Source organism: Tessaracoccus caeni (assembly GCF_029211185.1).
GTDB lineage: Bacteria > Actinomycetota > Actinomycetes > Propionibacteriales > Propionibacteriaceae > Arachnia > Arachnia caeni.
In genome coordinates this window covers 173,015-230,685 of record NZ_JARGDO010000003.1, presented here as the reverse complement: position 1 = coordinate 230,685, position 57,671 = coordinate 173,015, and the positions used below count along the sequence as shown (strand labels likewise).

The 57,671-nt window shown below is 65.3% G+C and carries 41 protein-coding genes and 1 pseudogene (2 of these 42 running past the window's edge); 23 read left to right on the top strand and 19 right to left on the bottom strand.

Annotation, left to right across the window (positions count from 1 at the left end; genetic code table 11):
• On the top strand, positions 1–732 hold the 3' portion of the coding sequence (locus P0D62_RS04385) for a Gfo/Idh/MocA family protein (RefSeq protein ID WP_275701405.1). 351 nt of this gene lie to the left of the window's left edge; only the last 732 of its 1,083 coding nucleotides appear in the window; the start codon falls outside the window, past its left edge; its stop codon occupies positions 730–732.
• Between the two features lie 18 nt (positions 733–750).
• On the opposite strand, the gene P0D62_RS04380 is transcribed toward P0D62_RS04385, so the two are convergent.
• The 4 genes and pseudogenes from P0D62_RS04380 to rfbA form a co-directional block, all read right to left on the bottom strand.
• The gene (locus P0D62_RS04380) at positions 751–1,593 is read right to left on the bottom strand and encodes an alpha/beta hydrolase (RefSeq protein WP_275701404.1); all 843 of its coding nucleotides are present in this window, start codon (positions 1,591–1,593) and stop codon (positions 751–753) included.
• Positions 1,594–1,825: 232 nt separating this feature from the next.
• Positions 1,826–2,512, bottom strand: a pseudogene (ppk2, locus tag P0D62_RS04375) (polyphosphate kinase 2); the annotation flags it as partial.
• 147 nt (positions 2,513–2,659) lie between these two features.
• Positions 2,660–4,129, bottom strand: a complete 1,470-nt coding sequence (locus tag P0D62_RS04370; RefSeq protein WP_275701402.1) for a sugar transferase — start codon at positions 4,127–4,129, stop codon at positions 2,660–2,662.
• A 425-nt stretch (positions 4,130–4,554) separates the two neighbouring features.
• Positions 4,555–5,418, bottom strand: coding sequence for a glucose-1-phosphate thymidylyltransferase RfbA (rfbA, locus tag P0D62_RS04365; protein WP_275701401.1), 864 nt, complete (start codon positions 5,416–5,418; stop codon positions 4,555–4,557).
• Positions 5,419–5,474: 56 nt separating this feature from the next.
• Between rfbA and rfbB the strand changes: the two genes are divergently transcribed.
• The 7 genes from rfbB (at position 5,475) to P0D62_RS04330 (ending at position 13,884) form a co-directional block, all read left to right on the top strand.
• A complete protein-coding gene (gene rfbB / locus P0D62_RS04360; RefSeq protein WP_275701400.1) occupies positions 5,475–6,473 on the top strand; it encodes a dTDP-glucose 4,6-dehydratase in 999 nt (332 codons plus the stop codon).
• Complete coding sequence (locus P0D62_RS04355) at positions 6,473–7,858, top strand: sugar nucleotide-binding protein (RefSeq protein WP_275701399.1); 1,386 nt, start codon at positions 6,473–6,475, stop codon at positions 7,856–7,858. Before rfbB ends, P0D62_RS04355 begins: the two co-directional genes overlap by 1 nt.
• 58 nt (positions 7,859–7,916) lie before the next feature.
• Positions 7,917–8,351, top strand: a complete 435-nt coding sequence (locus P0D62_RS04350) for an HIT family protein (RefSeq protein ID WP_275701398.1) — start codon at positions 7,917–7,919, stop codon at positions 8,349–8,351.
• Between the two features lie 179 nt (positions 8,352–8,530).
• Positions 8,531–8,968, top strand: coding sequence for an adenylyltransferase/cytidyltransferase family protein (locus tag P0D62_RS04345; protein ID WP_275701397.1), 438 nt, complete (start codon positions 8,531–8,533; stop codon positions 8,966–8,968).
• 125 nt (positions 8,969–9,093) lie between these two features.
• The gene (locus tag P0D62_RS04340) at positions 9,094–10,596 is read left to right on the top strand and encodes a metallophosphoesterase (protein ID WP_275701396.1); all 1,503 of its coding nucleotides are present in this window, start codon (positions 9,094–9,096) and stop codon (positions 10,594–10,596) included.
• Between the two features lie 165 nt (positions 10,597–10,761).
• The gene (locus P0D62_RS04335; protein ID WP_275701395.1) at positions 10,762–11,382 is read left to right on the top strand and encodes a YveK family protein; all 621 of its coding nucleotides are present in this window, start codon (positions 10,762–10,764) and stop codon (positions 11,380–11,382) included.
• Positions 11,383–11,544: 162 nt separating this feature from the next.
• Positions 11,545–13,884 (top strand): right-handed parallel beta-helix repeat-containing protein, encoded by a 2,340-nt coding sequence (locus P0D62_RS04330; protein ID WP_275701394.1) that lies wholly within the window; start codon positions 11,545–11,547, stop codon positions 13,882–13,884.
• Here P0D62_RS04330 and P0D62_RS04325 read toward each other — a convergent pair.
• The 5 genes from P0D62_RS04325 to P0D62_RS04305 form a co-directional block, all read right to left on the bottom strand.
• Positions 13,797–15,695 carry an O-antigen ligase family protein gene (locus tag P0D62_RS04325; RefSeq protein WP_275701393.1) on the bottom strand — a complete coding sequence of 633 codons (1,899 nt, stop codon included), beginning with the start codon at positions 15,693–15,695 and terminating at the stop codon, positions 13,797–13,799. The two genes, P0D62_RS04330 and P0D62_RS04325, sit on opposite strands and share 88 nt — an antisense overlap.
• A gap of 66 nt (positions 15,696–15,761) precedes the next feature.
• A complete protein-coding gene (locus P0D62_RS04320; RefSeq protein WP_275701392.1) occupies positions 15,762–21,128 on the bottom strand; it encodes a PKD domain-containing protein in 5,367 nt (1,788 codons plus the stop codon).
• Between the two features lie 20 nt (positions 21,129–21,148).
• Entirely contained in the window at positions 21,149–25,591 is a 4,443-nt protein-coding gene (locus P0D62_RS04315; protein WP_275701391.1) for a PKD domain-containing protein, read from the bottom strand.
• A complete protein-coding gene (locus tag P0D62_RS04310) occupies positions 25,584–26,801 on the bottom strand; it encodes a hypothetical protein (RefSeq protein WP_275701390.1) in 1,218 nt (405 codons plus the stop codon). Before P0D62_RS04310 ends, P0D62_RS04315 begins: the two co-directional genes overlap by 8 nt.
• Before the next feature lie 52 nt (positions 26,802–26,853).
• Positions 26,854–27,288 (bottom strand): DUF4352 domain-containing protein, encoded by a 435-nt coding sequence (locus P0D62_RS04305; protein WP_275701389.1) that lies wholly within the window; start codon positions 27,286–27,288, stop codon positions 26,854–26,856.
• Between the two features lie 621 nt (positions 27,289–27,909).
• Here P0D62_RS04305 and P0D62_RS04300 point away from each other — a divergent pair.
• Both P0D62_RS04300 and P0D62_RS04295 read left to right on the top strand, forming a co-directional pair.
• Positions 27,910–28,665, top strand: coding sequence for a CDP-alcohol phosphatidyltransferase family protein (locus P0D62_RS04300; RefSeq protein WP_275701388.1), 756 nt, complete (start codon positions 27,910–27,912; stop codon positions 28,663–28,665).
• 38 nt (positions 28,666–28,703) lie between these two features.
• Positions 28,704–30,167 (top strand): glucosamine inositolphosphorylceramide transferase family protein, encoded by a 1,464-nt coding sequence (locus P0D62_RS04295; protein WP_275701387.1) that lies wholly within the window; start codon positions 28,704–28,706, stop codon positions 30,165–30,167.
• A 133-nt stretch (positions 30,168–30,300) separates the two neighbouring features.
• On the opposite strand, the gene P0D62_RS04290 is transcribed toward P0D62_RS04295, so the two are convergent.
• The 6 genes from P0D62_RS04290 to P0D62_RS04265 form a co-directional block, all read right to left on the bottom strand.
• Positions 30,301–31,557, bottom strand: coding sequence for a GNAT family N-acetyltransferase (locus P0D62_RS04290; protein ID WP_275701452.1), 1,257 nt, complete (start codon positions 31,555–31,557; stop codon positions 30,301–30,303).
• A 108-nt stretch (positions 31,558–31,665) separates the two neighbouring features.
• On the bottom strand, positions 31,666–32,775 hold the full coding sequence (locus P0D62_RS04285) for a glycosyltransferase family 4 protein (protein WP_275701386.1): 1,110 nt from the start codon (positions 32,773–32,775) through the stop codon (positions 31,666–31,668).
• A 65-nt stretch (positions 32,776–32,840) separates the two neighbouring features.
• Positions 32,841–33,704, bottom strand: a complete 864-nt coding sequence (locus P0D62_RS04280) for a hypothetical protein (RefSeq protein WP_275701385.1) — start codon at positions 33,702–33,704, stop codon at positions 32,841–32,843.
• A gap of 5 nt (positions 33,705–33,709) precedes the next feature.
• A complete protein-coding gene (locus P0D62_RS04275) occupies positions 33,710–34,837 on the bottom strand; it encodes a Gfo/Idh/MocA family protein (protein WP_275701384.1) in 1,128 nt (375 codons plus the stop codon).
• A gap of 2 nt (positions 34,838–34,839) precedes the next feature.
• Positions 34,840–36,048, bottom strand: a complete 1,209-nt coding sequence (locus tag P0D62_RS04270; RefSeq protein ID WP_275701383.1) for a DUF1972 domain-containing protein — start codon at positions 36,046–36,048, stop codon at positions 34,840–34,842.
• 55 nt (positions 36,049–36,103) lie between these two features.
• Positions 36,104–36,946, bottom strand: coding sequence for an adenylyltransferase/cytidyltransferase family protein (locus P0D62_RS04265; RefSeq protein WP_275701382.1), 843 nt, complete (start codon positions 36,944–36,946; stop codon positions 36,104–36,106).
• A 139-nt stretch (positions 36,947–37,085) separates the two neighbouring features.
• Between P0D62_RS04265 and P0D62_RS04260 the strand changes: the two genes are divergently transcribed.
• A complete protein-coding gene (locus P0D62_RS04260) occupies positions 37,086–38,255 on the top strand; it encodes a M20 metallopeptidase family protein (protein ID WP_275701381.1) in 1,170 nt (389 codons plus the stop codon).
• 65 nt (positions 38,256–38,320) lie between these two features.
• Here P0D62_RS04260 and P0D62_RS04255 read toward each other — a convergent pair whose 3' ends face one another.
• The 3 genes from P0D62_RS04255 to P0D62_RS04245 form a co-directional block, all read right to left on the bottom strand.
• On the bottom strand, positions 38,321–40,024 hold the full coding sequence (locus P0D62_RS04255) for a metallophosphoesterase (protein ID WP_275701380.1): 1,704 nt from the start codon (positions 40,022–40,024) through the stop codon (positions 38,321–38,323).
• Between the two features lie 337 nt (positions 40,025–40,361).
• Positions 40,362–41,123, bottom strand: a complete 762-nt coding sequence (locus tag P0D62_RS04250; protein WP_275701379.1) for an ATP-binding cassette domain-containing protein — start codon at positions 41,121–41,123, stop codon at positions 40,362–40,364.
• A complete protein-coding gene (locus tag P0D62_RS04245) occupies positions 41,120–42,265 on the bottom strand; it encodes an ROK family transcriptional regulator (RefSeq protein ID WP_275701378.1) in 1,146 nt (381 codons plus the stop codon). Before P0D62_RS04245 ends, P0D62_RS04250 begins: the two co-directional genes overlap by 4 nt.
• A 324-nt stretch (positions 42,266–42,589) precedes the next feature.
• Here P0D62_RS04245 and mmsA point away from each other — a divergent pair, with 324 nt between their 5' ends.
• From mmsA to P0D62_RS04205, 8 genes are all read left to right on the top strand, one after another.
• Positions 42,590–44,137, top strand: a complete 1,548-nt coding sequence (gene mmsA / locus P0D62_RS04240) for a multiple monosaccharide ABC transporter ATP-binding protein (protein WP_275701377.1) — start codon at positions 42,590–42,592, stop codon at positions 44,135–44,137.
• 29 nt (positions 44,138–44,166) lie between these two features.
• Positions 44,167–45,411, top strand: a complete 1,245-nt coding sequence (locus P0D62_RS04235; protein ID WP_275701376.1) for a sugar ABC transporter permease — start codon at positions 44,167–44,169, stop codon at positions 45,409–45,411.
• A 78-nt stretch (positions 45,412–45,489) separates the two neighbouring features.
• Positions 45,490–46,617 carry a substrate-binding domain-containing protein gene (locus P0D62_RS04230; RefSeq protein ID WP_275701375.1) on the top strand — a complete coding sequence of 376 codons (1,128 nt, stop codon included), beginning with the start codon at positions 45,490–45,492 and terminating at the stop codon, positions 46,615–46,617.
• 190 nt (positions 46,618–46,807) lie between these two features.
• Positions 46,808–48,724 (top strand): BglG family transcription antiterminator, encoded by a 1,917-nt coding sequence (locus P0D62_RS04225; protein WP_275701374.1) that lies wholly within the window; start codon positions 46,808–46,810, stop codon positions 48,722–48,724.
• A gap of 127 nt (positions 48,725–48,851) precedes the next feature.
• The gene (locus tag P0D62_RS04220) at positions 48,852–49,175 is read left to right on the top strand and encodes a PTS sugar transporter subunit IIB (RefSeq protein WP_275701373.1); all 324 of its coding nucleotides are present in this window, start codon (positions 48,852–48,854) and stop codon (positions 49,173–49,175) included.
• Positions 49,175–50,590, top strand: coding sequence for a PTS sugar transporter subunit IIC (locus P0D62_RS04215; protein ID WP_275701372.1), 1,416 nt, complete (start codon positions 49,175–49,177; stop codon positions 50,588–50,590). The genes P0D62_RS04220 and P0D62_RS04215 overlap by 1 nt, the downstream gene beginning before the upstream one ends.
• A 2-nt stretch (positions 50,591–50,592) precedes the next feature.
• A complete protein-coding gene (locus P0D62_RS04210) occupies positions 50,593–50,940 on the top strand; it encodes a PTS lactose/cellobiose transporter subunit IIA (protein ID WP_275701371.1) in 348 nt (115 codons plus the stop codon).
• Positions 50,933–52,381 (top strand): glycoside hydrolase family 1 protein, encoded by a 1,449-nt coding sequence (locus tag P0D62_RS04205; RefSeq protein ID WP_275701370.1) that lies wholly within the window; start codon positions 50,933–50,935, stop codon positions 52,379–52,381. The genes P0D62_RS04210 and P0D62_RS04205 overlap by 8 nt, the downstream gene beginning before the upstream one ends.
• A gap of 21 nt (positions 52,382–52,402) precedes the next feature.
• Here the strand turns inward: P0D62_RS04205 and P0D62_RS04200 are convergent, their stop codons facing one another.
• Complete coding sequence (locus P0D62_RS04200) at positions 52,403–53,557, bottom strand: glycoside hydrolase 5 family protein (RefSeq protein ID WP_275701369.1); 1,155 nt, start codon at positions 53,555–53,557, stop codon at positions 52,403–52,405.
• A gap of 137 nt (positions 53,558–53,694) precedes the next feature.
• Between P0D62_RS04200 and P0D62_RS04195 the strand changes: the two genes are divergently transcribed.
• From P0D62_RS04195 to P0D62_RS04180, 4 genes are all read left to right on the top strand, one after another.
• Positions 53,695–54,744 (top strand): LacI family DNA-binding transcriptional regulator, encoded by a 1,050-nt coding sequence (locus P0D62_RS04195; protein WP_275701368.1) that lies wholly within the window; start codon positions 53,695–53,697, stop codon positions 54,742–54,744.
• A gap of 140 nt (positions 54,745–54,884) precedes the next feature.
• Entirely contained in the window at positions 54,885–56,153 is a 1,269-nt protein-coding gene (locus P0D62_RS04190) for an extracellular solute-binding protein (RefSeq protein ID WP_275701367.1), read from the top strand.
• A gap of 4 nt (positions 56,154–56,157) precedes the next feature.
• Positions 56,158–57,081: a carbohydrate ABC transporter permease gene (locus P0D62_RS04185; RefSeq protein WP_319946980.1), complete on the top strand. Its 924-nt coding sequence runs from the start codon at positions 56,158–56,160 to the stop codon at positions 57,079–57,081.
• Positions 57,081–57,671: the 5' portion of a carbohydrate ABC transporter permease gene (locus P0D62_RS04180; RefSeq protein WP_275701366.1), read on the top strand. The gene runs 312 nt beyond the window's last position; only the first 591 of its 903 coding nucleotides appear in the window; the start codon lies at positions 57,081–57,083; its stop codon lies beyond the right edge, outside the window. The genes P0D62_RS04185 and P0D62_RS04180 overlap by 1 nt, the downstream gene beginning before the upstream one ends.

Here is a 57,671-nt window from a genome sequence, read left to right as displayed (position 1 = left end):
ATCCAGAGCGCTGAGCAGTACCGCTACCAGCCCTCCCATGCGGCCCGGATCGCCGTCGCCGACAGCGGACTGTTGGGTTCGGTGGGCACCGCCGAGGTCTCGGTGGCGCACGACTATCACGGCGTCAGCCTGATCCGCCGGATCCTCGGCACCGGGTTCTCCCCCGTCAGCATCCGGGCGAGCGCGATCGACGAGCCCGTCGTGGGCACCCTCGGCCGCGCAGGATGGGCGCCAGAACTGGTCGCCACCACCGCGCGACGGGTGCGCGCGGAGCTTCGCTTCGACAACGGCACAACAGGCCTCTACGACTTCACGGGCGAGCAGTACTTCTCCCCCATCCGGTCGCGCCGGCTCGCGATCCGCGGCGAGCGAGGAGAGCTCTGCAACGACGAGGTGACCTACATGCGAGCCCCCGCGCATCCGGTCCGCCAGCAGCTGCAGCGCGACCACACCGGCACCGACGGCGACCTCGACGGTCTGCACCTTCGCGGCATCGCGCTGGGCGATGATCTCGTCTACCGCAATCCCTTGGCACCGGCACGGCTCTCTGACGACGAGATCGCGATCGGCACCGTGCTCACCGAGATGCGACGGCTCGTCGACTCCGGCACGCCCTTCTACGGCATCGACGAGGCCTGCGAGGACCAGTACCTCGCCGGCCTCATGCAACGGGCGATCACGACGGGCGCCGTCGAACGCGCGCACGCCCGCCCCTGGGCGCCTTCCGCCTGACCGGCGTCGGAGAACGATCTATCGCAGGGTGGCCCGAAGCCAGCGCGCGCAGAGATCCACCCAGGCGCCGGCATTCTCCGGCAGTTGGCTGCGGTCGGCATTCGATGTGGCATCCGCCACGCCCAGACCATGCGGCCCGCGCGCGAAGTGGTGGTATTCGAAGGGCACTCCGGCCTCGGAGAGCGCGTTCACGAAGCGCAGCGACTGCGTCGCGGGCACCACGGGATCCTCGCCCGTGGTCCAGACGAACGCCGGCGGCACCTGGTCGGTGACCGCGGCGATGCAGTCTTCTTTGAGCATGTCCTGTAGCCCGTCCTTCATCGGCGTCCAGTCGAGGCTGAAGACGGCGTAGCAGGGCACGATCGCATCGGGCCGGGAGCTGTGCTCGAGCAGCCCGGCGTTGGCGTCGACGCCGCGCGCCACCAGGTCCTCATACTCCGCGCGCTCGGCCTCGACCAGCTCCTCCCGGTGCCAATAGGTGCCGAGCAGCGCCGTGACGTGTCCTCCCGCGGAGAAGCCGAGGATCACGATCCGGTTGGGGTCGACGCCCAGCTCCTCGGCGTGCCCGCGCACCCACCGCACCGCGCGGGCGGCGTCGACGGCGGGGTTGGGGAACACCGCATGCTCGCCCACCGAGTACCGCAGCGTGAAGGCGTGGAAGCCGTGCCTCTGGAACGCGACGACGACAGGATCCGCCTCCCGCTGCGAGAGGAACCGGTAGGCCCCGCCCGGGCAGACGATGACCGCCGGACGGGGGTACTCGAGCGAGCCCGGATCCTCGTCGGCCCGTGGCAGGTCGAACAGACTGGCGTGCAGTGTGACGTCGCGGTCGGGATTGAACTCGACCGAGAAGCTACGCATTCTCTGGCTCAGCGCCTTCCGCCACGGCGATGTCCAGATCCAGCTCCACGTCCACTTCGCTATATCCGTTGCCGTTCAGCGCCTCGTCCTCGGGATCCTGGTAGTCCTCTCCGGGGTCGGGGGGCAGCGTGCCGGCGTAGTCGGGCACCTGATGCTGCAGGCTCCGCTCGGTGCGCCGGTACCCCGTCGACTTGGGCCGCTTCGGGAACACCAGCTCGGGTCGCTCGATGCGCTCGTACGGAATCGAGCTGAGCAGGTGGTGGATCATGTTGATCCGCGCCGCGCGCTTGTCCTCCGACTCGACGACGTGCCACGGGGCGGAGTCGATGTCGGTGTGCACGAACATCTCGTCCTTGGCCCGCGAGTAGTCCTCCCACTTGGTGATCGACTCCAGGTCGGTGGGCGAGAGCTTCCACTGCCGCATCGGGTCGGTGAGACGCGACTTGAATCGCTTGAGCTGTTCCTTGTCCGAGACGGAGAACCAGTACTTCAGCACGATGATCCCGTCCTCGACGAGCATCCGCTCGAAGATCGGGGTCTGACGCAGGAAGCGACGATGCTCCTCCGGCGTGCAGTAGCCCATCACACGCTCGACTCCGCCACGGTTGTACCAGGAGCGGTCGAAGAGCCTGATCTCGCCGGCGGCGGGGAGGTGCTCCACGTATCGCTGGAAGTACCACTGGGTGCGCTGACGCTCCGTCGGTGCCGGCAACGCCACGACGCGCGCGATGCGGGGATTCAGGTATTCGGTGATCCGCTTGATCGCGCCACCCTTGCCCGCAGCGTCGCGGCCCTCGAAGATGACGACGACGCGGGCGCCAGTGGACTTGACCCACTCCTGCATCTCGACGAGTTCGGCTTGCAGGCGATGCAGTTCGGCCTCGTACAGGGCCCTGTCCATCTTCTTCTTTTTCGCCATGGGGGAAGGGTAAGGCCACCGACGCCAGTCCCGCAGGAGTTTTGCATTATCCGTTAGGAAGAAAACGCCCGGAACAGCCTTGTGGCACCAGCCGGAGTTTCCCCCAGATGGTGCCACAAAACGGATCAGTGGTGTCGGCGTGGCCGATCAGTAGGCGCCCGACTTCCCGAACACGGCCCGGAAGGTCTTCAGCAGGATCATCAGATCCTGGACCAGCGACCAGTTGTCGACGTAGTACAGGTCGAGGCGAACCGTGTCCTCCCAGGAGAGGCTGGAGCGGCCGGAGACCTGCCACAGGCCGGTCAGGCCGGGGCGGACGTGAAGGCGACGACGGGTGTCGAAGTCGTAGCGAGCAACCTCGCGGGGCAGCGCGGGACGCGGGCCCACCAGGCTCATGTCGCCGATGAAGGCGTTCCACAGCTGGGGCAGCTCGTCGATCGAGTAGCGACGGATGAACTTGCCGACCCTGGTGATGCGCGGGTCGTCCTTCATCTTGAACAGGACGCCGGCGCCCTCGTTCTGGGCCTGCAGCGCGGCGAGCCTGGCCTCGGCGTCGGTGCACATGCTGCGCAGCTTCAGGCAGTCGAACTCCTTGCCGTTCAGGCCCACGCGGCGCTGCCGGAACAGCACCGGGCCGCCGTCTTCGAGCTTGATCGCAAGAGCCGTGATGGCCAGGATCGGAGCAGCCACCACCAGCAGCACGCCGGAGCCGACGATGTCCACCGCACGCTTGAACCAACGCAGCGACTTCATGGCCCGGGGACGAGCGACGTCCACCAGCGGCAGGCCGGCGACGGGACGGAACTCCAGGCGCTCGGCGCTGACATCGGCCAGGGTCGGGGCGAGGATCATCTGCACGTCGGACTGCTCCAGTTGCCAGGCCAGGCGACGGAACTCATCGGACGACTGGAAGGAGCCCTCCGCGAAGATCACGGTCGGCACCCGAGTGGCGTCGATGATGGCCGGCAGTTCACGCAGACGCCCCAGCACCGGCAGCCCCATGGCCGTGGCCTTTCCGGAATCGTCGACGACGGCGCCGCGCAGACGGTAACCGGTCCACTCCTCGCGCTTGAGGACCATCGCGATCTCGTCGACGTGATGGCTGGAACCCACCACGACCACCGGAGTCACGAACAGCTCACGGGAGTGCAGGAAGCGCATGATCTGTCGGCGGAACCAACGCATCGCAACCAGCAGGATGATCCCCCCGATCATCCAGGCCGCGAACAGCCCACGCGGGTAGTCGTAGTTGAGCAGGTAGCAGGCGATCCCGATCAGCCCACCGGTGAGCACCGTCGCGTTGATCGCCCGCTTGTACTCGAGCGCCCCTGCGCGAGTGTGCTTGAGCGAGTAGGCGCCGATGCTGCACAGCATCACGGACCACAGCACCAGCGCGGTCGCACTCATCGCGAGCACGTTGGCGTTCAGCGGAACGGGGTGGAAGCTCTGCATCATCTGAATCGCAAACAGGAAAACCAAGCCGACTGCCACGATGTCCATCAGCCAGAGCACAAAACGCTGCAAAGGCTGCGAACGCAGCACATTGGTTGTCGTGGAAACCGACGTGAGTCGCTCCACAAGTGGTAGGTAGGTTGCCGACACCTTGATCTCAGCCATTTTGGATCCCCCAATCCTCTTCTCACCGACCCCGTCCCCCCTAGACTTTTGGCCAGGTCGGCGTTCGACTTGAGTAGCATCTCACGTTCCCTACGCTCACGCCAGTTGAAATCGCAACTTTTTTGCCAAACGTCGAACTATTTTCTACGACCTTCGGCCACCCTCGACGCCCCTCAATCTAAGTATGAATACTTAGTGCGACATCAGATCTCGCACCAATGGCGGTTCGATCGGGGGCAATCTACCCACTTTCCCAACCAAGATGGGGCACAAACCTACCCGCGGGTAGTCTTGCTGGTCCCCGGGTGGCCTCGGTCGCTCGTCGATCCAACGGCCACAAAAGCAGATCCGCCCGTACGCGACCTTGTTTCAGTCACGCACGGGCGGATCCTCAGAGCACAGCGAGAAGAGATCCCGCTCCGCGCCTACTCAGCGAGAAGAGAGGCGAGGTGGGCACCGTATCCCGACTTGGACAGCGCCTCGGCGCGTTCGGCAAGCGCCTCGTCGGAGAGGAAGCCCAGACGCCACGCAGCCTCCTCGGGGCAGCCGACCTGCAGGCCTTGGCGCGCCTGGATGGTGCGAACGAAGTTGCTGGCGTCGTTGAGCGAGTCGAAGGTTCCGGTGTCGAGCCAGGCCGTGCCGCGGGGGAGCACCTCCACCTTGAGCTGGCGCTTCTCGAGGTAGACCCGGTTCACGTCGGTGATCTCGTACTCACCTCGAGACGACGGGGCCAGGTTGCGCGCAATATCCACCACCTGGTTGTCGTAGAAGTAGAGACCCGGCACGGCGTAGTGCGACTTGGGGCGGGCCGGCTTTTCCTCGATGGAGATGGCCAGACCCGTGTCGTCGAGTTCGACGACGCCATAGGCGGTGGGATCGGCGACGTGATAGCCGAAGACCACCGCGCCGTCGAGGTTCTGGAACTTGCCGAGCTGGGTGCCCAGGCCCTGGCCGTAGAAGATATTGTCGCCGAGCACGAGGCAGACCGACTCATCTCCGATGAAGTCCGCTCCGATGGTGAAGGCCTGGGCCAAGCCCTTGGGCTCGGGCTGCACCGCATAGCTGATGGAGATGCCGAATTGCGAGCCGTCTCCGAGCAGCCGTTTGAAGGCCTCTTGTTCGTGCGGGGTGTTGATGATCAGTACCTCGGAGATACCCGCGAGGATCAGCGTCGAAAGCGGGTAGTAGATCATCGGCTTGTCGTAGACGGGAACGAGCTGCTTGCTGCTGCCGAGCGTGATGGGATGAAGCCGTGTGCCGGAGCCACCGGCCAGAATGATGCCGCGCATGGCAGCCATTGTTTCACGTGGACTCTCGGTTGCGTGTCCGTCTAGACTCCCGTGCTATGTCGAAGCTACTCGTCACTGGGGGGGCCGGGTTCATCGGCAGTAACTTTGTCCGGCACGTCCTCCAACACACAGACCATTCCGTTACCGTTCTCGACGCGCTGACCTACGCGGGGCACCGCTCGTCTCTCGACGGCCTGCCCGAGTCCCGGTTCGCACTGGTGGAGGGGTCGATCTGCGACGCCCCACTCGTGGACCGGCTGGTCGCCGACCATGACATCGTGGTGCACTTCGCTGCAGAGTCCCACAATGACAACTCGCTGAACGACCCTTCGCCGTTCATCCAGACGAACCTCGTCGGGACGTACCAGCTGCTGGAGTCCGCGCGCAGGCACGACAAGCGCTATCACCACATCTCCACCGACGAGGTCTACGGGGATCTCGAACTGGACGATCCGGCCAAGTTCACCGAGACCACGCCGTACAACCCTTCCAGCCCGTACTCGGCGTCGAAGGCCGGCTCGGATCTGCTGGTGCGCGCCTGGGTGCGCAGCTTCGGCGTCCGCGCCACCATCAGCAACTGCTCCAACAACTACGGGCCCTACCAGCACGTGGAGAAGTTCATTCCGCGGCAGATCACCAACGTGATCGACGGCCAGCGCCCCAAGCTGTACGGAGCAGGCCTGAACGTGCGCGACTGGATCCACGTCGACGACCACAACGCCGCCGTCCTGGAGATCATCGACCGCGGCCAGATCGGCGAGACCTACCTGATCGGCGCGGATGGCGAGAAGGACAACAAGTCGGTCATCGAGCTGATCCTGTCGCTGATGGGGCAGTCGGCCGATGCCTACGACCACGTCAACGACCGTCCCGGCCACGACATGCGCTACGCGATCGACGCGACGCGCCTGCGCGACGAACTCGGCTGGCGGCCGCAGTACTCCGATTTCGAGTCGGGTCTTGCCGCGACGATCGAGTGGTACCAGACCAACGAGGCGTGGTGGCGCCCCATGAAGGCCGCCACCGAGGCCAAGTACGCGAAGTCAGGTCAGTAATGGCGGGCCCGCTCGCGGTCAGGAAGACCGCCATCGAGGGCCTGTTGATCATCGATCTCCCCGTCCACGGGGATGCGCGCGGTTGGTTCAAGGAGAACTGGCAGCGTGCGAAGATGGTCGGCCTCGGGCTGCCCGATTTCGGTCCCGTGCAGAACAACGTCTCTTTCAACGCCACCCCGGGCACCACCCGCGGGCTGCACGCCGAGCCCTGGGACAAGCTGGTCTCGATCGGAAAGGGCCGGATCTTCGGCGCTTGGGTGGATCTTCGCCCCGGCCCCAGCTTCGGCACGACGGTGACCCACGAGATGGGCGTCGATTCCGCGGTCTTCGTGCCGCGGGGGGTCGCCAACGGATTCCAGGCTCTGGAGCCGGACACCGTCTACTCGTACCTCGTCAACCGCCACTGGAGCCAGCAGGCGGTTGCCTCCTACACCTTCCTCAACCTCGAGGACGAGACCGCGGGCATCCCGTGGCCGCTGCCGCTGGCCGAGGTGTCCGACGCCGACAAGAACCATCCGCGCTTGGCGGACGTCACCCCGATGGCGCCGCCGTCGACGGTGATCGTCGGGGCGAACGGACAGCTGGGCCGGGCGCTGCGGGCGCAACTGCCCGATGCCATCGCGCTGGCCCGTCCGGACGTCGATCTCGCCGACCCGGCGACCCTCGACGCGGTGGACTGGTCGCAGGTGGGGCTGATCATCAACGCCTCCGCCTACACGGCGGTCGACGCGGCCGAGACAGAACAAGGCCGGCGCGACTGCTGGAGCGTCAACGTGACGGGGCTCGGCGCGCTCGTCGAGAAGGCTCGCGAGTTCCGGATCCCGCTGGTTCACGTCTCGTCCGACTACGTCTTCGACGGAACGGTCGAGGTGCACTCCGAGGACGAGAAGCCGAGTCCGCTCGGCGTCTACGGTCAGACCAAGGCCGCCGGCGAGGCGCTCGTCGCCACGCTCCCGACGCATTGGATCGTGCGCAGCAGCTGGGTGATCGGCGACGGCAACAACTTCGTGCGCACCATGGCGTCGCTCGCCGAGCGCGGGATCAAGCCGGGCGTCGTCGCCGACCAGTTCGGTCGGCTGACCTTCACGGAGGATCTCGCCGCCGGCATCGTGCATCTGGCGCGGAGCCAGGCGCCTTCGGGCATCTACAACCTCACCAGCGAGGGGCCGACGCAGACCTGGGCCGGCATCGCCAAGCGGGTCTTCGAGCTGTGCGGCCGGTCCGCCGACGACGTGACCGAGGTGACCACCGCCGAGTACGGGGCAGGCAAGCAGATGGCGCCTCGTCCGCAGCACAGCACCCTCGATCTGTCGAAGCTGGCGGCTGCCGGTTTTGTTCCGACGTCCGCCGACGAGAGGCTCACTGCCTATCTCGCGTCGGCATAGGTCCAGCCGCAGAGAAGCGGATGCTCAAATAGATCAGATAGACAAGGAGTCAGGCACCATGACATCGAACCTCGCCGAGTTCACCGAGAAGTTCCGGGTCAAAGAACTCGAGATCGCTCGAAGCGAGCATTGGATCTGGTCGGTTCGGCCCGACCAGGCGACGCTGGGTGCCGGCGTCTTGTCGCTGAAGCGCTTCTGCGCGTCGATGAGCGAGGCCACCGCGGAGGAGGTCGCCGATCTCGCCGTCATCACGAAGCTCATCGAGGCCCGGTTGGGCGAGGCATTCGCGCCCGACAAGATGAACTACCTGATGCTGATGATGGTCGACGCGCACCTCCATTTCCATGTGGTGCCGCGTTATGCCGAGCCACGTCACTTCGGTGGCCTTGAGTGGGTGGACGGTGGATGGCCCGCGCTACCTCAGCTCGGAGCCAACGCGGACGTGACCCAGCCCGGCCTTCTCGAGACGGTGCGCGACGCCCTGCGCCCCTGAGCCCCGCCCTTTGCCGCCGCTACACAGTGCACGAAACCCTAGGAACGGGTGCCCAACGGTGGTAGGGTCGCGTCTCATATCCGGGCTGATTGCCGGGCTCCCCGGCGCTCGACCGGACTTTTCCACGGGGGGAAATGATGCATGAGACGAGCGCGCGCACGCAGCGAGGGGGCGGTGCTGTGAAAAAGGTCGAGCCCGACGCAGCCAGCCTTCGCGGATACGTCCCCGGCGCATGGGACATGTTTCATATCGGCCATCTGAACATCCTGAGGCGTGCACGGCAGCACTGTGGGTATCTGATCGTGGGCGCGGTCTCCGACCAGACTCTCTTCGACATGAAAGGGAAGTACCCGATCGTTCCTCTGGAAGAACGCATGGAGATCCTCGGTTCGATCGGCATCGTCGACGAGGTGGTGCCCGACTACTCGGTCAACAAGCTGGACGTCTGGGAGCGAACCAAGTTCGACGTGCTGTTCAAGGGCGACGACTGGCGAGGCACCGCCAAGGGGCACAAGCTCGAGGCAGACATGGCGAGCGTCGGCGTCGAGGTCCACTACTTTCCGTATACACCTCAAACCTCCTCCAGCGAGCTGCGCAGGGTGCTTGCCGCGTACTGAGGGGCACGATGCAAGGCGTCTGGGAGTCGCCCTCCTGAGCCCTCCCTGAGAAACACTTTCTTTTTCCTCAGGTTGTGTTAAGGTCAGCGAGTTCTTTACAAGACTCCCCCACTTGAGGACCACAAATGAGACTCTGGAAGGCTATGACCGCTGTCGCGGTTCTCGCCCCGCTGGCCCTGTCAGGGCTTGCTCCCACACAGGCATCCGCCGCCGAGACAAGCTGCGCCGATCTGACCGTCACCTTGTCCCGCATGACAAACGATTCCGGTACGTCGCTGCTCACGCAGTTCTCGGGCGAAGTGACGAGCGCTGCGAACTACGGCTTCGCTCTCGCCGACTCGTCCGCCATGAAGGTCGCGCCGAGCGCCGACACAGGCCGCGTCGCCGTCTGGCGCGTATACAACGACAAGACCCACGACTTCTCGTGGGCTGCCGACGGCGCGGACCTGACCGTCATGAAGAACAAGGGCTACACCGCCCAGTTCCGCCAGTTCTACGGTGTGAGCGCCAAGTCGACATGCACCTCTGCGGTGTACCGTCTCACCAAGGACTCGGTCACGCAGCTCGCGCTGGGCGAGGCCAATCGCGATTCCCTCGTCAAGGCCGGTTGGGTTGCCGACAAGTCGGCCGCATTCTACGCCGCGCCGGGCAAGACCACCCAGCCCATCGTCCCGCCTGTTACAAAGCCGCTCCCCCCGGTCACCAATGGCAACAAGAACCCCACCGGCGGCGCGGCGACGGACTCCAAGACCGAAACCACCTTCTCCATCGGCGTGATCCCCGACACGCAGCGTGAGGTGTGGACGGACAGCGACACTCGGTTCAAGAACCGCTCGGAGTGGCTCGTCGCCAATGCGCAATCCCTGAACATGAAGTTCGTCACGCATGTGGGCGATGTGGTCGACTGGGGCGACGTTAGCCCCGCTCAGTACACCCGGGCTCAGGCAGCCCTCGCGCCCCTGAAGGGCAAGATCCCTTACGCCCTGACGATCGGCAATCACGACACCGCCGCTGTGTGCAAGGGTGGCTCGGCGTGCGCTGGCAAGGATGCCAGCATCACGGTGCGCGATACCTCCGGCTTCAACAAGGCCTTCCCTCTCTCCAGTTTCACGAGCGTGAAGGGCCAGTACGAGGCCGGCAAGGTAGACAACACCTATAGCACCTTCACGGCCGGCGGACAGAAGTGGATGATGCTCAATCTCGAGCTCTGGCCACGGCAGGGTGCCATCGACTGGGCGAAGAAGGTCGTTGCGGCCAACCCGGATCACAACGTGATCGTGTCGACCCACGCTTACCTGAATGCCGATGGATCGATCGGCGGAAGCAACGGTGGCTACGGCTCGACGTCCCCGAAGCACCTGTACGACAGCCTCATCAAGGTCTATCCCAACATCAAGATGGTGCTGTCCGGCCACACAGGCTCCCAGGCCAGTCGCGTCGATACCGGCGTCAACGGCAACAAGATCCTGAGCCTTCTGCAGTGTTTCCATAGCGAGACCACCAACCCCGTCCGGGTCGTCAAGTTCGACGTCGCGAAGGGCTCGGTCACGACCTCTGTGTACGCCCCGTACACCAAGGCGACCATTCTCGCCGATCAGACGTTCACGGGCTTCGACTTCAAGAACTGAGCGCATCAAGCTACGCGTGGACGCTCCCGTGCGGAATGGACGGGAGCGTCCACGCGTAGATCGGCAGAATGGGCGGACATTCACACTCGACTATCCTTGGTCCCTGATTGGGGCCCGCTAGGTGCCCCGAGGAGGGGGGAGTAGCCAATGGCCGAGGAATACCGCGTGACGGATCTGCTCATGTTGGTCGTCCGACGCTGGTGGGTACTGACCCTCAGCCTGGTCCTCGGCGTAGGGCTGGGATGGGGGGCGCTGCAGGTCGTCGCCCCCACGTACACGGCGACGGCAACCCAACTCGTGAAGGGCATCCCCGGCGCCACCACCGGCGCCAACTACATCGCCGCCCAGTACGCGGTGGCTCGAGCAAAGTCGTACCCGGTCTTCATCTACAGTTCCGAAGTTCTCGACGGCGTCCGAAAGGATCTCGGCGAGCAGTACTCCGATGCCGATCTGCGATCCATGCTCAAGGCTGCCAACCCCGTCGACACTCCGCTCGTCCATGTCACCGCTGAGGGTGGGTCGCCGGAGGAGGCGAAGTCGCTCGCCGACTCGGCGGCAAAGCACCTCGCCACGTTCATCGAGAAGATCGAGACCATCGAGAAAACCTCGCCGGTTGTTCTGTCGACCGCTGTGGACGCGGAGCTCCCGACGAAGCCCACCTCACCTAGCCGCCTGCTCTTCCTCGCCATGGGAGCGGCGCTCGGATTCACCATCGGGCTGCTCGTCGTGCTCGCCTGGGGGGCGTTCGCGAACCAGATGCAAGCGAGGCGCGCCCAGCAACCGTGAGCCGTACGGGCTCAGTTCCTTAATGGAATCTGAATTGCTTCAGCTTATTCTCATGTTTTAAGGTAACGGCTGTCGCCTGCTAGCAAGCGACAGCCGCCCAGTTGGGCGGTTTCCCCCCGCTAGGCCCCTCCCCCGGGCCCCAAAACTAGGAGACCTAGAACTGTGCGCAAGCTCATACGCGCCACTCTCGGGATTGCACTGCTCGCCCCCATCTCACTTGCAGTAAGCACTCCCTTGGCTCACGCCGACGCGGCCGACGACATGACCGCTCCCATCTACCAAATACTCAACCCCAGCACAGGCGTCAGCCTCGTCACGGCCTGGGCCGACGAGGTCAGCGAGGCCAAGAAGACGTACGGCTACACCACCGATCTCGGGAAGCCCTTCAAGGCATCTCTCGAGGCGAAGAGCGGCCTGTCCGCCGTGCATCGACTGTGGAACAGCAAGACGATCGACTTCACCGCGGCCATCGCCGGCTCGCAGACCTTCAAGAACGCGATCGCCGCCGGCTATGTGGACGAAGGAGTCGACTTCTACGCGTCGGCCTCAGCCATCACCGGTCGTACCGAGCCGGTGTACAGCTATCAGAAGTCCGGCAAGCACCGCCTGGCCACCAGCGCGGTCGGTTCCTCCCTGACCGGGTGGACCCGTGAGGGCGTGGCATTCCACGTGCCCCTCACCACTTCGGCCCCCAAGCCGACGGCTACTCCCAAGCCAACCGCGACCGCCACCCCCAAGCCGACCGCGACCGCCACCCCGAAGCCGACGGCCGCGGCCACTCCCAAGCCGACCGCGACGCCGACCCCTACCCCCGCTCCGAGCCCCACCAAGTCTGACGCCGGCTCGCTCACGGTGGGCTCCGTCTCCTACACCGTCCCGTCCGGCGCCATCTTCGTCTCTGCCAGCGGCAGCGACAGCGCCGCGGGTACGCAGTCGGCTCCGGTCAAGACGATCCAGCGCGGTGTCGACCTCGCCAAGTCGGGCGGCACGGTTGTCGTCCGAAGCGGCATCTACCGGGAGACCGTGACGATCTCGAAGACGGTGACCATCCAGAACTACCCGAAGGAGGCCGTCTGGCTGGACGGTTCCACCCCCGTGACGGGTTGGGTGGCCGACGGCAGCATGTGGCGCAAGGACGGCTGGAAGACGCGTTTCGACAGCAGCCCCACCTATACCCAGGGCGCGAAGGACAGCACGACGCCATACTGGCAGTTCGTCAACACCAGCACCTACCCGATGGCCGCACACCCAGATCAGGTCTTCGTGAACGGTTCACCCCTCCAGCAGGTGAAGAGCAAGAGCCTCGTCAAGGAGGGCACGTTCTACCTCGATCAGAGCGCCTCCAAGCTCTACATCGGCACCAACCCGAGCGGCAAGACCGTCGATGCGAGCACCATCATCAAGGCCATGAACGTGCGCGGCGCCAAGAGCGTGGTGCGCGGCATCGGTATCCGACGCTTCTCCCCTTCGGTGTTCCATATGGGCTCCGTCACCGTCGAGCAGCCGGGTGTGACCTTCGAGAACGTCGTGATCAGCGACGCCGCCACCACCGGTATCAGCATCCTGCGCGAGAACACAACCCTCAATCAGGTGACCATCACCGGGTCCGGAATGCTGGGCATTCATGGCCGCTTCGCAGACAACCTCAAGCTGACGAAGGTGCTCAGCACGAAGAACAACGACGAGCGCTTCAACATCGCCCCGGTCGCTGGTGGCGTGAAAATCGGTCAGACCCGTGGAGTCATCGTGACGGCATCTAGCCTTTCCGGCAACTATGGTCACGGGTTCTGGCAGGACATGTCGGTGTACAACTCGGTCTTCCGCCAGTCCAAGTTCAACGACAACGTGGGCACAGGGCTGTTCCTCGAGATCTCCGCGAAGGCCATCGTCGGCGACAACGAGTTCGCCCGGAATCAGGAGTTCGGCATCAAGGTGAACAACACCAGTGACGTCAAGATCTGGAACAACACCTTCGCGTCCAACGGGCGCCCGCTGAACATCGTCCAGGACTCCAGGCGCAACACCAACAAGAACGATGCCGCCGTTGATCCGCGCGTGTCCTTCCCGGATCCCGCGATGCCGTGGACTCTCGGCCCCGTCACGATCCGCAACAACGTCGTGGCTCATCCGACCACGGCGGCGAACTGCCTCCTGTGTGTCGAGGACTACAGCAACAAGCACAGTGCGGAGCAGATGAAGATCACGGCGAACTCCAACGTCTATGCACGTTCTGCCGCGTCCAAGCCCACCTGGCTCGTGGTCTGGTCCCGTGCGAACGTGAACGCCAACCCGTACATCTTCACGACGCTCTCCGACTTCTCGAAGACCACCGGTCAGGAGAAGAAGGGCAAGGAGTACGTCGGCGCCAACATCGTCGACAGCAACCTGAATCTGACCGCCTCCGTGAAGAGCGCTCAGGGCTCAATCGCTGAGCCTCTGCCCGCCGACGTGGCCTCCGCCATCGGGCGCCCCGCCGGCTCCAAGACGCTCGGTCGCTGGTGAGTCGTGGGGGGGGGGGGGGGGGGGGGGGGGGGGGGGGGGGGCCCCCCCCCCCCCCCCCCCCCCGCAACCAGGAACACCATGAACTGGACGGTTCCGTCAAAAAGACCGCTTTCCAGGAACCCTGTAAATACCAAGTAGAAGGCCAATCCGAACCACAGCGGACCATCCTGACGCGGCCCAAAAAGCGCCCGAAGCAGCGTAATGGTCGCAAGCAGAATGACCACTGCCGTCCCGAGATAGCCGCCCTGAACCAGAGCTGAAACCCACGAGCTGTCGAGCATCTGGGTGTCCCACCATTGGCCGGGAACGCTGATCTTCTTCTGAGCGAGGCCTTGACCGAACCAGGTCTGCCACCCATCTCTCTCCATGCTGAAAGCCGCATTCCAGGCGATGGTTCTGTTGCTCAGGCTACCGACGTCCTCGTTACCCCCCCGCGTTAGCACCTCCTGAAGCAGATTGGTGCCCAGCACGATGAACGTCACAACCGGGAGGCTGAGGGCAATCAACGCCACAGTCCTCATCCGGAGGGCCGTCATCCGAAGAACCATCGCCGCGGCTGCTGCGGCAAAAGCTCCGAGACTCGTGCGCGAGCCTGTAAGAAAAATGACGAGCAGGCAGCCCCCCAGCCCGAAGAGCTCCCAGAACGTGTCCTTGCCGGTGAGAATCTTACTCAGTAACCAGATCGCCACGATGCAGGTGAGCATGGCAAGAAGGTTGTGCACCATCGGCGGCATCACGCCCGACAAACGACCGGAGTAGCTGGGCATTCCACTCAGCGCCGACAAGGCCACCGAGATACCTAGCACTTGAATGAGCGCCCTGAAAAGTTGAAATGCCGGCGTCGTCACAGCCAGCAGACACACCGCAGCCGCCAGAATCGCGACGCGGACTGCCACAACCGCTGAGGGCACGATCGCGTCGTTCGCTAGTCCTCCCACGAGGGTAACTGCGACATAGACGAGTAGCAGGAGCACCGGCGTGGCCGGCAGAGGATATCTGTGTGGTGCCCTGAATGCAGCCCAGGCGCTGATACCCAGGGCGACCAGACTGAGCCCAGCCTTGGCTATGACGACAGGATCCGCACCACCCTCGTAAAAGGTGTCCGTTCTCCATGGAATCGACGCCGCAACGACGAGCACCCACACGAGGTGCGGCGTCTGCAGGGCCTTCCATCGGCGCTCCTCCCCTGGAGCAACTCGCGCGGACGCGCTCACCGGCACGGTCCTGCGCTCGGACAAGAAGAGCACTGATGAGGCCGCGATGCCCGCGACCAACCCGGCCAGTAGCCCGGCGATGAGATAGAGCATGAGACGCGGTTCACTGTAACTCGTCGGGGGCACAGCGGACAGCACCATGAAGGCCTCCGCATCGGGGGCAAAACCCTCCTCGTTCGCGTCGATGACCAGCGTCTCCGCGACGGAGGTCGCGAACGCAGCCGCACGCTCGGGAGTGTCAGCTTCCGCGGAAACCTTGACCAGTTGGCTATCAAGAGGAACCTCCGCGCTCACCGCGCGCAGCGCGTCCTCCGTTTCCAGTTCCAGCCCCACGTCCCGAGAGGCACGTTCAACGACGCTCGGGCGCTCGACCAGCACCGCAACGCTCTCTGCCTCCCGGGCCAGATATCGCACGTTGGCGAGTTCGGCGACACCTGGTTGCGCGCCGACCCACCGCAGCGCCAAGGTCGCCGTTCCGACGTAGACCATGGGCGCGACGAGTGCCGCCACGGCTCCGGCACCGATCGAGAGGACCGTGACAAGCAGCACCAGGGCCCAACGAGCCTTGATGCCCTGCATGACCTCGGTCAACGACACGGATAGTCCCTCCCACGGTATTGGGCCAGCCACCGGCGGCGGCTGGCCCAATACTAGGCGCCAAGACTAGACCGGACGAACGGCGAACTCGCCGAATGCAGCGTGAATGGGCCCGTTCGTCGCTGATCCTGACAGGTAGCTATGTAGCCCAACGGCCCCAGGCTGCTGAAGAACCGCGAGCGAGTCGTTTGCGGACACCGTCCAACCTGTTGGCTCCGTAGCGCCATCCCGCCACACCTTGAAGCGAAGCGTCGTGGCGTTCGCCCCCGAGACCTGGAATCGCATGCGCAACACATCATTGGCACTCAGCGGCGCACCAGCGAGATTGGCCTGGGCAATCACGACTTCAGATCCAGAGCTTGTTCTCACGATCTGAGCTGTGATGCCGGTGCTGGTCACCCGGATGGTGGCTTGATAATCAGCGTTCGCCGTACGCCGTGCGACGATCGACGTGTAGATGCCACCGCCGGTTGCCGGTTTGTCATAGCTCACATCCGTAAGGATGTCGATGTCCCGCACTGACACGCTGTTCAAGTACGCTCCAGGCCCACTTCCCGCGGCCATCCGAAGCGTCGCCTTGCCTCCTGCCACTGCGAAATTCGACGCACTTCCGGCACGTGTCCAGGCACCGCCGAGATCAGCTGTTCCCCAGTTGTTGGCGACGGTTCGACTGAATCCGTCGAAGGCAATCATCGTAGGAGCGGCAACCACTGTCACCGACTGGGATGTGCTATGCGTCGCCCCACCGTTGTCGGTGACGGTGAGCGTGACCGTGTAGGTTCCCGCCGCCGCGTAGGTGTGGCTGGGGGTCGCCCCGCTGCCCGTGGTGTTGTCACCGAAGTTCCACGCATAGGACGCGATCGTGCCATCCGGATCGGAGGAGCCCGACCCATCGAAGGCCGCCACCAGGTTGTTGACCGAGAACGTGAACGACGCCACCGGAACCTGGTTCGGAGGTCCGGCGACCGTGGCGGTCCTAGTCGTCGATGCCGTAGCGCCTCGATCGTCGGTCACCGTGAGCGTCACCGTGTAGGTGCCGGCCGCGGCATAGGTGTGAGACGCCGTTGCGCCCGTACCGGTCTGGTTGTCACCGAAGTTCCACGCATAGGACGTGATCATGCCGTCCGGATCCTGTGACCCGCCCGCGTCCACGGAAACCGTGAGGTTGGTCGCGTTCAGCGTGAACGATGCGGTGGGAGGCTGGTTGGGCCCGAGGACCGAGACGGTCTCGGTCTTCGAGCTCGACACACCGGCGTCGTCGGTCACCGTGAGCTTCACCGTGTACGAGCCCGCCGCCGCGTAGGTGTGCGAAGCCGTCTGGCCCGTGCCGGTCTGGTTGTCACCGAACTCCCACGCGTAGCTGACGATGGACCCATCCGGATCGGAGGAGCCGCTGGCGTCGAAGTCGACCTTGAGGCCGTCCGGCGTTGCGGTGAAGGACGCCACCGGGGGCTGGTTCGGGGCCGGCTGGCCCGCCGCGTAGTGCGCGGCGATGCGCGTCTCAGAGAGGGCGTGGAGGTAGAACGCCACTTCGTCGATCTCGCCGTCGAACCACGGATCCGAACCCCAGGTGTTGTCGCCGCCCACGTGCAGGTAGCCGGTGTAAGCCTCGGCGCCGGTCGCCGCGTGGGTGCCCACCAGCTCGCCGTCGAGGTACAGCCGCAGGCCCGCGGAGGACTGCGTCGCCGCGACGTGGTGCCACGCACCGTCGTTGTAGGACTCGTCCGACGTGATGGTGTTCGTGGTACCGGTGTAGGTGCCGAACACCACCTTGCCGTCGCCCTGCAGGTAGATGTGCCGGTCGTAGCAGTTCGAGGGGCTGAGGAAGGTGCAGCCGAAGCCCATCACCTTGCCGCCGGAGGCGGAGGTGGTCTTGAACCACGCCTCCTCCGTGTACACCGTCGGGTTCTCGAACGAGTCGTTCGAGGTGATGTACTTGCCACCGCCGTCGAACAGAATCGCCGTGTTCGGGTTGGCGATCGCGCCCGGACGACCGAGCACGGGGCCTCCTACGATCGACCCGGTGCTACCGCCGCCGCTCGAGTCCTGGGCGACGGTCCCGCTGGTCTCACCGAGACGCCAGTAGAGCCTGGGGCTGTCCGCGATCACCGCCGCACCATAGGTATCGGTCGGGAGGCCGGTCGCGTTGACCGTGACGGGATGGGTCACGCTTCCGGTCGCGCCCTTGTTGTCGGTCACCGTGAGGGTGACGTCGTAGGAGCCGTTCGACGTGTACACGTGCGTCGGGCTCTGCTGCGAGGACGTCTGACCATCCCCGAAGTCCCACGCGTACGCCACGACGGTGCCGTCCGGATCGGTGCCGGACCCCGTGAAGGTCGCTCGCCGCCCATCGACCGAAGAGGTGAACTGCGCGGTAGGCGTCTGGTTCGGCACTCCGCCGCCGGCCTGATAGTGAGCCGTGACACGCGAGGCCGACAACTCGTATCCGTACACGGCGACCTCGTCGATCGTGCCTCGGAAGTAGTTGCTGGAGCCGGCCCAACGACTGTCGCCGCCGACCCGCCAGTAGCCGTCGTAGGGCTGCGCCTGCGTTTGCGGGTTCGTGCCCTGGAGTTCGCCGTCGACGTACAACCGCATGCCGTCGCCTGACTGCGTCGCCACCACGTGGTGCCAATCACCGTCATTGAACGAGGCCGCAGTCTCGATGTTGTTCTGCTGCCCGGTCCAGACGCCGAAGACGAGGCGCCCGTTGTCCAGCATGTAGACATGCCGGTCATAGCTGCCCGACTCGCCCTGCTGCGCATTGCCGAAGCCGATGATCTTGCCGCCGGAGGTGGTGGTCGTCTTGAACCACGCCTCGGTGGAGAACACCGTCGGGTTGGAGAACTGGGTATTGGAGAACACCACGTCGTCGGAGCCATCGAAGCCGGCGGCCTTGCCACCCGCCACGGCACCCGCACCGCCCAACGTGACGCCGCTGCGGTAGGTGCCGGCGTTCTGAGACCGGCCGGAGTCGGCAGCAGTCGTACCTGTCGTCTCCTCGAACCGCCAGAACAGGTCCGGATCATCCTGGTAGACAGCCGCGCCATAGGCGTCGGCGGGGGCCTCCGGCACGCTGGCCGTGCGCCCGCTCGCCCGGTACTGATCAAGGATGGTGTCCTGGGTCAGCGCGGTCGGGTACACGGCAACCTCATCGATCGAGCCGACGTAGTTGTCCGTCGACGGGCGAGATGCCCATCCACCCAGGTTGTCGCCCTGGAGGCGCCAGTGGCCGAGGTAGGTCTCACCGACGGTGGTGTCTGCGCGTCGTGCGACGCGGACGCCGTCGACGTAGAGCTCCATGCCACGCGATCCCATGCTCGCGGTCACCATGTGCCACTCGTTGTCATTGAACGACGAGCCGCTGGTCACCGTCCGGTTCGATCCGTCGGTGGCACGCACGCCGAAGACGAGCCTGCCGTCATTGGTCATGTAGACATGCCGGTCGCGATGCCCGGACTCGCCCTGCTGGAGGTCGCCGAAACCGACGATCCGTCCGCCCCGGGTGGTGTTGGTCTTGATCCAGGCTTGCACCGTGAAGGTGTCGGGGGCGTACTCGATGCCCTTCGCATAGACGCGACCCCACGGCTGGTTCGGCTGAGCGGTGCCGAAGGTCATCGCCGTATCCCCGGTGATCGCGCCGGGCTGGCCGGCGGTCACGTCGTTGTCGGCGACGGCGTCATTGAACCCCTTGCGATCGCGGACCGTCATCGGATTGCCGGTGCGAGTGTCGTTCAAGGGCCAATACAGAGAGGCACCGGCGTCGAGCACCGTCTGGCCGTAGGCGTGCGGCACGGGGGCGTTCGACGAATGGGTGTAGCTGACGGTGGTGGAGTTCACCGTGTTCGTCGCGTCGGCGACGGTGAGCCGGTACGAATACGTGGCTCCGTTGGTCAGCCCCGTGTCCACATGGCCGAGCGCCGGAAGGGTCCACCAGTTGGACTCCGCCGTCATGGTGCGGATCAACGTGTTGTTGCGGTAGAGACGATAGGTGAGCTCACGGTCGTCCCGGTCATATGCCGCAGGCCAGACGATGCGAGCGGAGTTCGCCCCGTACGGGGTGATCTCGGGTCGGAACACACCACTGTCGAACATCGGCCCTTGGGTTCCCGGCGCCGTCGGCCGCTTGCCGAACCTGACGAGGCCTTGCTGAGCCGTGCCGTTCACACGCGGGAACTCGCCGCCGAAGACGAGGTAGTTGTCGTTGCCCGTGACCGTCCAGCCCGCCTGGTACTGCCCGGTGTAGCTTCCGATGCTCATGGTGGGGAGCCAGTTCACCATGGCGGGGCCTTGCTTCTTGCCGCCCCAGTTGTAGTAACCGTGCACCTCGTGGAGGATGTCGCCGACCTCGGTATCACTCCAGGCCTGCGAATGCTGGAACTTCCAGGTGGGGTACTGGGGGAAGCCGCCTCCCATGTTGCCGCAGTAGTGCGCGTGGCCCGCGGCATAGACGATGCCATTGATCTTGAAGGCGTCGTACATGTCGCCATGGCAGTCGGTGACCCAGTCGACCTCGCCGGTGGACATGGGAACCTTGAAGGTTCCCTCGAGATTTCCGCCCGGACCGAAGTGCCACGAGGTGCCATAGAGATCGTTGCCGTGCGCGGTGAGGCTGCCGATGGCCGCGTCGTCGCCGGCGTTGCGCACCTCAGGCCGCCAACTGGTGTCGAGCGCGCCCGTGGTCGCATCCATCTTCGCCAGGCCGTAGGCTTCCTGCCCGTTGACGGTGGTGAACTGTCCTCCGGCGAACACCTGCTGCCCGTCGGGGCTCAAGGCCATAGCCCAGACGATCCGCTCAGCCCGCGGGGCCCAGGGAAGAATCGCGCCATCCGAAGCACGGAACGCGGCGAAGTTGCCTCGCTGATTGGATCCTGCGCTGCCGAAACTGCCGCCCACGTAGACCGTGTCGTTCGTGGCGACCACCGCGCGTGCACGGGAGTTGACGCCCACCGGGTTGAACGCGGTGATCAGTTGGCCGGTCGTCGTGCTGTACGCCGCGACCCGACGACGGGCCTGACCGTTCGCCGTGGTGAAGTCACCGACGACATAGACACGAGACTTGTCCGGGGAGACCGCGACATCCAGCACCTGTCCGTTGAGGTCCGGAGCGAAGCCGGTGTCGAGGTTTCCCGTGGTGACATCGAAGGCCAACAGGTTGTTGCGCACCGTCTCGTTCGTTCCCGCCGCGGCACCGGCAGGGCGCGCGCGGGTGAAGGAACCACCCGCGTACACCTTGTTGCCGGCGATGTCGGTGGACCAGACCACGCCGTTGATCTGGACCGTCGGCAATCTGTCGGCAGTGAACTCACTTGCCGGCCGCGGCTGGATCGGCGCCGGCGCAGCCTCCGCTGTCGGGGCGCTCACCCCCGTCCAGGTCAGGGCGAGGACGGAGATGAGCGAGATGACGCGCCGGAGGCGCTTTCCAGTTGGCATGGTTCCCATTCCTCTGCTTGCTAGGGCTGTCGGACCTGAAGGTTGTCGAACGAGTACGCCAGCGGAAGGCTGGTGCTCGATCCCGACACGTAGGTGCTCAGTCCGATGCCGCCAGGGGCTTGGAGCGCACTGGTGGAGTCGGTGGCGGAAAGCTGCCAGTTCGTGGGCTCAGTGTCTCCCTTCCACACCTTGAGCTTCAGCTGAGTGGAGCCGGAGCCCGTAACCTGCAGCCTCACGTGGAGCGTCTCGCCACCCGTGTAGGTGAGACCAGTCAGGAGCCCGTTAGCCAAGTTCGTCTCGGTCGTACCTACGGTCTTCATCACAACGGCCTGCATGACCCCCGTGCTCAAGACGTGGATGTTCGCACTGTAAGATCCCACGCCCGGGACAGTGCGTCCAAGCGCCTCCACATAGATGCCGCCACCTGTTGCCGACTTGTCCATGCTCACATCGAAGGTCATGTCGGACTCTGCAAGGCTGACGCTGTCCAGTCGCGCCGTGACACCACTGCCCGGGTTGACCAGGGTTATCTTGCCCTTACCACCAGCGGTGGAGAAACGAGGTGCCCCGTTGACGATGGTCCAAGCTCCGCCGCGGTCGGCCACACCCCAGGTGCCGTTCAGCATCCGCTCGAACGAGTCAGCCACAACCGGCCCGGGAGCGACGTTGATGACCACGGTCTTGCTCGTGGTGGCAGTCGCACCGCGATCGTCGGTCACCGTCAGGGTCACCGTGTAGGAGCCATTCGACGCGTAGGTGTACGACGGGGTCTTGCCCGTTCCGGTCGCACCATTGCCGAAGTCCCAGGCGTAGCTGACGATCTCGCCGTCCGGATCACCGGACGCGGAGGCGTCGAACGCTGCCGCGAACTCGTTGACGGTCACCCCGAAATCAGCGGTGGGCGCCTGGTTGGGGATATCCACGGTCTCAACGGTCTTGGTCACGGAGTGCGTCGCACCCCGATCGTCCGTGACGGTCAAGGTGACCTGGAAGGTATTGACCGCGCCGTAGTCGTGGGTCACCGTCTTGCCGCTGCCGGTCTGACCATCGCCGAAGGCCCAGGTGTAGCTCACGATCTGGCCATCGACGTCTGCCGAGGCCGCCGCGTCGAACGCCACCGAGGATCCGGTGACGGTCGACTCGAACGCGGCCACGGGGGCTTGGTTCGCCGCCACGGTGACGGGCTGAGTCACGGTGTGCGACAGCCCCTGGGGATCGGTCACCGTCAGCGAGACCTGGTAGGTACCGGCCTGCGTGTAGGCGTGGGAAGCGGTGACCCCGGTCGCGGTGGTGCCGTCGCCGAAGGCCCACTCGTACGAGGCGATGGGGCCATCAGGATCCGCCGACTGCGCCGCGTCCAGGCTCACTTCCAGGAACGAGGTGTCAGCGGTGAAGGCGGCAACCGGGGGTCGGTTGGGCGCTGTGCGTCCGGCGGCGACGAAGTGGGCAAGCACGTCGTCTTCGCTGAGAACCGACGGGTAGACCGCCGCCTCGGCGAGCTGACCGGCGAAGTAGCTGCTGGTGGCGCCGGACCAGACCCGGTCGCCGCCGATACGCCAGTACCCGAGGTAGGCGTGGGCGTCGCTCACGTTGTTGCTTCCGACCAGCACGCCGTCGATGTAGAAGCGCATCCCGTCAGGGCCCTGGCTGGCTGCCACGTGGTGCCACTGGTTGTCGTTGTACGACGCGTCCGTGGTGAGCGTCTGCTGAGCACCGTTGTTGACGCCGAAGGCCAACCGGCCGTTGTTCTGCATCCACACGTGACGGTCGTAGGTACCGCTCAGACCGCTGGCCGCGTTTCCGAACCCGATGAGCTTGCCGCCCCTCGTGGTGTTCGTCTTGAACCAGATCTCGGCCGTGAACGGACCGGGGGCATACCAGGACTGCTGCGCCACGATAACCCCGTTGCTGCCATTGAACGTCGCCGCGGTGCCGCCCGCGACCGGGCCTTGCTGCTGGCGCGTCACGGTGCCAGAGACATTGCCGACCTGCCCTGAGCCAGCAGAGTCACGCGCCACCCCGTTCGGTTCGTCGAGTCGCCAGAACAGATCGGGCGCGTCCTCCAGAACGGCCTGTCCGTAGTCATCGGTGGCGCGGACTCCCCACCCACCGGAGCGCCCGGAGGTGACGTAGTGATCCTGGATCTCCTCGATGGTGAGGGCCCTCGGGTACACGGCGACCTCGTCGAGTTGTCCCACGATCGCGGTGTCGGACGGACGGTTGGGGAGGCCAGTAGTGGTGTCGGAGCCGATCCTCCAAGAACCGTTGAACTCCATCGGTTCGGTGAACCTCTGATCCCTCGCCACGCGGACGCCGTCGACGAACAGCTGCATGCCGTCCTCGCCGACCATGCCGACGACATGGTGCCATGCGCCATCCCGGATCCCGGAGCGAGCGGTGATGGTGCGGCGCGCCGTGTCGGTGATGCTGAAGTTCGGCCGACCGGAGTTGTCCAGGTAGAGAACCTGATCGGTGACGGGGGACGTACCCGTCGCCCGGTTGCCGAAGCCGATGATGCGTCCACCCCGACTGCTGGTGGTCTTCACCCAGGCCTCGACCGTCACGGTGCTCGGCGCCTGCTCGGTGGCCGCCGTGGTGATCGCGGCGCTGTTCTTCGAGGTCACGGCCTTGTTGGGCACCTCAGGAAGCACGCCGTCGCTACCGACCGTCATGTTGCTGTTCGGCACACCGTGAGCATGACCCACAGCGTCGATCATGAGCGAGGAGCCAGAAGACTCGTCGAGACGCCAGTGGTGCGTAGCGCCGTCGGATTCCACCGAATCGGCGTATGCGGAGGCGCTGTTGCTGTCCACCGTGAAGTAGCCAGACCAAGCGGACCACTGGTCGTTGCCGTCCGCATCGCGCCCGCGGATCTGGTAGCGGACCTGGTCTCCTGCGGTGAGTCCCTGGTCGTCGTAGGTGACCGTCGGGGTATCCCAGAAGGTCGCGCCCTCACCGGTGATGGTTCCGACACGCCGAGACGAGCCGGGCGTACCGCGGTAGATGTCGTAGCTCAGCGTCGCATCGTCGCGATCGTACATCGCATCGAAGATCACACGAACCTTGCCCTGGCCCCGAGGAATGACGGTGGGAGTCGCGTTGCGGGAAATCACGGGCTTGGCACTCGTGCTGCCACCCCGCTTCGCGAACCGGGTGAGCCCCTGCTGATCCACGCCGTTCACCTTCGGGAACTCGCCTCCAAGCACGAGATAGTCGTCGTTGCCGCCGATGGACCAGGCAGCCTGCTTGGACGAGGTGTAGTTACCGAACGCAAGGCTGGGGAACCAATGCAGAAGCCCGGTGTACGGGAGACCGATGAAGTCCCAACCAGCGGCATCCTTGGTGGTGTAAGTGCCGATCGGCGGCCCGATCCGCTCCGCGGAGGCATTCTGCCAGCGGTTCCTCGGGTTGGTGTCGGGGAAGGACTCCACTGCGGAACAGTTGTGATCGTGGCTCACGGTGTACAACGCATTGCCCATGGGGAATGTGTCGTAGGTATCGCCGATGCAGTCGTTCATCCAGTTGATCTCGCCGGAGAGCGGGTCGGCCGAGAACGTGCCCTCGAAGGTGGCGCCGGTTCCGAAAGCGTATCCGGCACCATAGATGGCCGTGCCATCAGTGGAAAGCCCGTTGATCGCACCGTTGGCGCCCGCTGTACGCAGCCGCTGATTGGCGGCCCACGGCAGGGTCGCTCCCGTTGAAGCGTCCAGCGAGCCCATGCCATAGGCCGAGACACCGTTCAGCGTCGTGAAGGAGCCTCCGGCGATGATGCGCGAGTTGTCCGGCGCCGCCACCATGGACCACACGTATCCGCCGTCGCCTTGAGGGGCCCAGGAGGTCAAGGCACCGGTCTCGGTCTGGTACGACGCGAACAGCTTTCGCGGTAGCCCGTTCGAAGAGCGGAAGTTGCCGCCCGCGTACACCTTGTCGCCGATGAGGGCGAACCCACGGACCTGACCGTCCGTTCGCGCGTCGAAGCTGGTCAACGGCGCACCCGGCTGGGTCAGATCGAAGGCCGCGATATGACCACGCGCAACGTTGTCGACGGTCGTGAAATCGCCACCGACGTAAAGCCTGGTACCCGCATCGTTCGCACGGATGACGAGGCCCTGGCCGTTCAGCGAGTGGTTGAACGCAACGGGGTTACCCGTGGTCACGTCGAAGGCGAAGATGTTCTTGGCATCGACCGAGAGTGGGCTGTTGACCGCCGCGCCCGGCGGCCGCGCCTTGGAGAAATCGCCTGTGACGTAAGCGGTGTTGCCCACCACGACCGTGCTCCAGACGACACCGTTCACCTGCCAGGTAGGCAGAGCCTGGGCCGTGACGGTCGGAGGATCCGATGGAAGCTGCGGTTGAGCCGCGGCTTGAGGCGCTCCGAGCGCGATCACCCCCGAGGCTGCGATGACCGCGCCGGCCAACAACCCGCTGAGGTGCTTGCGGAAAGGTAGCTTCGACTCAAACATGTTGCACCGTCCTGATTTCGGAGGCCCGCTTCTCGGGCGACGTCTTGGCAAGTGGAGCGAGCACGATGGCCCGCACGAGAATGCCGCCGAACGCCAGCCCGGCGGCAAGGATGAAAGGCGTCCAAGCTGCCGGAACTCCGGCCGCCAGAACTGCTGTGAGGAGAAGAAGAGTGGAGGCTGCGTCGAGCAGGCGACACAGGAAGACGCGCCGTTGGCGTCCCAGAACGGCAGCGAGACTGGCAAAGGGCTGGAGCGATGCCGACGCAATGACATAGGCGACCCAGCCAATGACTGTCAGACGTTCGATGGAGAAATCGGGCCCGCTGATGAGATGCCCGAGTGGCCCAGCCAGCACCACGACGAGGGCGCCCACGACCAACGCGGCGCCCATCAGCATGGACGACGCGCGCCACGCGCGGCGGCGCAACCTCACAACGCCTAGTGCCTTGTCCCGCACGTAGCTAGAAAGCAGATATGCGCCAAGACCTTGGACGGTCAAGAGCACGGGCGCGACGAGGATCCGTGCGCCTTCAACGAGACCGAGCATGGCGCCACCGGCAAAAGCGGTGACCAAGATGCGTGACAGCGTCATCATCAACTGCGGTACGGCCACCTGGGCCCCCCGCCAAGACCCAAAGGCACCAACGGTGCGGAACTCGGATCCCTTGATCGGGGCCCAGGTACGCTCGATCGACGGAAGCATCGCTACCCCGACGGCGATTCCAACCAGCTGGCCGACAAGCAGAGCCGCGAAAAACGACCCCACCGTAATGCCGCCGAGCAGCGCCGTCGCGGTGATGATGCCCAGGGCGACGAACACGGCAGCAGAATCAAGGATCACGAGCTTCCAAAACTGCATCAGGCCCATGAACACTCGACGTACCAGTTCCTCGATCTGGAACGCCGCAAGCGCAGCCCCGAAGAGCAACGCCTGACCTGGAGTGAGGACGGTGAAACCCATGGCGACCCCCGCGACGACCGCGGACGCCCCGACGATGAGCAGAGCCCATCCCTGAAGTGCGCCTCGGATCTTCGGGTTCGAGCGGTCGAGGATCACGAGGGAATCGCCGATCATGCCGCTAGCCAACGCAGTCGTGAGAACGATCACGCCCAAGGAGAGGCTGATCAGTCCCAGTCCAACCGCACCGAGGGTCCATGCGGCAACGATCTGCAAGCCAAAGCTGCCGACCGCCTGCCATAGCTGAGACACTGCAGCTCCGAGCGCGCGGGACTGCAGGAGCCTCCGAATCCTCGTACCCATGTCAGCTCAGCTCGCCACGAAAAACTGCCGACGTATGCACCCCGTCGAAGTCAACGACGACCGTGACCTCGGAGCGCGAGTTCTTCGGCACCGCGAACGCGTAGCGAGCCTTGGCAGACTTGCCCGGTTGAACCGTTCCCGCAAAATCTGCGACATCGGCGTCTTCGACGTAGACCGGCGCGGCCTGCTCGCCATCCGAGTCAAGAACGCTGATCACCGTCGTGTTCATGTCGAGCGCCCGTTCACCCCCGTTATCCACCTCCACATCGAAGATGGCGAACTCTCGTCCAGGGAAGCGCCCCGGACCTTCCTTGGTCTCCTCGCCGAACTCGACATCGACGATGCGCAGCGTCACCCCGTCGGGGTAGGCGACCTCTTCCTCGATGTCGGCCGGAGTGGCGGTGATGGTCGGCTCGGCGGCATCGGAGCGCTGCACCTTCGGCAGTGGCTCGACATCATCCGGCTTGGAACTCGGCTCGACCGCGGATTCTCCAGGCGTCGTCTCAGGCGCGCTTTCGAGGGGAGTGTCTGTCGGCGAAGGCGTCGCGCCACTCGATGGCGACGCGGACGGCTCGATAGAACCCACAGCGACTGGAGTATCAGTTGACGACGGCGTTCCCCCCACGACGTCAGTGCCGGCCGTGCACGCGCTCAACAGCGCAACGGCGAGTGTGGCAGCCACAAGGCGCCCACTAGTTCCCATGTTCGTCTCCCCCCGAAGAACCACAGGGGGATCGAGATCATCCCATGTACTAGGTATCCCCACCTTCGGCAACCTCGGTTGCACCTGTGGGTAACCTTCCCCCCTGGGTCGTATATAACCATATCTCCACCTACTTGTCACTTTCGTCTTATCCAAAAGTCCAATAGGTGGGATCTGCACATACGACTTAGGTCTACCCTACGACCCGACGAAGGCAAAGCCGCACGGCAACCAACGAAGCCTCGGACCGGCTGCGATCGCACGGACCTCCACGGCCGCAGGGTGTCCCCTGCCTGACACTGGGGTCGGATCATCCTGGTAAAGTCCGCACTCAGATAGAGCCTTGGGGGATCAATGAATATCGACAGCGCTTCTTCACGTCCGCAGCGCGAGGGCGGCTACCGCGACGCCGTCCTCCGGCTTCAGGCCGCCCAAAAGCCCTCAGCGGGGACACCGTTGTACTCGCGTCTGGTGAACCGGCCGCTCGGCCGACGGTTCGCGGCGCTCGCCTACCTGGCCGGCCTGAAGCCGAATCAAGTCACCGGCATCAGCGCGTTCTTCACCTTCTCAGGCCTTGCGCTCATCGCGGTCGTGCCGCCGCACTGGTGGCTTGGAGTTGCGGTCAGCGCGATGCTGATACTTGGCTACGCGTTCGACGCTGCTGATGGACAACTCGCTCGACTTCGCGGAGGCGGCAGCACCCAAGGGGAATGGCTCGATCACACGGTGGACGCGGTGAAGGTCTGCGCCGTACACCTCGCCGTGCTGATCGCGGCGTACCGCTTCTTCGGCGTCGCCGAGCTTTGGCTTCTCGTCCCTCTCCTATACGCCCTCGTCGACACAGCCATGTTCTCAGGTCAGATACTCAAAGACCTGCTTGCCGCGCGCTTCTCCGGAGGTAAACGGCCCGCCTCCACCGCATCGACCGGCGTCCTCCGGGCGATCATGGTGCTGCCGACCGACTACGGGCTTATGTGTCTGGTTCTCCTTTCGTTGGGATTCCCCACGGTGTTCTTCAGCATCTACACCCTCCTCTTCGCCTGTAACGCGATCATCCTCGTGCTCGTCCTGGTGAAGTGGTACCGCGACATGGGCTCGCTCCCGGCGTGAGCCACTGACGCACCTGGACATCCCTGAGAGGAAGACTCATGCATCTCGAAGTCCGCATCGGCTCACGCTCGCAGCGCCGCTGGCACGAAGAACTCATCACCCGGCTCCGCGCGCTACCGGACACCGAGGTATCGGTGCGGATCGTCACGGAGGAGCCGACGAAGGAGCGCAAACAGTTGGAGCGGCTTCTGACGCTGGAACGCCGGCTCCATGGTCTCGCCAAGGGGCTGCTCGCACCCGCCTCGCTCTCCTCGCCAACGAGCCGCAGCGAGGCCGAAAGCACGCCCGACATCGTGCTCGACCTGACCAGCACTCCGGCTCAGGGCACGTGGCGCCTCCTTTACGACGGTCGCAGTGGTCACGACGCCGCTGCGGACGCGCTGCGCGGGGGACGCTTCCCGTTGGTCAGCGTCGTGGATGACTCGGGAGCCGTACGGGCCGCAGGACGCCCCGGCAGCGAACTACCAGGCCTCCTGTCCACAGCGCTGGCGGATCTCCACGCCGGAAGTGTCACCCTGATCGTCGGGGCCGTCTCAGGCAGCCCCTTCGTCACGCCGGCAGACGCAGACGAGAAGCCCGCCTCGCCCCGCCCGTTCGCGCAGATCGCCGCTCGCCGCGTCGTCGGAGCGGCCATCCGCCTGGCCTACCGCATGCTGTACCGCGCCCCGCACTGGAGAGTCGGATGGCGTCGACTGGACGGCCCCGACGTGCTCGACCTCGGCGAATTGCCGAAGAGCGGCTGGGAGGATCTCGACGACGACGGCTACCGCTTCTTCGCCGACCCGTTCCCCTTCGCCCACCAGGGCCGCACCTACTTGTTCGTCGAGGACTTCGACCATCGCACCGGCAAGGGCGTGATCTCCGTCTCGGAGTGGGACGAGAACGGCCCCAAGGGCCTGCCGACGCCGGTGCTCACTCACGAGGTCCATCTCTCCTACCCCTTCGTGCTCGAACACGACGGGGAGATATGGATGATTCCGGAGACCTCCGGCGCGCGCCGCGTCGAACTCCATCGAGCCACCCGCTTCCCCTGGGATTGGGAGCGCCACTCGATCCTGCTCGACGACGTGGAGGCCAGCGACGTCACGGTGTTCACTAATGACGGTCGCTGGTGGATGATGGCGACGGTCGGGTTCGGTGGCTCTCTCTCCGACAGCCTGTGCATCTGGTCGGCACCAGATCTCACCGGACCGTGGACGCCTCACGCGCACAATCCGGTTCTCGTCGACATCGCGAGCGCACGTCCCGCGGGTCACGTGGTGAACAAGAACGGCACGCTGCTACGCCCTGTCCAAGACGGCCGAACCGGCTACGGGGCGGCCCTCGGCATTGCGGAGATCACGAAGCTCGACGACGACGGCTTCGACCAGCGCATCGTCCGCCATCACACCTCCGGCGAGCGTTGGCCCGGCACTCGCCTCCACACGCTGAACGTCGGCGGCGACATCGAGACCATCGATGGATCGCGACTCGTGCCACGATTCTGGCGGTCGCGCGGATAGGTTCACCTGTGGCACCTATGCGGTGCGGGTCTGCCCCTGACCTATCGGCAAAATCTCCAGGTACCGGAAACGCCGTGGAGAGATAGCATCTCTCCACGGCGTTATTCATCAGATCCCTGAGCCGATCCAGACTTCAGGACTGAGCTTGCTTCCGTTCGTTTCGACGATCAACGAACCGCTTACGCAGTTTCTGCCACTCAGTGAGAGCCTTCTTTGCGGTGCGACGCGCCCACAAATAAGCGATGTGCCCCTTCAACGCAATCCACCCACCAGGCGTACGCACCACCGTGAGCTGGAAGAGCGGCCTCCGCTTCGCCTTGAAATCGATCTTGTACGGTTCGTCACCAACCGTCAGATCCAAGTGCTGAAGGCCACGATCAATCGCAGACTGAGCCATCTGGTCCACTGCCAAGAGCCCGAGCGAATAGTTGCGGAGTCTGGCGAAGTCGTATCCGACGAGAAGATGCAGCTCCCGGTCGTCCTGCAGCAGGTTCAGGGCGACCGCACCGATCTCTTCACCAACCCTCAGCACGCTGAGCCTGGCTGGGCCGCGACCCTCTGCACCATCACGAGCAACGGCACGATAGAACTCATAGCAGTCCGGATCCTGCACCAGATCAAGGCCCCCACGTTCACCGAAACGGGCAGCGCGGAACTGGCGCAGTGTCTCAAGCACCGCATCGACCTCGCTCTCAGAGGTCACCGCACGGAAAGTGTGGCCACCCTTGGAACGCAGCCGCTTGTAGGCCTTGTTCAGGTGACGAGTGAAACGTGGTTCGAGACCCCCATGCCAGGACTCAACGTCAACGTCCAACCCGACGAGATGCGCACCGTAGAGGTGCTCCTGGGACCGCGCACCGCTGATGAGATCCCCCAGCGGGGCCGGATCGTCCGGCACCCGCTCGATCCGAAGGAGGTCGAAGCCGCCAAGCGCTGCGCGTACGCGGCTCGCTACGGACGGATCAGCGAGGATCAGCCTCTGATGCTCGGAGTCGATAACAGGAGCCGCATAGTCAGAGACCCCGAGATCCGCGTACTCCACAGTTCGGGCCAGCATGCGTCTGCGCCGAACCATTGGTAGCAGCCCGACGAGACGCTGCTCGCCGGCCGTTCGGATGGTGATGATGCATGGCTTCGCGCCGCGCGCCGGTACGAGCATCCGGTAGAGGTGATCGAGCCACATCCCACTCTGAAAGGCCGTGGCATTCGCCTTGGCGTATAGCGACGCGTACTCGGCACCGAGGAACCGGATCTCGTCTTCTCTCTGAATCGTGTACACGCTTTCCTCGTTCGTCAAACCTGAACCTGAGTCGGCGAATCGTCGCGACCACCGTGATCCGTTGAGCAACTCGAGCCCCCTATCGAATTGATTGCTTACTATCTTCTTCATTTTCAATATATCTCGACACCTAGTGCGACTCCGCGAAACACATCGCCCACCGAATCGTGCCGTCGGCCAGGCTGGACTTTGCTATCGGACACGTATCGACCAATCCGGTCACGATCGTTGGGTACCTGAAGAGCGCTGAGCCAGTTCGGCAAGCCCGAGTGCCGCGATCAGGCCCTCCGCGTATCTCTCCTGGGAGTAGGTGCGGGCGACCGTCTTCGAGTCGGACACCGCCCGCGCGGCGTAGTCCGCCCAGTCGTCGACGATGCGCTCCACCGCATCCGCGAGCGCGGCGGAGTCTCCCGGCGGCACGACGACTCGACTGGTGATGGGCTCCGTGGCCTCCATGATCCCCGGAATCTCCGCGGCGATCAGAGGACGTGCGGCGAGGGCCGCCTCAACCGCAGCATTACCGAACGACTCGTCGGAGACGGACGGCATCACGGCGATATCGGAGCGCGCCAAGGCCCCCCACACGGTGGGTTGGAATCCCGTGAAGGTCACTGCCTCGTCGAGACCGAGCGCGGATACTCGATCCCTCAGCTCGCTCTCGTAACCCTCATTTCCCGGGAACACCGCCCCGACGAGCTCGAGCGCGATGTCACGTCCACGATCGCGCAGGTGCCCCGCGGCCTCGACGAGGACATGCGGACCCTTGCGATGCGAGAGGCGGCCGACGTAGACGATCCTAACCGGACCCTTGAGATCCGGGCGCGGAGGCACCACCTCCGCCGGCCCGGGAACGGCATTGTGCACGATGCGGGCCTTCTTCGCCGCGGCGGAGGCAGCCTGAGCGAGCACCTCAAGGGTGAAGCGGCTGTTGACCACGACGCGCTGGCACAACACCAACGGGACGTAGAGCGCTTTGCGCAGCAGGACGGAGGTCTTGGACTCAGCCTCGTGCACGTGGCACACGACGGAGCGGCGCGCGAAGCGTCCGACGACGAACCACAGGGGCGGGGTGACCGTGTTGACCAGCACCGTCCCGGCGTTCGTGTGCGTGATGAGACGCAGCATGGGACCCCAACTCGACACGGTCTCGCCGATGAGTTGAAGGAGGCCCTTGGGCGAGAGCAGGCCGCGCCGAACGATCGGCGTCGGCTGCTCCACGACGGTCGCGCCGATGTCCGTCATCATCTGGATCAGCGGGCCAGGCCCGGGCACCGTGACGATCACCCGGTATCCGGCACCGACGAGCGCCTTCACGCTCTCGATGGCCATGCGATCGGAGCCATAGAGGTCCGCCCCCGGGTTCGCGACAAGGATGGTCCGCGGATCCCCGGCCATTACTTCACCCAGTACTTGTCAACGAGCTCGCGCGTGCTGCGGATGTTGCGCCTCGACGAGGCTCCGAACACGATGGCCTCGATATTCGGCTGCTCGCACACCCACTGGATGGCCTCGTCGGCCGGGATCGCACCCGACGCGTAGACCGACATCGCCACCGGGCGGAAGTCGTGCGACTCCAGGGCCTTGCGGTAAGCATCCATGCCGCCGGACATCCGGAAGCCGATCTTGTTGATGTTGGAGCAGATCAGCGGCGACGCGATGCCCTGCTTGGCGAGCACCTCGGCCAGCATCGGCAGGTTCATCGTGATGAAGCCGGGCTCGGCGTTGTACTTCTCGCGCACGTGGTTGGCGAAGATGCTGAACGCCTCGTTGAAGCCCATGCCGAGCAGGAGGTCGGTGACGACGTTCTGCAGCCAGATCACCGGGGTGGGCAGGCCCTCGAACATCTTCATCTCGGCATCGATCAGCAGGGTGACCATGCCCTCGATGTCCTTGCCGACGAGCGACGAGGTGCCACGCATGGCGGCGTCGACCAGGCCCGAACCGGGCAGGAAGCGCTTGAGCGCACCCATCATGCCATCGGTGGTGACGGCGTTGGCGTACTTGTGCGCGTACGGCATGCCAGGGAAGAAGGTGAAGTCGGGGTACTGCTCGCGGTTCTCGCGGAAGTACTCGGCCACCTCACCGATCCGGTCGTGCGTGGTGCACATGAAGGTCGTGACGCCCTCGTCGTAGGCGTCCTTGAGGACGTCGATCACGGCATCCGTGCGCTGGAAGCGCATCTGCTGCTGGCGCGCCTTCTCCTCGGACATGTGGTTCACGCCGAAGAACTGGTTGTCTCCGAATAGCAACTTGTCCATGTCAGTCAGCCCCGATTCCCGTTCGCACCGAACGCCCGCACGGCGTCCTTCACCCTCGTCACAAACGACCGCTTGACCACCTTCGGGGCAGCGATCTCCTCGCTCAGTCGGACCCCCGGCCCGCGCTTCGAGTCCTCGATCATGCGCTCGATCAGCTTGTCCGTCTCGACGGCGGACTCGAACGTGTTGATGCCCTCATGTTGCTTCGCCTTGACCCGCTCCACGAAGTGGGCCAGCTGCGCCGTGTACTCCTCGCCGCGCAGGTAGAAGTCGACCTGATCGGTGAGCTCGGTGGTGTAGCGCACGTTCCATCCGGGCTGGTAGCCCTCAGGAATGGCGGTGTCCTCGCGCAGGTAGACCTGCACCTCCTGGCGGTCGGCGAAGATCCGCCCGCCGGTACCCCACAGCGTGATGCGGGTGGTCATCTTGCGCACGGACTCGTCCGACCAGTTGACGGAGACGCTGACCGTCTTGCCGCCGGGGTAGTAGAGGGTCGAGGACACCTCGTCGTCGATCTCGTTGGAGAACACGCGGTTCAGGACCGTGCCGCCGACGCCGACGGGCTGGCCTAGATACCAGTTGATCAGGTTCAGCGGATGCGCCGCGTAGTCGTAGAGGCAGCCGCCGCCCTCGGAGCTCTTGCTGCGCCATGTGCCGCCCTCGGGCTTCAGCACCACCGGGCCGTAGGACTCCGCAAGGCCGTGCGTGACCTCTCCGATGGCGCCGAGATCGAGGAGACGCTTCACCTCGGCGAACGCACCCACGAAGCGGTTGTGGTAGCCGACCTGGGTCACGAGGCCGCGCTGGTTGGCCAGCGTGGTCAGCTCCTCGCCTTCGGTGCCGCTCAGCGTGAACGGCTTCTCACAGAAGACCGAGATGCCGGCATCCAGAAGCTGCTTCACCATCGGGTAGTGCAGCCGCGACGGCGTCGCCACGATGGCGGCGTCGGGCTTCTCGGCCTCGAGCAGCTTGTCGATCGAGGAGTAGGTCCTCAGCCCCGTGTACTTCTTCAGGATGCTCAGCAGGTATCCCGTGGCGTCCACGACGCCCACCACTTCCACGTCCGGCAGAGCCCGGACCATGGACAAGTGCGAGATGCCCATCTTTCCCAAGCCGATAACGGCTACTTTCACCATCACTCATCGCCCCCAATGCGATTCTTCTTACTGAGTCTTGCGGTCTTCTTGGGAAGATACCGATCGAGCAGGCTGCGGTACTGCTCGCCGACCTGATCCCAGGTCAAACCGGCGTGGTAGCGCGCTCGCGCCGCCTCGCTCATGGTGGCCAGGCGTTCGGGAGCGCCGAACACCCAGTCCATCTTCTCGGCGACGTCGTCCGCCGTCGTGAAATACAACTGGTCAGGACCGGCGGTCCAACGGTTGTAGGCATTGTCGTGCGCCAGGACGGGATTTCCGGCACCCAGCGCCTCCACCAGCGACGGGTTCGTCCCGCCGACGGTGTGTCCATGCAGATACATCGCGCTGTGGAAGCGCAGCGGCTGAACGACGTCCGGATCGAAGATCGCCCCAGGGAAGATCACGTCATCAGACGCTGCCTCGACGACCTTGCGGTGGTAATCATCCTTGTCAGGCTCGTAGGTGCCGAGGACGACCAGCTTCTTCGGACGCGGCTTGCGCGAGAATCCTTCGACGATCTCGAGAATCGAGTTCTCCGGGATCGGCCGGCAGATCATGGTGAGATACTCCCCCGGCTCGAGACCCAGCTCACGCACGGGCGCCTCGTCGGCGGTGAGCACCTCGTCGGCACCGTAGGCGATCATCGTGATCTTCCGCTTGGGCGCCCGCGTCCAGAGGTACTTCTCGATCTCAGGATGATCGGCGATCAGATGGTTGCCGGCGGCGGCGGAGAACCGCTCGTTGATGTACAGAATGGCTTGGCGGGTGAACCCCCAGCGAGACCGGGACCATTCGATGCCGTCCATGTTGATCACCATGGGGATGCGCTTGAGGCGCTGCCACACGTTGAAGATGCCGGTGTTGTACCCGAACACGAGGCAGAGATCGTCGAACTTGCTGGCGTGCGCCACGCACTTGAGGTCGAAGAGAGAGGTGCCCTTCCACCCCGGAAGATCGACGGGGACGAAGACGCGCTCCATGCCGCGCCACTCGTCATAGGTGATCTCACCCTTGCCCTCGACCTGGCAATAGACGATCACCCTCCACCCCGCGGCGACGAGGTGAAGGCCCACCTTCTCCGCGGCGGTCTCGAATCCACCGTAGTTGGCGGGCACCCCATGGGTGCCGAGGATGCGTACGGTCGGACGCGCGTCCGACGAGCCCGAACTGGACTGTGCGTCGATCCGGGTCGGTTTGTTGACGTGCACTGGAAGAAACTCCTAATTTCAGCGAAAGGCTGCTGAGGATCCGGCGTTGCCTGGATCAGCGGCCTGCGAGGATCTGTCGTAGAGCCGTCGAGGACGTGTGGGCAGTGTACGGGAAATAATGCACGCTGGCCCCGACGCTCAGCATCTCTGTCTCGAGCTGAGTGCCCTTCGAGGTGCCCTTCCAGTCGTCACCCTTGAAGAGAACGTCGAAGTGGACGCGATCCCAGACGTCGAGCTTGCTGGTCGAGAAGTCGACCACCACCGCGTCGACGATGTCCATCGCCGCGACAACCTGCATCCGCTCCTCGAGCGGAACCATCGGCATCTTGCCCTTGGCGTTGTAGAGCTCCTGGTCGGTCACGACACCTACGACCAGCCGATCGCAGTGCTGGCGAGCACGTCGCAGGAGGTTGAGGTGGCCGATGTGGAACCGATCCCACGCCCCTGGCACATAGCCGAGCACGCCATGCCCAGTCTTGGCGGCCCTCAGGCTGGCCATATCCGATGCCGGGCGAAGGCGCCGGGGTGCGATCCAACGGTCGACAGGCGCAGCGCCCACTCCGACGCTCTCGCGCGCGAAGACGATGTCATTCACGCTGCGCTTGATGCTTCGGTGCGGGTCGAAGATGTCCGCATCGGAGACGTCCCGGATCGCCCCTACGATCTCCAGACGCTCTTTGGCCGGGATGACGGGCAGTTTCCCTGTCACCTGGCGAACCGCTTCATCGGATAGAACGAGCGCTTCCACGCGATCGGATTCTTCTGCGGCTTGGTTTAGAACGTCAACGTCGCCGACATCTACAAGGTCGAACGCGGACAAAAAGAACGCGGTACTCATGTGCACTTCCCCCCATGTGGTGCAACCGTGCAGGCTCCCAACACCTGTACTTGCAGTCATCTTTGCATAACTCCACCTCTTAGACAAATGGCCCAGCACCTCCTGGACAATCGACTAACATTCGCAACGGCAACGCGTGGGAGGCGCCCGGATAGAGATCCTCCACGGCACCGTTCGTCCGATGCGGTAGACAAGTGTCATGACCACCGATCTCGTCTCCATCCGCCACGACCTGCACCGGATCCCGGAAGTGGGGCTCGACCTCCCGGAAACCCAGGCCTACGTGCTGAAAGCCCTGGACGGGCTGCCCCTGGAGATCACCCTCGGCAAAGCCGTCTCGTCAGTCGTCGGAGTGCTGCGCGGTGGCCGCCCGACGACGGGCAAGCGCCCCGTCGTGCTGCTGCGCGCCGACATGGACGCCCTTCCCGTGACCGAGCTCACCGGCCTCGAGTGGGCCAGCACGAACGGCAACATGCACGCCTGCGGCCATGACCTGCACATGGCGATGCTGATCGGGGCGGCCCACACGCTGTGTGAGCGACGCGACGAGCTCGCGGGCGACGTGGTCTTCATGTTCCAGCCCGGAGAAGAGGGCGTCGACGGATGCCGCTACATGCTGGAAGAGGGCCTGCTCGACGTGGCCGGGTCGCGCCCCGACTGGGTATATGCGATCCACGTCTGGTCCGCGCTCGACCCCTGCGGCACGATCAGCACCAAGCCCGGCACAGTGATGGCCTCCTCGGACGTGGCCCAGATCCGCTACATCGGGCGAGGCGGCCACGGCTCCACCCCGCAGCGCGCCGCCGATCCCGTACCCGCACTGGCCGAGCTGGTCACCGCGACGCACGCGATGGTCACCCGCTCCTTCGACGTCTTCGATCCCGTCGTGGTCACCGTCGGGAAGCTGAGCGCCGGCACGATCGCCAACGTGATCCCGGAGGAAGGCGAGGCCCACGCCACCTTGCGCGCATTCTCCCGCCCCACCCGAGATCGGCTCATCGAGAGGCTCCGCGGGCTCGCCCACGGCATCGCCGACGCACACGGACTCACCTGCGACTTCACCCTGATCGAGCAATACCCCGTCACCGTCAACGACGACACCGAGGCCGACGTGGTGGCGGCGAAGGTCGCAGAGCTGTTCGGGGACGAGCGTCACGCACGCTGGGAGCGCCCGCTCGCCGGCGCCGAGGACTTCTCCCGGCTGCTGCTCGAGGCGCCCGGCTGCTTCATCGGCCTGTCGGCCTGCCCACCCGATCTCGATCCGGACACCGCCCCGTTCAACCACTCGGCCTACGCCCGGTTCGACGATTCGGTCCTCGACGACGGTGCGCGCCTCCTGGCCGAACTAGCCTTCGACAAGCTGACGTGACCGTGTCCCGCTCGCGCATGCGCGAGCGGGACACGGGGTAGCTTTCGACACCTGAGGGCGGGGTACTACTTCGTCTTGCTCTTGATCACGTTGATCGTGTGCGACGTCGAGTACTGCGTCCAGGTGGTATCGAGCGAAGGCGCCTCCACGGTGCTCTTCACCACGCCGGTGTCCGCGTCGATCGTGACGATCCTGACGGGGTTGCTCGTGGCCGAGTGGAAGGCACCGACGTAGGACACCACCTTGTTGCCGTTGACTCCGGTATCGACACGGCTGTGAGCGGCGCCCTGGTGACCGGAGAAGGCCAGCTTGATGTTCGAGTACTTCTTGATCAGCTCATCGAGGAGGTACTGGCCAGTGGTGGAGCCGTATCCGGCGTTCGTCTGGTAGATCTTGGCCGAACCCGTCAGGTACGAGTGGGTCTGGACGATCACGTTGTGGTTCGGGTGCGACTCGACGACCTTCTTGGCCCAGTCGACGACCTCCACGCGGGCATGGAACTCCAGAGTCAGGACGAGCCAGTCGGCGCCGTCCGCATTGAAGGTGGTCCACATGTTGTCGACCTTGCCGGCCTCGAACACCCCGCCGACGTTCTTCATGCTCGACAGAGGGAAGTTCTGGTTGAAAGCAGTCGTATCGCGAATGAGCAGCGAGGTATTGCACCGGCTGCCCAGTTTCTCCTTGCATTCCGGGTTATCGGCATACGCACTACCGCCGTACGCCCGACTTCCTGAGACTCCGTTGTGCCCCACGGCAAGGGTGTCGTGGTTTCCGATCGCGATCGAATAGGGGATGCCCGCATTCTTGAGAATGGCGAAGGACTTCTTGGCGACCTCGAACTGTGAGGGAGCCAATGCTCCCCAGTTGACCACATCACCGGTGTGCAGCACGTACTCCAGGCCGTTCTTGGCCCGGTAGTCCACCAACCACTTCGCCCGATTGTCCATGCGGGTATCGCTCGACCCCGTCTCGTTCTGAGTGTCGGGGATGACAGCGAGGTTGAAAGTGCCTCGGGTGTTCGCCGGAGGCGTGGTAGGTGTCGGGGTCACAGCCGGCTTGGTCGGGGCCGGAGTAGTGGGTGCCGGGGTCACAGCCGGCTTCGTCGGAGCCGGGGTCACGGCAGGCTTGGTCGGGGCCGGAGTAGTGGGCGCCGGAGTCACAGCCGGCTTCGTCGGAGCCGGGGTCACGGCAGGCTTGGTCGGGGCCGGAGTAGTGGGCGCCGGAGTCGCAGGAGGCTTGGTGGGTGCCGGCGTGGTGGGCGCCGATGGCACCTCGACCTTCTTGAGGTGGAAGATGGCTCCCTGATCAGACCAGCCTGCCGCAGCAAGCTTCGTGCGCTCCGCCGCGGTCTCCGCGAAGGCATAGTGCTCGCCCTTGACGTAGCGGTGCACGGCCACGGTGCAGCTGGCGGAAGCGGACGCGGCATAGAAGTTCGCGCTCTCCTCGAGCGCGAAGCCACGAGCCTTCAGTTGCTGCACATCCTGGTCACCCACCGCCCAGGCGAAGTCCGCGGTCTTCGAGTTGTAGAGCCGGGCCACCGGCACCAAGCCGTCGCGTTGACGACTGGAGCCGTAGCCCATGACTCCCGCGTCGGCCGAGAAGCCGTAGGCGCGCTGAGCCTGGGTGTGCTCGTCGGCGTAGATCGTCAGAAGATCGGTGACGAGGCCGGGGTTGGTGCTCGTGTAGACGGCCTTGGAGAGGGTGTCACAGCTGACAGCGGCCTGGGCCGAAGCCGAGCCTGGCCCCAGGAGGAATCCTCCAGTGGCCACCCCAAGTGAGAGTAGAAGCGCCGAGACGCGGCGACGGTGAGACATATTGATCCATTCAAGAAAATTTAGGTGAACGTGAGTCATCTTCTCCGACCTACCCCCCGGAGTCGGCATCGGTAGGATAACCACACGAAATCCGAAATCAAAATGCCCGGCAAACGCTGCGATATCTAGTCATAAGGGCAAGAAAAATGGCCACAAAAGATCATTAACCCAAGGTTTATCCCATAGTGGCTAACTATTTTGGCCACCAATTTTTCCGCAGCATGGACGAAAGGTCAGGACGGGGTATCCATAGATCTATAGGAGGATCTTCACTAAAGATCCCGCGTCGTCTTCAGGAGCGGGCGCGGAGACGGGTGGCGCCGGTGATCGCGGCCAGGATCTCCTCGTAGGTGCCCGTCGCCGCCGGGAAGGAGCCGTTGTTGCGGCCGTGCCGCAACACCTCGACGCGGTCGGCCACCGCCCGCAGATCCGTCAGGTTGTGACCGATCACGATCACACCCAATCCTCGTGAGCGGAGATCCTCGATGTAGCTCAGCACCTCGGCGGTCTGCCCCACCGACAGCGCCGCGGTGGGCTCGTCGAGCACCACCAGCCTTGGCTTGTTCACCAGCGTGCGGGCGATCGCGACGCATTGCCGCTGCCCCGCCGACAGCGCGTACAGCGGGGTGCGCAGGTCGGGGATCCGGGTGCGCAGCCGCCCCAGGTAGGCGCGCGCCAGCTCGTCCATCCGGTGCTGATCGAGCAGCCCGCCGTCGGAGAGCTCCCGTCCGAGAAAGATGTTGGCCGTGACGTCCAGCGCTTCGACGAGCGCGTACTCCTGGAACACGGTGGCCACGCGCATACCGATGGCGGCCTGGGTGGACGCGATGCGCACCTCCTGGCCCTCGATCCGGATGGATCCGCCGTCGGGTTGATAGACGCCCGCGATGATGCGCGCCAGGGTCGACTTGCCGGCCGCGTTGTCGCCGACCAATGCCACGACTTCCCCCGGGTACACATCCAGGTCGACCTCGACCAGCGCCTGCACGCCGCCGAAGAACTTGCTGATCGAGCGCAAGCTCAGCATCGGTGCCGTCTCTCGCACGGCGCTCATTCTGCCACCGTCCTCGTCGTCTCGGCGACGTCCTGGGCGCTCGCCCACGCCCCGCGCGCCTCGGGCTCCTCGCAGTCCGCCATGACCACGAGCTCCGGCCCGTTCTCGAGCACGGGCCGGGAACGAAGCGCCTGTCTGATCGGCTCGATGAAGACTCCCCCCGCGGCGGCCAGATCGCCGGCCACGCAGATGCGTTCCGGCGCGAGCAGCACCGCGGCATCCGCGACCACCGATCCGACGGCGGCGCCCGCGTCGGCGATCACCTGGTAGCACCCCGCGTCCCCGCGTTTCGCGGCCTCGACGATCGCCTTCAGGCTCATCGGCCCGTGACTCACCCGGAGCAGCTCCTGCAGGGAGAGCGACGAGACGACGGTGTTCAGACAGCCCCGCCCGCCACACCGGCAGATGCGTCCGGCGGGGTCGACCTGGATGTGTCCGAGTGCGCCGGCGCGTCCCGCGAGCGGTCGCCCGTTCACCACCAGGCAGCTGTCGGTGACCGCGGAGGAACGCACCACCAGCGCGGACCCCACCCCTCTCAGGCTGCCGAAGCGGGTCTCGGCGACAGCCACCGCCTCGGCCTCGCCGACCATCAGCACGCGCCGTCCCAGCCGTCGTTCGAGCACGGCGGCCACGTCGATGTCCTCCCAGCCCGCGAGCCCAGGAGGGCCGGGCCGACCATCGGACACCGGCGCCGCGACGCCGATCGCCTCCACCTCGTCGAGGTCGGCTCCCACCTGCTCGCTCAGCTCGGCGACGAGCAGGGCGACCCGGTCGAGCGTGGTGTCGCTGCGATGATCGGCGGGAAGGGGCAGATGCTGCGAAAGGTTGATCCGCCAGGACGCATCGGAGACGACGACGGAGGCCTGCCTCCGCCCGATGTGCACGCCGACGGACAACCCGGAGGTGCGCTTCAGCGAGACCAACTGCGCTCGTCGGCCGGAGCGGATGGTGGCGTCGGTCTGCACCACGCCGTCGGCCTGGAGTTGCTTGACCAGGTTCGAGATGGTGGCGGGAGACAGCCCCGTGACGGCGGCGAGCTCCACCTGGGTGATCTGCCCGTACAGCTTGACGGCTTCGACCACGCTCGCGCTGTTGGCTTCACGCAGCGAGGTCTGCGAACCCCGCGCACGGCCACCGATCACGACAAATCCTCCTCGATTCGAACCTCCACGGTAGCAGCGCCGCACGAGAGGCTCCAGAGTTGAGTTCACAACAAAAACTCAACACACCACCAGGACGCCCGCTGCCGCCTATCGACGACCATCGCGCTGACTAGGCATTTTCCTCTTCTCTGGCCCCATCGACGCCGCACTCGACGTCCGATGAGACAAGGTAACGGTTTGATAACCATTGAGTTCATTAGTTGACGCAAAGAGTTTCGCCGTCTTACGCTCGTGCCAATCGCCCGCCCGTGATGGCCGGGTTATTTTCACCAGCAGGCCAAGTCGAAGGAGACGCCTACAGCCATGACTGACAGTCACGTCCTGCTCGAGATGAGACACATCGTCAAGGAGTTCCCCGGTGTCCGGGCCCTCGACGATGTGTCCATGTCTGTGCGCCGCGGCGACATCCACGCAATCTGCGGCGAGAACGGCGCCGGAAAGTCGACCTTGATGAAGGTGCTCTCCGGCGTCTGGCCCCACGGCACCTACGAAGGCGACATGTTCTTCGACGGCGAGGAGATCAAGAACTCCACGATCAAGGATTCGGAGGAGAAGGGCATCGTCATCATCCACCAGGAGCTGGCGCTGATCCCCGAGCTCTCCATCACGGAGAACATCTTCCTCGGCTCCGAGGTGCGCAAGGGCCTCCTGATCGACTGGAACACGGCGCACCAGCGCGCGGCCGAACTGCTCGCGCGGGTGGGCCTCGACATCGACCCGCACACGCCCACCAAGAACCTCGGCGTCGGCCAGCAGCAGCTGGTCGAGATCGCCAAGGCGCTGTCCAAGAACGTGAAGCTGCTGATCCTCGACGAGCCCACTGCGGCCCTCAACGAGGACGATTCGGCCAACCTGCTCGACCTGATGCGCGGCCTCAAGTCGCGCGGCATCACCTGCATCATGATCTCGCACAAGCTGAACGAGATCGCCGCCGTCTCCGACGCGGTCACCGTGATCCGCGACGGCCGGACCGTCGAGACCTACGACGTGATCGCCGGCCAGGTGGACGAGGACCGGATCATCCGCTCCATGGTGGGCCGCTCGATCGAGAACCGCTACCCCGAGCACACGCCGAACATCCGCGAGGTGCTGCTCGAGGTGCACGACTGGAACGTGGAGTCCCCCACCATCCCCGGCCGGATGATCGTCAAGCACGCGTCGTTCAACGTGCGCCGCGGCGAGGTGGTCGGCTTCGCGGGCCTGATGGGCGCGGGCCGCACCGAGCTGGCCCGCTCGATCTTCGGCCGCAGCTACGGCATCTTCCGGTCCGGCACGATGACGCTGGGCGGCAAGGAGATCGCACCCGCCACCGTGCAGCAGGCCATCGATGACGGCCTCGCCTACGTCACGGAAGACCGCAAGGTGCTGGGGCTCAACCTGCTCGACTCGATCAAGACCACTGTCACGTCGGCCAACCTCAAGGGCATCGTCCGCGGCGGCCTGCTGCAGGCGTCGATCGAGAACGAGATCTCCGAGAAGTACCGCCAGGATCTGCGGATCAAGACCCCGTCGATCGACGTCGGCGTGGCCACCCTCTCGGGTGGCAACCAGCAGAAGGTGGTGCTCGCCAAGTGGATGTACACCTCCCCTGAGCTGCTCATCCTCGACGAGCCCACGCGCGGCATCGACGTCGGCGCCAAGTTCGAGATCTACAAGCTGATCCACGCTCTGGCCGACAGCGGCAAGGCGATCATCGTGATCTCCTCCGAGCTGCCCGAGCTGCTCGGCATCAGCGACCGCATCTACACCATCCGCGAAGGCGAGATCACCGGCGAGCTGATGGCCGCCGACGCCGACCAGGAATCCCTCATGCGCCGCATGACCACTACCTCATCCGAACCGGCAGCCTGACCGGCGAGAAGAAACAGGACCGAAGAAACATGAAGGCTCTCAAGCAAGTACTGGGCGGCAACCTCCAGCAGTACACCATGATGCTGGCGCTCGTCCTCCTGGTGATCGTGTTCAACGTCGCCTCCGGCGGCCGCATGCTCACCCCCTCCAACTTCCAGAATCTGATCGCCGGCAACGCCTACGTGCTGGTGCTGGCCATCGGCATGGTGATGGTGATCGTCGTCGGACACATCGACCTGTCGGTGGGCTCCGTGGCGGCATTCGTCGGCATGTCGGTCGCCATCTCGATCCGGGACTTCGGCGTCCCGTGGTGGGGCGGCCTGCTGCTCGGCCTGCTGATCGGCGCCATCGTCGGCGCGTGGCACGGATTCTGGCTCTCCAAAATGGGCATCCCCGGCTTCATCACCACCCTCGCCGGAATGATGATCTTCCGCGGCCTGGTGATCTGGTGGTCCGGCTCGATCTCCGTTCCGGTTCCCCGCGAGTTCTCCTTCTTCGGCGCCGGTTACCTGCCCGAATGGGGACCGGCCGCCACGAACATGAACAACTCGACGCTGCTGCTCGGCATCGTCGGCATCGCCTGGTTCATCTGGAGCGAGCTGAGCAAGCGCTCGGCAGCCGTGGCTCGCGGCGTCGAGTCGCCGATGTGGGCCTCGGTGACGCGGATCGTGCTGGTCACCGCCGTCATCGGCTACGTCACCTACCTGTTCGGCTCCGGCCGCCCGGGCACCTCGTTCCCGATCCCCGGCGTGATCCTGCTGATCCTCGTCATCATCTACCACGTGATCACCCAGCGCACCCGCTTCGGCCGCCACATCTACGCCGTCGGCGGCAACAAGGCTGCGGCCGCGCTGTCCGGCGTCAACGTCTCCAAGACCTACTTCCTCGTGATGCTCAACATGAGCTTCCTGGCAGCGGTGGCGGGCATCCTGTTCATCGGCCGCTCCACCTCCGCCGGTCCCAACGACGGCAACATGTGGGAACTCGACGCCATCGCGGCCGTGTTCATCGGCGGTGCAGCGGTCTCCGGCGGCATCGGCACCGTGCTGGGCTCCATGATCGGCGGCCTGGTGATGGCCGTGCTCAACTCCGGCCTGATGCTGATGAACGTCGGCGCCGACAAGACCCAGGTGATCAAGGGCCTCGTGCTGCTGGCCGCCGTCGCCTTCGACGTCGCCAACAAGGCGCAGGGCAAGCCGTCGATCATCGGCGCGATCACCGCGCGCTTCGGAGGCAGCAAGACCTCCGAGAAGAAGGTCGAAAGCTCCTCCTGATCCGCTATCCATCTCTATCAACTCTGACCGACATATCCCTCTCCGGAGAGGCCGGGGAGGTCAATGAAAGGAATCCCCATGAAGTCCAAGCTCGCGAAGGTCGCAATCGGCCTCGTGGTCGCGTCGCTGAGCCTGACGGCGTGCGGCGGCGGCCGCGGCAGTGAGACCACCGACCCTGGCAACACCACTGATCCCGGCGCCACCAGCACCGGCGGCGGTGGCGGCGAAGGCTTCGCCGCCGACGCCACCATCGGCGTGGCGCTGCCCTGGCTGGGCACCCAGAACTGGGCCGAGGCCGACACCATGTTCAAGGCGAAGCTGGAAGAGGCCGGCTTCAAGGCCGTCGTCCAGGCCGCTGACAACAAGGTGCCCTCGCAGCAGCAGCAGATCGAGTCGATGGTCGAGCAGGGCGCGAAGGTCATCGTCGTCGGCCCCATCGACGGCACCCAGCTGGGTTCCGTGCTGGAGACCGCCAAGGCGGCCGGCGTCTACATCCTGGGCTACGACCGCATGATCGAGAACACCGAGGCCGTCGACGGCGTCATCCAGTTCGGCTCGGTTCGCACCGGCCAGCTGCAGGGCCAGTCGCTGCTCGACGGGCTCGCCACCAAGGGTGACGGCCCCTACAACATCGAGCTGTTCGCCGGCGGCCCCGCCGACCCGAACGCCGGCCTGTTCTTCCAGGGCGCCATGGAGGTTCTCCAGCCCAAGATCGACGACGGCACCCTGACCGTGGTCTCCGGCCAGACCGACTTCACGCAGGCCGCCACCCAGGACTGGGACAACTCGAAGGCCCAGGCCCGCATGGACTCGATCCTCGCCGGCAACTACGAAGGCAAGCAGCTCGACGGCGTGCTCTCCCCGAACGACGGCATCGCCCGCGCGATCCTGACCTCGAACCAGCAGGCCGGCCGCGACCTGCCGATCGTCACCGGCCTCGACGCCGAGAACGAGTCGGTGAAGTGGATCGCCGATGGCCGCCAGTACTCGACCGTCGCCAAGCCGACCGATCAGCTGGTGGGCAAGACCATCGAGCTGATCCAGGCGCTGCAGTCCACCGGCACCCTGCCGGAGCCCTCCGAGAAGGCTGACAACGGTGCGAAGGAAGTCGGCATCTACCAGCTCGATCCGCTGGTGGTCACCAAGGACAACCTCAAGGAGGCCTTCGCCAACGATCCCGAGCGTCTCGCTCTGATCGAGGGCTGATCGTCCAGTAACCGAAGAGGGCGGTGGTCCGGAGCAATCCGGGCCACCGCCCTCTTTTTTCGCTCCTTGAGGTGCGAGGCCCCCCGCGGCCGAGCCTCGAAAGGAACGCGACCTCCAGGCAGGGATCCTCCCCTTGTCAGACCCCGCGTAGCCGGCTGTATCCATGCGTGTCTCGTGTAGCCTTCCCGGCATGCGCACCTCGGATCGGGAAGCACGGCAAGCGCAGCTGCTCAACGTGCTCAGGCGAAGCCAGGCCCCGCTGTCGGCACGCGTCGTGGCCGAGCAACTGGGCGTCTCGCCGCGCACCGTTCGCGACTACGTCGCCGGCCTCAACGACGGACTGGACCGGCCGGTGGTCATCTCCGATCAACGGGGCTACCACCTCGACGAGCAGGTGTACTGGCGGCTCCGGTCGGCCCGCGCCACCAAACAGGCCAGGGTCGACACGCCACGCCGGCGGCTCGCGGCGCTGCTACGCTGCCTCGCTCGCGAGGGAGAAGGCGATGTGTTCGAGCTCGCCGAGCGTTTCCACGTGAGCGAGGCGACGCTGGAGTCCGACCTGACGCGGGCTCGCTCGGTCCTGCGCCAGCACGACCTGGTGCTGCGCCGCGACCGCGAGCACGTCGTCGTCGAGGGCACCGAGCGCGCAAAGCGCGGGCTGCTCCGCGGCCTGCTGTTCTCGTCGGATGAGGGTGCCGGTCTCGACGCCCTCACCAGCGTCCGGGAACGGCCGGGGAGCCAGATGGCGCGGCTCTCCAAGGCGCTCACCACCGCGCTGGCCGGCGCAGACCTCGAACTCAACGAGTACGTGCGCGGGGATCTGCTGATCCACCTCACCGTCGCGAGCGAACGCGCCAGCTCCGGCTCCGCGATCAGCGGAGCCGGGCTCCCCGCCGACGCCGACCCTCGTATCACCGACGGGGTCCGTGCGGTGACAGATGCCGTGCACTCGGTCACCGGTGCGGTGCTGGAGGACGGCGAGCAAGCGCTGCTCTACAACTTCCTCCTCGCGAACGGCCGAGCGAAGCACGGCACCGGCACTCTCGAACCGGAACCGCAGGTGCTCGCACTCACCCGCGACACCGTCGCCGCGTTGACCGATCAGTTCGGTCTCCAGTGGCCCGACGACCGTCCGCTGGCACCGCTGGCCCTTCACCTGCAGCACCTCCTGGAGCGGGCCAGACTGGGCCGCCAGCTGAGCAGCCCGCTCGGAGCCGGCTTCAAACGCACCTATCCGCTCCTGCACGAGATGGCTCTGCTGTTCGCGCACGCGCTCCACGCCCGCACCGGCCTCGTGGTGGATCCCGGCGAGATCGACTACCTCGCGCTGCACCTGGGCGCCCAGTTGCAGGACCAGCTCGAGGCCGGACCGCCCGTCACGATCACGCTGGTCGCACCCGGGCAGTGGGATCTCACCCGCCAGCTGGCCGAGCGAGTGGATCACGCGGCCGGCGGCAGGGCGACCGTGGAGAGCACCGTCACCGACCTCACCGCCGACCTCACGACGATCACGAGCGATCTCATCGTCTCCACCTCCGCACCGCCCGCCACCTTGCACATCCCGTTCCTGCGGATCAGCCCGTTCTGCACCGACGCCGACGTCACCGCCATCCGCGAGGCGGTCCGCGTCGAACGCGAACGACAGCGGCGCCAGGCATTACGGGCTGCCGTGGTCGCGATGCTGGATCCCGCCCTGTACGAGCACCGGCCACGGTTCGCCGACGCTGAAGAGGCGATCCGAGCCGGTGCCGATCTGCTCGTCGCGCACGGCCTGGCCGAGCCCGGATTCATCGACGACGTGCTGGAACGAGAACGGCGCTCGGCGACGTCTTTCGGCGGGCGCTTCGCCATCCCCCACTCCCTCTACCAGGACAGTCTGCGCACCGGCGTCTGCGTGCTGGCCTGCGACGAGCCCGTAGCCTGGGGCGATTCCGACGTGCAGCTGGTCGTCATGTTCGCGATCGCGCCCGACGGGATGGCCGTCTTCCGCCGGGTACTGGAGGCCCTGATCGAGGCGCTCGGAGAGCCGGCCGACGTCGACCGGCTCGTCGCGGCGTCCACGGCCTTCGATTCGTTCTCGGCCATGCTGCTGGAACTCCTCACCTGAGATCACGTCTGGGCAGGCGGAGCTTCTGCCGGGGTGCGGCAGAAAAGCTACTGGCACCGCTACCTCCGGCTGGCGACGATAGCGGTGACGCCTCACCGCAGAGGCGCCTCTGAAAGGAGTGAATCACATGGAAACCATTCGCGTCCTCTTGGTGTGCGGCTCGGGAGCCAGCTCCGGCTTCATGGCCGCCAACATCCGCAAGGCGGCGACCGCCCGAGGGCTCAACGTCTCGGTGACCGCGCGCAGCGAATCGGAGATCGAGAACTACGTCGACGACATCGACGTGCTCATGGTGGGCCCGCACCTGGCCTACATCGTGGACGAGGTGGACGACTACGTCGGTGACCGTCCCGTCGCCGTCATCCTGATGCGCCCCGACTACTACTCCACCCTCGACGGCGACCTCGCCATCGATCACCTGATCGCCGTCCTCTCGGACGAAGACGCCTGATGAAGAAGTTCATCCAATGGCTGGAGGGGTCGTTCGCGCCCCGAATGTCGAAGGTGAACAACAACGTCTGGATCGTGACCCTCAAGGACTCGATCATGCAGGCCCTGCCGTTCATCTTCGTCGGCTCACTGTTCGCGATGCTCGCGATCCTCAACGACTACATCCCCGCGCTGCCGAGCTTCTGGACGCCCTACGGCTGGACCATGGGCATGGTCTCGCTGTTCGTCGCGTTCTTGATCCCGTTCAACCTGATGGAGAAGAAGCGCCTGCGCAAGCAGCGCATCATCGCCGGCCTCGCCGGCCTGGTGCTCTTCCTGATCACCATCTCCCCCCAGGTGATCGCCGACGGCAACCCGGGCTTCGGCCACGCGGCGCTCGGCGCCGGCGGCATGTTCGTCGCCATCGTCACGGGCATGGTGACCGCGTTCATCATGTCGCTGATCGGGACGTTCTCGTTCTTCAAGGAAGACTCCCCGATCCCCGACTTCGTGCGCGCCTGGTTCGACTCCATGCTGCCGGTCGGCGTCGTCGTCGTGTTCGGCTGGGTGCTGATCGACCTGCTGCATTTCGACCTCTACAACATCGTGCTGGCGATCTTCTCGCCGCTGGCCGGCATCATCGAGAGCCCGTTCGGGTTCATGCTGATGATGTTCATCTGGTGCTTCCTGTACTCGATGGGCATCTCCACGTGGGTGCTCACCCCCATCACGCAGCCGGGGCTGCTCGCCGCCATCGCGGCCAACGTCGCCGGAGAGGCCGAGAACCTGGTGACCTCCACCAGTATCTTCTCCACCTACCTCTGGATCGGCGGCATCGGCTGCACCATGCCACTGGTGATCATGTTGATGCGCTCGCGCGCCAAGCGACTGAAGGCCCTCGGCCGAGCGAGCTTCGTGCCGTCGCTCTTCAACATCAACGAGCCCGTCGTGTTCGGCGCCATCGCCTGGAATCCCACGCTGATGCTGCCGATGTGGCTGCAGGGCATCGTGCTGCCGCTGGTGGTGTGGCTGTTCACCAAGATCATTCCGCTCGCCCCCATTCCGATGCGGCAGTTCGAGCTCTGGTACACGCCGTTCCCCTTCGCGACGTGGTTCACCACCGGCTCGGTGATGGCCCTGGTGCTGCTGGTGATCGTCGTCGCGCTGTCGACGCTGATCTGGTACCCGTTCTTCGTCGCGTACGAGAAGATCACGCTCGAGGCCGAACTCCGCACCGATGGCGCAGCGGTCGACGAGGCACCTGCGGCGGCCTCCGTCGCTCCGACGGCGCCCGCCGCCCAACCGGCCACGGAGCCCACATCCCCGACACCGGCCACCGCACCGGCGTCTGGGGGCATCACCCTCAAGCGGCCCACCCGGCGCAAGGTGGTCAACGACGCCGCGCCCGGACCGAGCAATCCCTCGAAGGAGAACTGAGCATGGAAGCGAAGCAGATCGCCGCGTCGGCGATGCAGATCATCATCAAGTCCGGCGAGGGCCGCAGCAACACCTATCGGGCGATCGACGCCGTCCATGCCGGCGACTTCGCCAAAGCGGCGGAACTCATCAAGGAGGCCAACCAGGGCATCAAGGCCGCCCATATCGTCCACACCGAGATGATCCAGTCGGAGGCCGGCGGCGAGGAGTTCGGCTACTCGATGCTCTTCTCTCACGCCCAGGACACCCTCATGACGGCGTACAGCGAGTTCCGGCTCGTGAAGAAGCTGCTGCCCACCCTCGAGTCGTTCGACGCGAGGCTCCGCGCGTTGGAGGCAACCGATGAGTGATCTGAGCATTCCGACCGGCTTCCCCGCCGACTTCCTGTGGGGCGGAGCGATCGCCGCGAATCAGGCCGAAGGCGCCTGGCAGGAGGGCGGCAAGGGCTGGTGCCTGGCCGACATCAACCTGTACCGGGGTGACCTTCCACCGGAGAAGCGCTCCAACAAGGAGATGACGACCGACCAGATCGCCTTCCACGTCGCCGACACCGAGGGCCGCTACCCCAAGCGGGAGGCGATCGACTTCTACCACACGTTCGACTCCGATCTTGAGCTCATGGCGGGCACCGGCATGAACGCGTTCCGGACGTCGATCAACTGGGCGCGGATCTTCCCCAACGGGGACGACGCCGAACCCAATGAGGAGGGCCTCGCCTACTACGACCGGCTCATCGACTCGATCCGCGCCCACGGCATGGAGCCGATGATCACCTTGTCCCACTATGAGATGCCGCTCAACCTCACCACGTCCTATGACGGGTGGTACTCCCGGGAGGTCATCGATCTCTTCGTGCGCTTCGCCGACGTGGTGTTCCGCCGCTACTGCGATCGCGTGAAGTACTGGATCCCGGTCAACCAGATCAACCTGATCACGCACGAGTCGTTCAACCATCTGGGAGTCGCGGCCGACCGAGTCACCAGCCTCGAGGAGGCCAAGTTCCAGGCCGTCCACAACGAGATGGTCGCGGCGGCGAAGGTGACGGCCCTGGCGCACGAGATCGATCCGGAGGCCCGCGTCGGTGTGATGCTCTGTCATGGCAACGCGGACGCCGCCACCTGCCATCCGGCCGACGTGCTCGCCGCCCGGCAGCAGAACCAGCTGCAGTACTTCTTCAGCGACGTGGCGGTGCGCGGCTCCTATCCGGGGTTCATCAAGCGCTACCTGGCCGACCGTGGACTCACCGTCACCTTCGGCGACGGGGACGCCGAGGCGCTCGCGGCGGGGACGGTCGACTTCATGTCGTTCTCGTTCTACTACACGAACGTGACCGACGCCGAGCGATGGGCGGCCGGCGACAGCGACGGGTACCGCAACCCGCACCTGGACGCCAACGAATGGGGCTGGGCGATCAACCCCACCGGCCTGCGGGTGGCGCTGAACGACTACTGGGACCGATACCAGGTGCCGATCTACATCACGGAGAACGGCTTCGGCCACCGGGACGTCGTCGAGGCCGACGGATCGATCCATGACACGTACCGCATCGACTACATGCGGGCGCACCTGGCGGCGATGCGCGAGGCGATCGTCGACGGCGTCGACCTCCGTGGCTGGTTCTGGTGGGGGCCGATCGACATCGTGTCGTGTTCCTCCAGCGAGATGGCCAAGCGGTACGGCTACCTCTACGTGGACCTGGACGACCATGGCAACGGCAGCGGCGCCCGCATCAAGAAGGACTCCTACGCCTGGCTGACCGGCGTCGTCGCCTCCGGAGGTGCCGCTTTGTAGACCGTCGGAGCGGAGTGTTCTTCAGCCGGCGAGGCGCACGCGCGGGTGTCCGTTCGCGTGCGCCTCGGCCATGTAGGCCTCGAAGAACGCTCCGCCCGGCGCGAGTCCCGGGCGACCGCCGACGGCGTCGAGGTCCAGCACGATCTCGGTGGCCGGCTGGTCGGGCACGATAGAGCGGGCGGCGGCGACCGCCTCCCTCACCATCTCGCCCTCCTTCTTGATGGTGCCGTTCTCGTCGATCAGGCCGAGGTCGTACTCCAGCTCCGGGTACTGGCCGAGCGCGCGCGCCACGTCGTGAGAGCACCACCAGGTGAGCCCGTACACGTCCGGAGCGGCGGCGACCTGCGCGACCGTCTCCTCGATGAAAGCGGGGATCGACGCCTCCGGGAGCACGTTGCGCGGGGCCCCCACCTCCTGCATCCAGATGGGGCGGGCGGGGTCGGTCTGGAAGGCGCGCGCCACCTCCATCAGATAGCGGGCATGGGCCCGGGTCTCGAAAGCGTCCGGGCCGTAGAGCTGGCCGGTGCCGTTGAACACCCACGAGTGCACCAGCGTCACGTCGCCCTCGCGCGCGACGTGCTCCAGGGTGAAGGGCTGCCGGTCGTCGTACCAGGAGGCGTCGTAGCAGGAGTGCAACGCGAGCAGATCCGGCGCCCCGCGGCGCACGGCGGCGAGCATCTCCCCTAGCCACACGGTGATCTCGTCGGGCGTGGCCGGATGCGGGTCGGGATGGATGCCGCCGGAGAACTGGTTCACCTCGTTGCCGACGGTGACCGCGAAGGCGTTCTCGTGGCCGGCAGCCACGGCGGAGATCGCCTCGAGGTAGCGGGCGGTGGCCGCGATGGCGTCGGGGTCGGTGAACATATTGCGACGGTGCCAGCTGAGCAGCCAGGCCGGCAGGAAGTCAAAGCTGGACAGGTGCCCCTGGAGTCCGTCGACGGCGACGCTCAGCCCAGCCTTCGCGGCGAGCGTCAGCACCTCGTCGAGGCGGCCGAGTGCGGTGGGGCTGATGAAGGTGGGATTGGGCTGGAAGAGCGGCCACAGCGGGAAGACCCGCACGTGGTCGGCGCCGAGCTGAACGATGGTGTCGAAGTCGCGAGCGACCTCCGACGCCTCGAAATCCAGCCAGTGATGAAACCAGTCCGCCCGGGGGGTGTAGTTGACGCCAAACTTCATGCCGTTGCCTCGTTGCGTAGGGGTGAACCAAGTCGCATCACTGTAGCGCTTTAGAACGGCGCCTGGAAGGCCTCGGACGACACCCACCGTCAACCGAGTAGAATGCGCTTTCGAACCGGAACAAGAGCGAGGGTGCATTGCCTGTCAAGGATGGAGGCCGCAAGAAGAAGCGGGTCACGATCAGTGATATCGCCGAGCGCGCGGGCGTGACCAGCGGCGCCGTTTCCCTTGCCGTCAATGGCAAACGTGGTGTCTCCGATGCCACACGCGCCCGCATCCTCAACGTCGCGAAGGAACTCAACTGGCGCCCCAGCCACGCCGCCCAGACATTGATGGGCAAGGCGGCCGAGGCCATCGGGCTCGTCCTTACCCGGCCCGCGGCCGTGGTGGGCGAGGAGATCTTCTTCACCAAGTTCATCGCGGGCGTGCAGTCGGCGCTCAGCGAGCGCGGCTACTCTCTGCTGCTGCAGATGGCCAACGACACCGCCGCCGAGATCGCTATTCATCAGGCGTGGATGGGCGACGGCAGGGTGGACGGCATCCTCGTGCTCGACCTCCGGGTCGACGATCCGCGCATCGCGGCCCTGATCGCACTGGACGCGCCGACGGTGGTCGTCGGCGGCGATGTCGACGATGCCAGGATCCGCAGCCTGCACGTCGACAACGCGCAGGCCATGCAGCTGATCATGGAGCACCTGCACGAGCTGGGACATCAGCGCGTCGGGCTGGTCACGGGCGATCAGTCCTTCCGCCACATCCAGCACCGGATGCAGGCCTTCGAACAATTCTGCGTGGACCACGGCATCTGGGGGCAGGCGCTGGCAGGCGGCTTCGACACCACGCTGGCCCGCCGAGCCACCGAGCGCCTTCTGAAGTCGCCCCAGCCACCCACCGCGATCGTCTTCGACAGCGAGGTGATGGCGCTCGCCGGCATGAGCGTCATCGCACAGCGCGGGCTCTCCATCCCCGAGGACATCTCGATCGTCTCCTGGGAGGACTCCACCACCTGCCAGGTGCTGCACCCCACCCTCACCGCGCTGGACCGCGACGCAGTGTCGCTAGGACGCTTGGCGGCGGCTGAGATGTTCAGCCTGCTCGCCCACACCGAGGCGAAACCCGAGCCCATGGGGATGCAGGTCGTGCACCGGGAGTCGACGGGCCGACCCTCGGCGCTCGCCACCCACTGAACCGTTCGGGCTTTTCCCTTGACACACGGCGGCGCCGATGCCTACGGTGTCCGTACTTAAGCGCTGTAGTTGCGGGGTCGCAGCAGCGCACCGATCGGCTCAAGGAAGTGCAGAAGATGCAAATACGATGGACAAAGACAGTGGCAGCTCTCGCCACAGCGGCGCTGGCTCTCACCGCGTGCACCGGAGGAAGCGGCCCGGCCACCCCTGCGGAGCCCGTGGACACCGACGGTGAACTCAGCGGCACCGTGTCGTTCCAGACCTGGTCGCTGAAGAACGAGACCTTCGCCCCCTACTTCGAGGCCCTGATCAAGGACTTCGAGGCGGAGACCGGTGTGAAGGTCGAGTGGCTCGACCAGCCGGGTGACGGCTACCAGGACAAGGTGCTCAGCCAGGCCAACTCCAACACGCTGCCCGACGTGATCAACCTCCCTCCGGACATCGCCTACCCGCTGGCCGACGCCGGCGTCCTGCTCGATCTCGCCACCGCCAAGCCCGACCTGGCGTCGGTCTACGTGCCCGGCGCGTGGGAGGCCTACCAGTACCCGGGCCTCGAAGGCACCTTCGGCCTGCCCTGGTACCTCGGCACCGACCTCGCCTGGTGGAACGGCGAGGAGCTGAAGAAGTACGGCGCCGACGTCGAGAACCTGCCCACCACCAACGAGGACATGCTCAAGCTCGCCACCGAGGTGGGAGAGGCCTCCAACGGCCAGATGCCGCTGCTCTCGTCGATGCCCACGCTCGACCTGTTCGCCTCCAGTGACATCCCGGTCATGAACGAGGCCGGCGAGTTCGTGTTCAACACGCCCGCCGCAGCCAAGATCATCGACGACTTCGCCGCCGCCTACGCGGCCAAGGCGCTCCCGCCCGAGGTGCTGACCGGCGACTACGGCGGCAACGCCGACATGTACAAGCAGGGCAAGGTGGCCTTCACCACCGCCGGCTCCGGCTTCGCCCGCGATCTGAAGACCGACGCCCCGAAGATCCACGACGTCACCATCGCGACCCCGCGCATCGGCGCCGCGCCGCTGTTCGTCCAGGGCCTGTCCGTCTCGGCGCAGTCCAAGAACCAGTCCGCCGCGCTCGCGCTGGCCGAGTACGTGACCAACACCGAGAACCAGCTCAAGTTCGTCGAGATCGCCGTCGGCTTCATGCCTGGCACCGTCGAGGGCAGCGCCAACGCCGATGCGCTGACCGCCGCCATCGAGGATCCGCTGCAGAAGTCGGCCATGGAGATCATCTCCGAGTCGATGAAGACCGCCAAGATCCTCACCCCGTTCCAGTGGACCGGCGCGATGAAGACCTACATGGACCAGCAGATGGCTCTGGCCCTCAAGGGCGAGCTCGGCTCCCAGGAGGCACTCGACAAGATCGTTGCCTACGCGAACGAGAACCGGATCGAGAACTGAGCCGATGACCGCAACACCAGCACCCAAGAAGCGAGGGACGCTTCGGTCCCATCGGTGGTTCACGCCGTGGCTACTCGTCGGCCCAGCCCTCATTTGGGTGCTGGTGTTCGGCATCTGGCCCTTCGTCAACACCGTCTTCCTGAGCTTCACCAACGCCCGCCCGCTGCGCGGGGGCGAGTTCGTGGGGCTCGCCAACTACGCACGGATGTTCGAGGACGAGCTGTTCGGCTACTCGCTGATCACGGTCGCCGTCTACGTGGTGGTCTGCGTGCCGCTGCTTACCATCCTGCCGCTGCTGCTCGCGATGCTCGTGGAGAAGGTGATCCCCGGTATCTCCTTCTTCCGCACCACCTTCTACTTCCCCGTGATCGCGTCGGTGGTCGTGGTGGCCCTGATCTGGTCCTGGCTGTTCGACAGCCGCGGCCTGATCAACCAGGCCATGCTGGCCATGGGCATCGCCGACCAGCCCATCGCGTTCCTGGTGGAGCGCTGGTGGCTGATCCTCTGCGCCATCCTGCTGACGGTCTGGAAGGGTCTGGGCTACTACATGGTGGTCTACCTTGCGGCCCTCGGCAACGTGGGCAAGGAGCTCCATGAGGCAGCGATGATCGACGGAGCCAACACCTTCCGCCGGTTCCTCAGCGTCACCATTCCCGGCGTGCGCGGCGCCATGCTGCTGATCTCCGTGCTGATCACGGTGTCCGCTATGCGCGTCTTCACCGAGCTGGAGGTGCTCTCCAAGGGCACCGGCGGCCCGGGTGGACAGGCGATGTCGATCGTGATGCTGATCCGCCAGGTGGGCTCCGGACTGAACGGCAACGTCGGCTACGCGTCGGCGCTCAGCGTCGCGCTGTTCCTGCTGACGCTGCTGCCGCTCATCCTGATCGCCTGGCTGAACAACGACGACCGCGGAAAGAAGGCCAAGTGATGAGCACCACGACGACACCCAAGAACAAGGTGGAGAAGGAACGCGCCTACCGCCGCGGCGGCTCGGGCGATATCACCAAGCCGACTCTGGCCGGCCTGGTCGTCCGCTACATCCTGCTGCTGGTGATGACCCTGATCGTGGTCGGCCCGCTGGTGTGGCAGCTCGCCACGTCCTTCAAGGGCGTCGGCGACGAGATCTACTCGTTCCCGCCGTCGCTGATCCCCGAGGATCCCACGGTGAGCAACTACACGCGGGTCACCGAGTTCATCCCGGTGTACACCTACGCGTGGCACTCGCTGCTCGTCTCGGTCGGCACGGTCGTCAGCAACGTGGTGCTCGCCACCATGGGCGGCTACGCGATCGGCACCATGAAGTTCAAGGGCAAGATGATCGCCATGGGCATCCTGCTCTCGACGATGCTGCTGCCCGGTGAGGTCACCGTCACCAGCAACTTCCTGACCATCCGTGCCCTGGGCCTGGCCGACACCCTGTGGGGCGTCTTCCTCCCCGGCGCGATCGGCGCGATGAACGTGCTGCTGGTTGCCACCGCCTGCCGCGCCATCCCGCACGACGTGCTGGAGGCGGCCACC

Bases quoted from the DNA above. Each gene is read 5' to 3' on its own strand.
- P0D62_RS04380 (WP_275701404.1), bottom strand. From the start codon at position 1,593: ATGCGTAGCTTCTCGGTCGAGTTCAATCCCGACCGCGACGTCACACTG.
- P0D62_RS04370 (WP_275701402.1), bottom strand. From the start codon at position 4,129: ATGGCTGAGATCAAGGTGTCGGCAACCTACCTACCACTTGTGGAGCGA.
- rfbA (WP_275701401.1), bottom strand. From the start codon at position 5,418: ATGCGCGGCATCATTCTGGCCGGTGGCTCCGGCACACGGCTTCATCCC.
- rfbB (WP_275701400.1), top strand. From the start codon at position 5,475: ATGTCGAAGCTACTCGTCACTGGGGGGGCCGGGTTCATCGGCAGTAAC.
- P0D62_RS04355 (WP_275701399.1), top strand. From the start codon at position 6,473: ATGGCGGGCCCGCTCGCGGTCAGGAAGACCGCCATCGAGGGCCTGTTG.
- P0D62_RS04350 (WP_275701398.1), top strand. From the start codon at position 7,917: ATGACATCGAACCTCGCCGAGTTCACCGAGAAGTTCCGGGTCAAAGAA.
- P0D62_RS04340 (WP_275701396.1), top strand. From the start codon at position 9,094: ATGAGACTCTGGAAGGCTATGACCGCTGTCGCGGTTCTCGCCCCGCTG.
- P0D62_RS04320 (WP_275701392.1), bottom strand. From the start codon at position 21,128: ATGCCAACTGGAAAGCGCCTCCGGCGCGTCATCTCGCTCATCTCCGTC.
- P0D62_RS04315 (WP_275701391.1), bottom strand. From the start codon at position 25,591: ATGTTTGAGTCGAAGCTACCTTTCCGCAAGCACCTCAGCGGGTTGTTG.
- P0D62_RS04300 (WP_275701388.1), top strand. From the start codon at position 27,910: ATGAATATCGACAGCGCTTCTTCACGTCCGCAGCGCGAGGGCGGCTAC.
- P0D62_RS04295 (WP_275701387.1), top strand. From the start codon at position 28,704: ATGCATCTCGAAGTCCGCATCGGCTCACGCTCGCAGCGCCGCTGGCAC.
- P0D62_RS04290 (WP_275701452.1), bottom strand. From the start codon at position 31,557: ATGAAGAAGATAGTAAGCAATCAATTCGATAGGGGGCTCGAGTTGCTC.
- P0D62_RS04285 (WP_275701386.1), bottom strand. From the start codon at position 32,775: ATGGCCATCGAGAGCGTGAAGGCGCTCGTCGGTGCCGGATACCGGGTG.
- P0D62_RS04280 (WP_275701385.1), bottom strand. From the start codon at position 33,704: ATGGACAAGTTGCTATTCGGAGACAACCAGTTCTTCGGCGTGAACCAC.
- P0D62_RS04265 (WP_275701382.1), bottom strand. From the start codon at position 36,946: ATGACTGCAAGTACAGGTGTTGGGAGCCTGCACGGTTGCACCACATGG.
- P0D62_RS04260 (WP_275701381.1), top strand. From the start codon at position 37,086: ATGACCACCGATCTCGTCTCCATCCGCCACGACCTGCACCGGATCCCG.
- P0D62_RS04250 (WP_275701379.1), bottom strand. From the start codon at position 41,123: ATGAGCGCCGTGCGAGAGACGGCACCGATGCTGAGCTTGCGCTCGATC.
- mmsA (WP_275701377.1), top strand. From the start codon at position 42,590: ATGACTGACAGTCACGTCCTGCTCGAGATGAGACACATCGTCAAGGAG.
- P0D62_RS04235 (WP_275701376.1), top strand. From the start codon at position 44,167: ATGAAGGCTCTCAAGCAAGTACTGGGCGGCAACCTCCAGCAGTACACC.
- P0D62_RS04230 (WP_275701375.1), top strand. From the start codon at position 45,490: ATGAAGTCCAAGCTCGCGAAGGTCGCAATCGGCCTCGTGGTCGCGTCG.
- P0D62_RS04225 (WP_275701374.1), top strand. From the start codon at position 46,808: ATGCGCACCTCGGATCGGGAAGCACGGCAAGCGCAGCTGCTCAACGTG.
- P0D62_RS04220 (WP_275701373.1), top strand. From the start codon at position 48,852: ATGGAAACCATTCGCGTCCTCTTGGTGTGCGGCTCGGGAGCCAGCTCC.
- P0D62_RS04215 (WP_275701372.1), top strand. From the start codon at position 49,175: ATGAAGAAGTTCATCCAATGGCTGGAGGGGTCGTTCGCGCCCCGAATG.
- P0D62_RS04210 (WP_275701371.1), top strand. From the start codon at position 50,593: ATGGAAGCGAAGCAGATCGCCGCGTCGGCGATGCAGATCATCATCAAG.
- P0D62_RS04205 (WP_275701370.1), top strand. From the start codon at position 50,933: ATGAGTGATCTGAGCATTCCGACCGGCTTCCCCGCCGACTTCCTGTGG.
- P0D62_RS04200 (WP_275701369.1), bottom strand. From the start codon at position 53,557: ATGAAGTTTGGCGTCAACTACACCCCCCGGGCGGACTGGTTTCATCAC.
- P0D62_RS04185 (WP_319946980.1), top strand. From the start codon at position 56,158: ATGACCGCAACACCAGCACCCAAGAAGCGAGGGACGCTTCGGTCCCAT.